The organism is Glycomyces halotolerans (assembly GCF_054779575.1).
The window spans coordinates 1-52,974 of record NZ_BAAGXZ010000025.1 but is presented as its reverse complement, the minus strand read 5'-3'; the positions used below and the strand labels follow the sequence as shown (position 1 = coordinate 52,974).

Genomic DNA, 52,974 nt, shown 5'->3' with positions numbered 1-52,974 from the left:
CCGCGCCCTCTTTCCTGGTGGCGCAGGTGATGATGGTGGCGTCCATGTCGATCACGGACCAGCCGGTCAACGTCTTGCCCGCGATCGCGACCCAGGGGAATCCCTGATCAGCCGCTTGCAGCAGTGCCCATACGCGGGAGCGGGCCCGCGAGCGGGCCCGGGCGAGACGCCGATGCGCCTTCGTGTCCAGCCCGGCGAGCAGGCGCCGCATGGTCGAGTCCGATCCGCCCGAGAGCCCCAGCGGCCGGTGATGCCCGGCGAGGCGCTCGGCGTCGGACAGATTCTGCGCGCCCAAAACGATCGCTATCGCCAACTGGACCAGCACGATGCTCCGGTCCAGCCAGCCGCGACCTGCCGATGTCGGCAGTGCCTTGGCGAGTTCGCCGGTCAGGCCGACGCGGTCGGCGAGGCGGCGCAGCAGCACCACGCTCGCGTGTCCGACCAGGCCCTTGCCGTCAGCGGCCACGTCCAGACCCCGATCCCATCCGATACGCTTCACCCGAAAGGTGCTCCTTCAACCCGCGTTCTTGTGTACTAAGCACACGCATTTTCGCAGGTGAACGAGCACCTTTCCTCATTGGGTTCCATCAAGGACGTTGGGGCGCAGAATAACTGAGGTTAGTCTGCGCAGCGGTTGTCAGTAGCTCGCTCCTGCCAGTATTCGAGACCGTCCCGAGCCGCCTGAACCAGTGGATGGCCGGAGCCGAGTATACGAACGGTGTCGTCCTCGAGGGCCTTGAGGTCGGTGGCCGCTGTGGCCGCGTCACCGGCCTGGCCTCGCCAGAAGGCGAGGTTGTAGCGGGTCATAAGGGTCTGGGGGTGGTCGGGGCCGAGCACCCCGGAGGAAGTCGGCGAGGACGGCTTCGTAGCCGGTGACGGCCGCGGTCGGGTCTCCGGTTTCCTCGCTCCAGTTGGCGAGGTTGGCGTGTGCGGTGAGGGTGTCGGGGTGATCGGGGGCCCAGGACAAGGCGGGGGAGTTTTGGTCATAACCAGTGATAACCAAGACTGGGTCATTTGATATGAGATGTAACAGCGTGAATGTCCGATTCAGTGGACCTTAGCACCGCTTACTACAACTCATCACCGCAGGTCACGCGTCAATTGGCACGCGTACGAGACGTCATTTCGGCCGCCGGGTCCCCGGAACGGCACCAGCCGGGCCCGCCGGTCTCGGCGTTGGCGGCTGCGTCCCGTAAGGGCCAGCCCCGCGCGATCCGCGACCGTCTGGACCCTGCCGACTACCAGCGGCTACTGACCGCGGCGCGGGCTGGTTCCTGCAAGAAGGCGCTGGCGGCGGAGTATGGGATCAGTCGCCGCAGCATCTACCGGCTCCTGGCCGCCTGAACGGCGACACGGCATAGTCACATTCGCAGAACATGAGGACTCCGGCGTTACGGTCGGCCAATGGCAGGACAAGACCGCAAGATCAGGGTGACCGGCGAGTGGCGCGAGACCATCGATGCTCACCGGATCGTCGGAGTCCCCATCAGGCTCGCCAAGGCCGAGCGGGAGCGGGCCGAAGGACGCGTGCTCGAACCTGAACCGAGCGATCCGGCCATCGGATCGGTCACGGAAATCGGTTCGGGCGACTGGAGTCGGTGATTTCGGGGAGCTGCAGTTTCTCGAGGAGCGTGCGAATGTTGCGGTGCGCGTTTTGGACGCGCCCGAGCCTGCGGTTGCTGTTGTTGATGTGCGAGGTGTGGCTTCGTTCGCCGACGACCTGGTCGCAGTATCCGGAGGCTGCGGTCAGGTAGATCATGTCGGTGAGGTCGTTCGATTCCCACTGCAGTGCGGTGTCACTGAGCTTCTCGTGGATTACCTCCCGGAACAAGCCGAGGCTGGGCATCTGGCAGACATCGGCCTCTGCGTGCTGCATGGTCCACTCGGACATTTTGGCTGGTGTGATGCCGATCCTCCAGGATTCCTCGGTGAGGTCCTTCGAGAAATCGGAAAAGAACTTCGCCCATGTCCGTTGCCGCAACAGCTCGCGCCCGCGGGGGTTGTCGCGCAGGAAATCGGCGAACGACTGGAGACTCTGTACCCAGCCGTCAACGGGATGCGCGGGCACCGATTCGGTATCGAGGAGGATATCGATGTGGGCGCTCGCGGCGGTTATGACTTCGTACAACCTGGGGAGGTCGTCGAGCTCTGGAGTGGTGTCGGAAGCTCGCGATACTCCTCTTGCCCGAAACAGCGCGTCCGGGTGGAGTGTCACGGCCGGTGGGGTGGCTGGGTTCGGACGGTGGTATCTGGCGCTGAGGGCGGTGCGCAGTTCGATGCGCCGCAGCGCGAGCGGGTCGGTGAGGCGCCAGCCGGCAGAAAGCTGGAGCATGGCGAGCGCTTGCCGATACCGCCTCTCTCCGACCAGACGTGCTTCACCAAGCTCTACTTCGACAGCCGCGAAGACCGCCGGCCGTTCATCGAACGGCAGGAGTACAGCGAAGCAATCAAGCCCCTGCTCGAACAGATCAACGAGATCCGAAACGAGCAAGGGCTCAACAATCGCACTAAAACGGGCGATAACCATGCCAATGGTGGTACTACGGGCGGCAGGGTGGGCGCTACTGGGTTCGAACCAGTGACATCTGCCTTGTAAGGCGGAACTGATGCCTCATCGTGTCCGGTTTGGAAGCAGTTGCGGCAGGTCAGCGGGCATTCGGACCTGTGAGGATTGGTGGTTGGCGGTCAAGGCAGGTTGCCGTTGTCGGCTCTGGAATCGGCTCTGCGGCGACGGTCTACTTCGGTGTGCCGGTACCTATGCCGCGAGGCCAAGCGCACGTGCGCGTTCGCAGCCCTGCCATGAGCGGTCGCCACCGGGCCATATGACCGCGATCTGGAGAGTCGCCAGGAACTCAACATAGGCGGGTCCAGGATATTCGGAGAGAGCCGCGACGAGGGCCGTATCGGGCGAGTCGTAGAAATGCCGGTACTCGAGGAGCTGGCCTACGCACTCGCGGAGGCCCAGGTGAGGTTTGCCGGCGGGAAAGACCTTGAGTTCGATGAGACAGTCCGGGCCTTGTGATCGGTGTAGAACGAGGTCGCGCGGGTGCACGTTGGTGTTCGGTTCGAAACCGCGGGTTTCCGCCCACCTGCCCAACCGATCTACCAAGGTTTCATGGGATCGCGTTCGAACCTGCACCGCCGCGCTGATCTGGGCCCGGTATTCAGCGTCGTTCTTCGGTTTGAACTCTCGTTGGCTCGCTTTCGAAGCACGCGACGGTCCGCGGGCCGGCGGCTCGATCACTCCCTGAAGAACCGCTCCCTTCTTCGCTTCGACCGCTTCCGTGTAGAGACTGAGGAAGCGCCGAACTTCTTCGGAAATGACCTCATCGGAGGGTAGATCGCTGAGTCTCCATGTCCGCGCGTAGATGTTGCCCGCCTCGTACTTCGAGACTCGGTCACCGGTACCGAGTGTCAATTCGGTTGTAAGGCCCTGGTTGTCAACTTCGAGCAGATCTCGCACCGCTTGAGCTTCGTTTCGCAGCAGTTGTTTCACAGTCATTTTCCGCCCACGCGCTAGCTCTGGTGCTGCTGTGACGCCCTGGTTCAAGCTCAAGGAGACGTGTGTCCGCTCCACGTTGAACAGGAAGACTACATAGATGCCCCTGGTGGCGCTTGTTGTGACGTCCGGATCGAGGATCGAGACCCAGAGACCCAGCGGCAAGCCACCGACACCGGTACTGGGCTTGACGATGTAGTGACTAGGGGCTACCTCGTAGAGGGCCTCCACGATACCCCGGAGAGTTTGGAAGATCGGCTGCTGCGTGCTGCCTTTGTAGTCGTAGTCCGCCGTCCCGACCTGCGTCAACAGAGTACGAATCATGAGAGTCCTTCGTCTTAGGGGAAGGACAGCACCGTAGCGCATACCGCCGACATTGGCCAGATAGCTTGCTGCCCAACGGCGGTGCCACCTTGCCGCAGCCGACGCTTGCGGCGGCAAGTAGCCCTACCCGACGGTTGCGGGATGCCGCTGACCGCCACGGTCTCGCTCACAGAGGTGTCGGACGCCGTTCATTCGGTCTCGACCGGAGAGAGCCGGAGTCTTGCTTGACCAGATCGCACGCGGGCTGGAACCGAGCGAGGCTGCTGCCCACCGCTTCGTCGCTGCCCGGCGCTCCGCGCCCACCTGGCTCAGTGCCGGCCGGAATCTTTCAAGCTCATCTGTGCCTACTCGCTGGCGGCCCCGCCGCACGGGGACCGGCGCCAGCCGCACGCCCCGGGCGCGCGGGCGCCGCCAGGCGCGCGAAGCGCGCCCTTGATGATGTATAGAAAGTTTGAACTCAGCTAGGAAGCTGCCGTTCTCTTAACAAGAGGGTGGGTATTTCCCAAAGGTCCGTATAGAGGATATGCGCGCAAGATGTCATCGCCCAGAAGGGTGAACTTTCGAAAGGGGACGTTTTGGGTACGTTGACTTGGTACCATGCCTTATGGCAAACAGGGAATCATTGGCGATGCGTACGACTTTGTACCGCATGCAAGGCTCACGAGACCTCAGGTCCTTCGTTCGCCCGAAATATCATGATTCGGAGACATTCGACATACATGACTGTCTGGTCGGGGACCGTGAAGGCGTTCTTGTCTCTGGTGAGATGCGCAGTGAAAAGGCTAAATGGGCGGAGCGAGTGTCAACTATCTCAGGTGTAGCGATAAACATCGAAAATGTGACTCCTGCGGCTGTTCTACTAATACGTGATGGGCAGAATGAGGCATGGGCGCTGAGTTTCGGAATGGGATTCCAGCTGCTCGATCAAGCGTTTATAGATTCAGGGTTCGGGATTCGCATCGCAACAAGAACTGCGACTCCTGAAGCGATTAGATCGCTGACGAAGAACGAGCTAGATTATCGGGGACGGACGGATCGGTCCTCAATCCCTGCGGGAGAATCCCTGAAGGCCTTCGGGGTGGAACACTTCGGTGAAATCGTAACGAGGATTGCCGGAGCCGCCGTGATTGAGGATCTTGCCAATGGTAGCGGGTCCGTAACAATCAGGGCTGCCGACGCACTGAGTATTCCCTTGGGCAAGGGGACGCAAGATCTATTGAATGACCTGGATTTGATTTCGAATGCGCTTGAGTCTGAGCCAAAGCCGGAGCTCGAGACGTTGGAGCAGTTCTCGCGAGTTAAGCACTCCGAGCTATTGGATTTGCTAAATGAACACCTAACATCGGCCATTGTTGAAGGTGTCGCGGCATCGCGCCTTGCTCTTGGGTGGCCACACGAGAGAATCGATGAAAACGGCACCCCTGAGGCTTTCAGGATAGTTGGTCCTGGAATTAAAGACTCAGAAATTATTGTAGATCTCCCTTCGCTTGAGGATCTACTCGAGGCGGTATTGCAGAGGAATTCTCAGGATCCGCTCGCCGCGGCTCGCGTGATAAAGGTTGTGCTTTTTCGAGACGCTGATGGCACTGAGCCAATCAGCCAGGCAATCCCTATCCTGAACTGGCTTACTTTCGAGGCTGAAATCCATAACACTAGATACTGCTTTTTTAGTTCAAAATGGTATGCAATGAATTCGGATTATGGAGAGCGACTGCAACGAGCCGTGGAAAAAATCTTTCGGCGTACTCCGATAGTCGAACTTCCTTCCTGGGATCGTTCTGTCTACCCCACGGAAAAGAAATACAACGATGCAGTAGCTAAAGAAATGGGAGGATGGTCGCTCGATCAAAAGCTAATTCGAACTAGTTACAATAAGCATGGATTCGAAGCATGCGATATTTTGACTCCAAATGGGGATTACCTACATGTAAAACACGTTCCAGGTTCTGGAGCGGCCAGTCATCTGGTTGCCCAAGCGCTTGTTTCGATTGATGCTTTGATGTACGACGAAGATGCGCTTTCTAAACTCCGAGAAGTGGCGGCGTGCAGTGGTGCGCCTACTGAATTGATGACGAGTCGTCCACATTCGGTCGTCTTGGTAATGGCGAGAGATCGGAAGATCACGGCGACGGACCTGTTTACTTTCACAAAAGTAACTCTTGTCCGACTTGACAAAGTTCTTGCTGCAAGAGAGATTGAACTTACTGTAGTCTCTATTGGATATAGGGAGAAAGGTGTATAATCCTGTTGCGGAAATCAGGAGGATTAGGTGCAGTCTTCGTTGGTCTCTTATCGACCTGAAACCGAGTTGAGATCTGGAGTTCTTAGCTTGGCCGCCACAAGGACAACTGACGTTCCAATCAATACTTGTGCTTGAATCGCCTCATCAAGGATGGTCACGCCGAGCATGACAGCGACGACCGGAAGCAGATATACAATAATCGATGCAGCTGTAGGTCCGTCGTCGGTGATGATGCGGTAGTTGAGGATGTAGGCGATGCCGGTGCCGAGGGTGCCGAGGATGAGGATCGCGAGGATTGGGGTTGCTTTCCAGCTCGGTTCGGTCCATCCGAAGAGCGGCATCATCGCGAGGGTGAGGGCTGTGGCGCTGATGAGTTGGCCTGTGGCCATGCGGAGTACGCCGAGGTCCTTCTTGACGAGGAACTTGCCGATGTACACGTAGCTGACGCCGTAGGAGGCTGCGGCGCCGAGGCAAGCGAGGCCTCCCCAGCTTGCGATTTCTGAGGTGTGGTCCCAGGGGGAGAAGATCAGTAGAACGCCTGCGAAGCCGATGATGAGGCTCCAGGCGTTTCGTCGTGCTGAGGTTCCGTGGCGATAGGCAAGCACCGTGATCAGGACTGTCCAGAGCGGGGTGCTTGCGTTGATGACACCGGCCGTCGCTGAGGAGACGGTCTGCTCGCCGATGCCGAAGAGCAAGTAGGGGAGGGCATTGCTGAAGAATGCGGCGATGGTGAGGTGTCCCCAGGTCTTGCGGTCTCGAGGCAAACTGAGGCCGCTCAGGCGGAGGATCACGAGCAGGACCGCGGCCCCGAGACTCATCCGAAACAGGGTGATTTGGATGGGGGTGAAGCCCTCGAGGCCGATCTTGATCCAGAGGAAGCCGGAGCCCCAGAGAAGTGCGAGGGCAGCGACGCGGGCAGTTCCTGCGAGGCGTGGGCTCATTCAGTCCTCAATGTGGATGCGGTAATCCAGGCTGTTGAGGTCGGCGCGCATGGTGAACGTCGTGACCTCGAACGGCTGCTCGTGCTGGTCGATGCCGGTGTGGATAACCTCGATAACGGGGACGCCGGCCGGGATCGCAAGGCGCTTGGTTTCCTCGGGGGTCGGCATCCGGGAGCCGATCTCCTCGCGGATCCACGTGATGCGGTGACCGCGGTCCTCGAAGCGGCCGTACAAGCTGCCCCTACCCATGTTGGCGGAAGTGGCGAGCACCGTCCCATCGGCGATCGCCCACGGAATGTAAGTGATGCCGACCTGCACGGGCTCGTCGTCGGCGAAGTACCAGTTTTCGCGGCGGACCACGGTGTCTTCGTCGGTGGAGAGGTCAAGTCGCTCGGCGATCTCCTGGGGAGGAGATACGCGCTCAATCGACGTGCAGTCGACTCGTGCAGTCTTGCCTTGCTTCTCGACTTCGGCGCGGAAGGGGGAGAGGCCAGTTTCGTTTCGAAGTCGGTTGGAGTACCGTTCGGCCCCGAGCCGGAGCAGCCGGCGCTTCTCGCGGACCTTCGGCCGCGCGCGGTTGCGGCTCTCAATGAGCCCTTCCGCTTCCAAGATCTTGATGGCTTCGGCTGCGGTGTTGCGTGCGACGCCGTAGATCTCGGCCAACTCCCGTTGAGACTTCAGCTGGCTCCCCGCCGGCATCTTGCCGCTCAGGATGTCAGCTCGCATCTCGTTGGCCATTTTCCGGCGAGGAGGCAGGTCTTCTCCCATCTCGTCCTTGTGCGTTTCTGCTGCTTGCGGCGCTTCTTCGTTCATGTATCTCACCTCGCCAACTAGCGTATCTCAACTGGCTTGAGCCAGATGCTTGCGCCGCCGAGAACATGTGTGATATAACTGGCTTAAGCCAAACTGGCCTATGCCAGATTTGCTTGGTTGGGTCCCAGAAGGACCTGGCCTCCCGTCCGGAGATGGCCTCGGGGCGGAGCGGAAAGAGGTGTTTCGATGCAGAACTTGCCGGTTGACCTGGGTGGTTACAAGCTGATGGTCACGGAGGCTCCGGAGATGAAGACTCGCGTGGACAAGGAGACCGGTCAGGTCGTCCCCGCGACGGGTTATGACTCCGATGAGCCGCAGTTCGTGGTGGTGCTGTTCGCGAAGGCCAAGGAGGCGAACGCGAACGGCCGGCGTTCGAAGGGCGAGGAGATCAAGGTGACGCTGCCGCGCGACCCTGGCGACGGCTTCGAGGAAGGCGCCCTCGTTGAGCTGTCCGGCGCGACGGTCTCCCCCTACGAGATCAAGGAGGGCGGCGCGATCACGATGTCCGGCCTCTCGTTCAAGGCTCGCTCGATCGTCCCTGTCGGGGGCTAGCAGTTGGCGCTGCTGGGTGGCCCTGCTCCCGGGGTTTGACGGGACGGCCGGTTTGAGTCCGGCTAGGGCGCGGTGCTGGTGATACGGCACGGGCGGATCGGAAGGTCTGCGCGTCGCGGTCGCTGGCGAGTTGTTCCTGAATTGCACAGGGTGTTTGAGCTTGCCTTTTTCCGGGCTGACCTGCCGTCCGCATTAGACGCTTCGTGTCGCGGTCGATGGGTTCATTCCTCCACGAGCACAACGAAAGGAGCTGGTCTTCCGTGGGGGTTTGTGCGCATCGAGGGTCGATGTGCGGGTCACCGGAAAGGAAAGTGCATGGATTATTCGAAGCAACTGACCCTGTCGGAGTATTTGGCGCTGCCGTTGAGTACCGAGGAGGTCGCCGAGCGGATCGGTGCCGAGTTGGCCTTGCGGCTGCCCGACGAGATCACTGTGGAGGCGGTCTCGTACGAGCGTGGCGGCTATGTCGCCGACTGCGACGGCATCGAGTCGGTGCTGGACATGATCGACATCGCGGCCGCTCTGGGTACCGGCCTGACGCTCATGGCCCGTGGTGACCGGCAGTTCGCGGCCTTGCATTGCCGCTTGTCCGGTGAGCGGGTCGTGATCCGGGCGCAGTTCGGCCTCCCCGAATACTCGGAGGTCGGTCATGGGTGATGTGCGGATGCGGGATTGCCCTCGGGCGTCGGAGTGCGCGGGCTGTGGTCGGCGTCGTCGCCTGGAGGTCCGCGAGGTCGAGACGGACTCGGGCGCGGCGTGCGTCACCGTCTGCGAGGACTGCGGCGAACGCGGGGAGCTGCCGCCCATCAGTCCGCTGGTCGCGCCGTTGTGTGTGGCCTCGCATCGCCAGCATCTCGGGCTCGGGGTGGCGGCGTGATGGCGGGCTGGTTGCGGGATCTGAACCCGTTCGAGCTGGAGGCCCGATCACGGGTGCGCAAGCGCCTCAAAGGTGTCGGCCTGGATGAACCGAAGTTCTATTTCGGGCAGGTCGAACTCAAGGCCACGGTCGACACGTTCCGGGAACTGCGGTCCCTCGCCGAGGAGTTCGGCGGGGACATCGAAGAGGACTTGGATTATGACACGCGGTATCGGGGCGTGAAGGTCTTCACCGTGATCGAGGTCGAGGGCATCAAGGTCCACGTGTCCGCCTACCTCGGCGAAGAGGAGGCCGAAGCGGCCGGGTTCTGCTGATGCGCTTCCCGGCCGCCACGGTCCACCAGGTGGCCGCTAGCGGTGACGCCGATGCGGTGGACGGGTTGTTCCGGCGGGTGCTTGCCGGGCGGGTCCCTGGCGGCATCAACCAGCCGCGGTGGATCGCTGGGCGCGAGCTGACCGGGGTGTTCTCCGGTTATGGCGCGGTCCGTGACTTCGCCGACTGGTGCGACGCCTTCGGCGCCGATGCCGAGTTCGAGTTCGGGCCGCCTCCGGAGGTGGTCTTGTTCTGCCGCACCGATTTGGGCGGCTACGCCGTCACCGTCTCCTGCGTCGCCGATGAGAGGGACGCGGGGGTGTTCTTTCGCCTCAACCCCGGTTGGGGCCTGGACTGAGAAGGGAAGTGGTGCTCATGGGCTCGACGCTCTATGGCACCGAGCAGCGGGAAGTGAACCGGTGGGCGATGGCCGAAGCGCGCCTGGCCGGTCTGATCAAAAAGGAACGCAACAACAAGGACCGGGGCGAGTCGTTCGCGACCTTCCAGTTGAACGACTTCTTCGGCACCGAGTGCCGCGGGCTGCCGCTGCCGTGGGAGTGGCGCTGGACCTACGGGTGCCCTCGCGGGCAGTTCACCACGATGGTCCGCTCCTCGGTCACCGCGTGGGCTGAGGAGATCGGCGACGGGACCGTGGAGGCCGAACCGGCCGGTGGTGGGGAAGTGATGGTCCAGGCCGATTGTCTGAAGTTCGGGCAGCGGTTCACCGTCTGGGGCTACGTCCATCAGACCGAAGTGGACGAGATCGGAAAGCTCGTGTGGGGCCGCTCGATGTGAGCGGCAACGGAAACGATGGAAAGGAGGTGGAGGTGATGGGTGACTTCTGGTGGGTGTGGCTGCTCCTGGCCGCATCGCTGCTGTTGAACGTCTCGCTGCTGCGCCGCGAGGCCCGGCGGATCTTCCGCTACTGGAACTTCTAGGAGAGCAATGCCTGACGGCTTCGCTGCCTCACCGCTCGACGGGGGACCGGTGAGGATGCGTGGCTATCAGAACGAAGCCAACACGAATCAATGAAAGGAGTGAGCGTGGACAAGATCGACTGGTTCAAGGCCAATGAGCGGTCGCTGCGCAAGTACGAGAACTTCACGAGCGCGCTCGCCTCGCTCGGCGTCGCTCTGGAGGACACCGAGAAGGTCGTCAAGCAGTACCTCAACGCCGCCCCCTCCGGCGCGGCGGCCCGGAACATCCTGCACGTCGAACCCGAAGAGCTCAAGGCGGCCCTGGCGGACCTGTACGAGTCGCTGAACTCGCTGGTCGCCAAGGCGCGCAAGCACGAAGCCAAACTCAAGTCCTGGGAATGGCAGCTCTAGCCGCCAGGCCCGATCGAAAGGAGACAACCGCGATGGCACCAGTGCCGACCCGCGAGATCGAGGACGCGACCGAAGCGATCCACATCGCGATGAAGCAGGTCCGCGAGGCCATGAAGGGCATCCCGGACAAGGACTTCGGGTTCAAGCGAGCCCACGAGACGGCCGCGCGCGACGCGGCGCACCTGACGGTGATCCTCGAGGACATCAAGCACTACAAGTAGGACCGGTCCGGCCGGTTTGATCCTCCCCAACCCACGGGGGTGTTGGGGAGCGGTCATGCACGCCGAAGTGCTGCAACGCCACTAATCACCAAACGAATCGTCTGCAAAGACGGGAGGTATTCGTCATGCCCGAAAACCACACGAACTCGAAACGGAAAGTCGGCCTGGAATGGAAGGCCGCCGCCTGGGCCGCCCGCCATCCGCTGATCACCACCGGCGTTCCCGGTGTCGGCCTCGCTGCCGCTACGGCTCCGGAAATGGCCGCCGCTGTCGCCGGTGCCGGCATCGCGGGAACCCTCGCCTGGGCTCGGGCGAACCCGCCGAGCTTCGACCGGCTCGCCGCCCCGCATCTGCGCACCGTCCGGCGACGGTGGCTGTCGGCCTCCTACACCGGGATCGGTTGGCGGCGGAACATGCGCGAGTGCGGCCTGACCCGCCAGCACCCCGGCACGGGCGAACTCCTGGTCCCGCGCGTGGTCAAGGTCCGGGCGCACACCCCGCACGTAGAGACGGTCTGGGTGAAGCTCCTCAAGGGCCAGACACACAAGCAGTGGACCGACGCCCTCGAAACGCTCGCGGTGGCTTTCAACGCCGAGCGGGTCTCGATCGAGAAGGTCAAGCCCCAGATCGTCGCGTTGATCGTGCAGCGGACCGAGCCGTTCACCGACCCGATCCCGGCCCCGGACCTGCTCGAGGACGCTACCGAGATCGACTTGACCTCGATCTACCTGGGCTTGGACGAGTACGGCAACGAGTGGCGCGAATCGGTCCTGGACAACCACTTCCTGATCAGCGGCGCGTCGCGGTCGGGGAAGAACTCGATCACCTGGGCCATGCTCCGCTCGCTCGCCCCGGCCATCCGTGACCGGATCGTGCGGGTGTGGATGTGCGACCCGAAGCAGACCGAACTCGCGCTCGGGCGCCGCGCGGCCTACCGCTACGGCTCCGGCGTCGGCGAATCCGCCGAGGTCGTCCGGGAGTTCCTGGACGACCAGAAACGCGTCCAAGCGCTCCTCCAGGAGCGAGGGCTCCGGAAGTTCACGCCCTCGACCAAGACGCCGCTGAACCTGCTGATCGCCGATGAGCTGGGCGCGATGCTCGCCTACGGCTCGGGCGAGGCCGACGACCGGGCGAACATGCGCATGATCCGCACCGGCCTCGACCTGATCGGCTCCCAAGGGCTCGCTACCGGGCACGCGATGCACGGCTACGTCCAAGAGCCGACGAAAGATGTCGTCTCCTGCCGGGAGCTGTTCACACTCAAGATCTGCCTCCGGGCGACGAGCGCCGCTCACCCCGAGATGGTCCTGGGCGACGGGATGCGCGCCAGGGGCGCGACGGCCGATGAGATCCCCGCGGTGCCTGAGACGGCCGGGATCGGGTTCAAGGTCGCCCAATACACGCGCACCCCGGTCCGCGTCCGCGCCGCCTACTCCTCGGACGCCGACATCCGTGAACTGGTCGACTTCGTCAACACCGAACCCGACGCCGAGCAGCCGCACCTGCGCCTCGTCGCCTGACCGGCCTGACCCTGAAAGGAGGGACACACGATGGCCGACAAGACAAAAGACACCGAGGAAACCGGCGAGGCGAAGAAGGTCGCCAAGCTCCGCAAGAAGCTCGGCGAAGCGCGCCAGGTCCACGCGATCGCCGACGACCCATACCTGAAGGTGGTCGAGCTGGATCGGTTGCGAGTCTCGATCACCGGGAGCCTGTGGTTCTTCCTGGCGGTCGGGCTCGGTTACACCACCGTCGGCGTCCATGACTTCATTGCCGCGGGGTTGGCGATCACGGATCCGATGTGGTGGGGCGCGTGGGCTGTCGAACCGGCCTTGGCCGGGATGTTGATCACCGTGCTCCGGTGGGAAGCGGCCATGCTGATCCGCGGTATCCGGATCGAATCGCGGTGGGTGTCTTTCACCAAGTGGATGCTGCTGGGCTCGACGCTGATCATGAACGTCCTCTCGTCGCTGGGCAAGTCCACCGTCGAGATCGTGCTACACGTCGCCTTCCCGGCCCTGGTGTTCTGCCTCGCCGAGGTCATGCCGGTCGTCCAAGACCGGTTCGGGCAGGCCCGAGCGAAACTCCTTGCCGAGATCGCCAAAGCAGTCGCGGCGCAGGCTGCCGAGCAGGAATCCGCGGCTTCGGTCCCGGCGACGGTCGCCGATCTCCAGGCCGAACTCGAAGCACACGGCTCGGCTCCGGCGCCGATCTCGCCGACGCTCCCGCCCGTCGCGGCTATGCCGGCCGAAGTGACGCCTCCGGCGCACCTGCCGCGCCCCAAGCTCCCCGCGCCGATGCTCGCGGCCGTGGAAGCCAAGGCCGCCGACCTGGCCGACGCAGGGCAGAAGATCACCGCCGCCGACGTGCAGGCCGTGATCAAACTCCCCGCGCCGATGGCCGAACAGACCGCCCGCTACTTCGCCGCCGCACACGCCACGGCCTAACCACACCATCTCGCCGGGCAGGAGCAGACCACACCGCTTCTGCCCGGCTTCCTACCTGAGCACTTCTCCCCGAAAGGGAATCAAACCATGCTGTATGGATTCATGACCGGACTGAACGCCTTCGCCTTCATGGGCAAGGTCGAAGACGCCACCGCCGGTCGCATCGACTGGAACACCGTTACCGGTGGCCTGGAGGACCCCTGGCCGCCCGATGTCTGGATCGAGGGCAACAACGGCCGCGACGCCATGCGCGTCACCTACAAAGGCCGCCTCACCGAATTCGCCTACACCGAATACACCACCGACAACCACGAGCTGCGCTCCGACGACCTCGCCGCCGCCGTGATCGCGCACCTCGAACGATGCATCGGCGAGGACCCCAACCCCGACACCGAAGCCAACCGGACCCGTCCGACCTGACTCAACCGCATACGTCCTGAACTGTCCCGACGCCCGGACCGGCCTTCATCGCTGGTCCGGGCGTTGCCGTCCTCGCAACTCCAAGAAAGGAAGGTGTCTCATGCCAAGCGACACGATCGACGACGCGATTAGCGCGTTCGCCTCCAAGCCAGGCTTCGCGACCTGGCGCACCAAGGTCAAATCCGTCCACGGCTGCGCCGCGCCGATCAAACTGCGCGGCGCCTCCTCGATCACCCGCAAAGGCACCGGCGAGATCCTCAAGGCCACCTCCGGCTCGGTCTGGGTGCCGTGCGGGACCCGCCGGGAGAAGCTGTGCCCCTCCTGTGCGGCCTGGTACGCCGACGACGCCTTCCACCTCATCCGCGCCGGACTCGACGGCGACAAATCCAAAGGCATCGACGCGGCCGTAGCCGACCGGCCCCGCTGGTTCGTCACCCTCACACCGCCCAGCTTCGGCCCCGTCCACTCCCGCATCCTCGGACCGAACGGGAAGCTCCGGCGCCCGTGCGCGTGCGGCGAATGGCACTCCGAACACGACACCCGCCTCGGGCAGGCAATCGACCTCGACACCTACGACTTCGAGGCGGCCGTGCTCTGGCAAGCCCACGCCGGCCAACTCTGGCACCGCTTCACCATTGCGCTGCGCCGCGAACTGGCACGCATCGGCGGTCTCAAAGTCGCCGAACTCGCCAAAGCGGTGCGGCTGTCATATTCCAAGGTCGCCGAATACCAGCGGCGCGGCATGGTCCACTTCCACGCCGCGATCCGCCTCGACGGCCCCGAAGGCCCCGCCGACTCACCCCCGGTATGGGCGACGAAAGAGGTCCTGGCCGATGCGGTCCGTTCCGCGGCGGCTTCGGTCACCGTCATCTCACACCGCCCGGACGGCTCGGTGCTCGAGCTGGAGTTCGGGGCGCAGCTGGACCTGCGCGACATCACCACCGAAGCGGTCGGCAACGAGTCGTCTGAGATCCAGTCGTCCCGGCTCGCCTCCTACGTCGCCAAGTACGCCACCAAATCGACCGGCGCTCACGACGGCTCGGACCGGCGCATCCGCTCCGCCGAGGAGATCGACGCGCTCCCGGTCTCGGCGCACCACAAGGCCATGATGCGCACCGCCTGGCACCTCGGCGGCCTCGACGCCTACGCCGGACTCGGGCTACGCCGCTGGGCGCACATGCTCGGCTTCCGCGGCCACTTCCTCACCAAATCCCGGCTCTGGTCAACCACGCTCACCGAGCTGCGAGCGATCCGCGCCCGCTACCGCCTCGCCGAAGCCCTCGCCGAACTCGAGGTCTCAGAAGACGACGTGATCGTCGTCAACGACTGGGAAGCGGTCGCCTTCGGCCACGGCTCCGACGCCGAACGCGAACTCGCCGCCGCGATCGCCGAAACCATGCTCCAACAGAAGCTCACCAAAAAGGACTCTAGGAAGGAATGAACCGATGGGAGTGAAGTACCCGCTGGTCGTCGCCGATGACCAGCTTCGTGAACGCATCGAGGCCCACTGGGACCGGCTGTTCGACATCGAGGTCTACCCCTCGGTCGAAGCCGCCCTGGAAGCCACCGACTGCGGCGCCACCTACCGCGACAACGGCCACGACCGCGCCGTCCTCGACTGCGAGGTCACCGGCTGCCCCTTCGGGTGCATCTTCACCGCGAAATGGCTCGACCTCGACACCTTCGGCGGCATCGCCACCAACCGCCCCGGCTGCCCAGCCGTCACCAAGGAGACCGAGCGATGAGCGAACGGCTCTGGAGCATCGAAGAGACCGCCGAATTCCTCAGCGTCCCTGTCGAGACGCTTCGCTACTGGAGGAAGAACAAGACTGGTCCGCGCGCTGCGAAGCTTGGGCGGCATCTTCGCTACCACCCGGATCATGTTCGGCGGTGGTTCGAGGACTGCGGAGGGGCGGTGACCTGACGTGAGTGAGAAGCCCAGTCAGAAGAAGCCGCGCAAACAGGCTCGGCGCGGAGACGGCTCGATCTACTGGGACGAAGCGAATCAGTACTACGTCGGTTCGATCTCGCTGGGCCTGAAACCGGACGGCTCGCGAAACCGTCCGAGTGTCCGCGGTAAGACCATGAAAGAGGTCCGCGCCAAGCTCAAGGAGCTAAAGGACGATTACGACAACGGCATTGAGCTGGGGGACAAGTACACCGTTGAGGATGCCTGCCGCGACTTCCTCGCGCGGGGCCTGCCGGTTCAGGGTGGCGAGACGGTGGACCGGCTTCGCAGCGACATCGAGAATCACATCATCCCAGGCCTGGGCAAGGCGAAGCTGAAGCGGCTGACCGCCGACGACATTGACGACTTCCTCGCCGGGTTCACCAAGACCCACGCGACCAGCACGATCCGTCGCCTGCTCGGCACCATCCGACGGATCATCCGGCTCGCACAGCGGCGAAACAAGGTAGCTCGGAACGTCGCCGAGCTGGTCGACGCGCCAAAGGGCACCAAGGGCCGGCCGAGCAAGGCGCTCAGCCTGGATGAGGGAAAGGCTATCGTTCGGCAGTGCCGCAAGAGCCGCGAGACCTGGATTCACGCCTACGTTGCGTTGTCGATGTTCACCGGCGTCCGAACTGAGGAGGCACGGCCGCTGAAGTGGGAACATACCCACCTCAACCCCGTCAAGGGCGAACGGTGCTCGTGCGGGCGGGTGCATCGTGAGACGCTTCCGGCTCATGTCGAGGTGTGGCGCTCGGTCCGCGTCAGCGGCGACACCAAGACTGAGAAGAGCCGCCGGACGGTGGCCTTGCCGGCCTACGTCGTCCGGATCTTGTCCGAGTACCGCGCCAAGCTGATCGAGGACCGGAAGCGGAACCATCACAAGTGGGAGGATCTCGTCTACGTCTTCGGGACTCGGCGCGACACGGTGAAGGAGGCGCGCAACGTCCGGCGGTTCTTCAAGGCGGTCGTGGAGGAAGCGGGCGTCGCGGGCGAGTGGGCTCCGCGGGAACTCCGGCACACCTTCGTCTCCTGGATGTCCGACCAGGGCGCTCGCGATGAGCTGATCGCCGATCTGGTCGGTCACCGAAATACGACGACCACGCGGACGGTCTATCGGAAGCAGCTCCGGCCGGTCATCACCAAAGGCGCCGAACTGCTCGATGAGGTCTTCGGCAAGGACTTCTTTGATGAGGCCTGAGACGGCCTTTGGCTCTGGATTCGGCTCTTTTCAGCCCCCGATGCTGCCCGCGTCGGGGGCTGATTGCGTGGTGGGCGCTACTGGGTTCGAACCAGTGACATCTGCCTTGTAAGGGCAGCGCTCTACCGCTGAGCTAAGCACCCTTGGGCGCGCTCGTAGGCGCGCCGAGCGACACAAAGGGTACCTGAACTCCGCCTTGGGCGCGAGTCCAGGGTCTTTGCGGGGGCAGGGGTCGTAGCCTGGCGGGATGGTGGGTGAATGGGCCGGTTATCTCGGTCGCTTCCACGAGGAGCGGGCCGGGATCACCGAGCGGGTGCTCGCACGGTCGTTCGACGGCGGGCAGCATCCTTACGAGTGGCTGGCGGGCGCCGTCTCCGGCGGGCCGGTGGTGGACGCCGCCTGCGGCAGCGCGCCGCTGTACCCGCTGCTCGGCGATCTGGGGTACCTCGGTGTGGACAACTCGGCGGGGGAGTTGAGGCTCGCCCGCAAGCGCGGGACTCCGGTCGTGCTCGCGTCGGTCACCGACCTCCCGGCGGGCGAGGGCTCGGTGGGGACCGTGGTGTGCTCGATGGCGATGCAGGTTGTCGACGGGCTGGATTGGATGCTGGCCGAGGTCGCCCGCGTCCTGCGGCCGGGCGGGCGGCTGGTCGCGACGGTGCCCGCGGCCGGGCCGCTGCGGGTCAGGGACCGGTGCTTCGCGGCGGGACTGTTCGCGGCGATCGGACGGTCGGTGACCTATCCGAACGACGCGGCCCTGCGAGCGCCATCCGATCTGGTCGGCGCGGCCGGGTTGACGCTCGTCGGCGACGAGCGAAGGCGGTTCGTGTTCCGGCTCCGGAACGCCGAGGACGCCGAGCTGCTGGTGCGGTCGCTGTACCTGCCCGGCCTGTCACGCCGCCGGCTCGGCGCGGCACTGCGTTGGGCGCGGGCGTGGGCCCGCATCGGACGCGAAGTGCCGATCCCGGTTCGGAGGCTCATCGCCACGCGGTGAGCGCGGAATGCGCTCGCGTGCCCGAGCGTTGGAGTCAGCGTGACTGAGAAGATGCGCATCGACATTTGGTCCGACGTCGCCTGCCCGTGGTGCTACGTCGGCAAGGCCCGCTTCGACAAGGCGCTCGCCGAGTTCGCCCACGCCGACCGCGTCGAGGTCCGCCACCGCTCCTACGAGCTCGACCCGACCGTGTCGGAGACCTCGAAGGTGATCGACATGCTCGCCGCCAAGTTCGGCATCACCCCCGAGAAGGCCCAGGAGAACGAGCACCACCTCGGCGCTCTGGCCGAGGCCGAGGGGCTCGAGTACCAGGCCGAAGGCAGGGACACCGGCAACACCTTCGACCTGCACCGACTGCTGCATCTCGCCGCCGATCGCGGCCTCGAGGCCGAGGCCTGGCGGGCGTTCTACACCGCCAACTTCGGCGAGCGGGCCTCGCTGTTCGATCGCGACCGGATGACCGAAGTCGCCGTCGCCGCCGGGCTCGACCGCGACGAGGTCGTCGCCGTCCTCGACGACCCCGATGCCTACGCCGACGCCGTCCGCGCCGACGAGGCCGAGGCCGCCGGGCTCGGGATCCGCGGCGTCCCTTTCTTCGTCGTCGACGGCAAGTACGGCGTCTCCGGCGCCCAGGCGACCGAACTGCACGCCGAGGTCCTCGAGAAGGCTTGGGGCGAAAGGCGACCGCAGCTGCTCAACGTCGCAGGCGACGCCGACGCCGAGGCCTGCGGACCGGACGGCTGCGCCGTGTAGTCGAGCGTGCGGCCGAATTCTTCACGGGAGGCCCGCTCCGGACTTATCCTGGGTCGAATGCCGCCAACGACAGAGGAGGCCGCCATGCCGATGGATCGCGAGACGCAACTCCGTCTGATCAACCTGCGCGACGAAACCGGTGTGCTCTCGCTCTACGTCAACGCCGACCCCCGGCAGCAGGGCTCGCAGCCGCCGTGGAGGAACCGCCTCGAGCAGGGGATCCGCACCCTGACCGACGCGGTCGACGGCGAGGTCGAAAGCCTGCTCAAGAACCGGCTCCACGAGATGGAGCTCGAGATCGAGCACCTGGTCCGCCCCGGCTCGCCGGGCGTCGGCCGGGGCCTGTTCATCCCGCTCAGCGACGGCGAGAGCTTCTCCGTCGAGATGCAGACGCCCCTGACCGATCGGGTCGTCCTCGCCCCCCGCTCCCACATCGCTCCCATGTTCGCCGCCTGGGCCGAAGGCTCGCCCTCCGGCATCGCCGTCGTCGACGGGCACGGCATGCGCATCCTCGATACCCGCTTCGGTGTCTGTGAGGAGATCTCCGGCCTCTCCTTCGAGCTCCACACGGCCGAGTGGCGCGAGTTCGCGGGTCCCGCACCGCAGAAGAGCGCCTGGGGCAAGCGCGAGGGCCAGTCGTCGTCCTCGCAGACCGACTTGTTCGACCACCGCATCGGCGAGCACCTCGCCAAGTTCCTGTCCGCCGCGCACACCACTCTGGAGAACCACGTGACGACCTTCGGCTGGGAGTTCCTGGTCGTCACCGGCGAACCCGAACTGGTCGAATCGACCTCGAAGTCGCTCAGAAACTCGCTGAAGACCGAGGTCGTGCCGTCGCAGCTCGTCCTCAGCCAGGCCACGCCGGCGCAGATCGAGCGCTCCCTGGCGCCCGAGCTCGCTGCGGCGCGGCATCGTCGCGATCAGCGGCTCGCCGAGGACTTCGCCGAAGCGCCGCCGAAGGCGTCGTTCGGCTCGACGTCGACGCTCGAGGCGCTGCAGGTCGGCCGGGTCGACCGGCTGGTCCTGGAGCGCGATTCGGTGTGGAGCGGGCAGCGCATCCCGTCCGGGGCGGTCTTGGCCGACGGCGTGGAGCAGAGCGATCCGGACGTGGCCACGGCGGTCGCCGAGGCCCGCCTCGGTGAGCAGATGATCGAGATGGCGCTGGCCACGGACGCCACGGTGTCGATTCTCGGCGACGATGTCCGCCTGCCGGAGAAGGCCGAAGGCGTCGGCGGGTTCCTGCGCTGGTGACGACCCATCATTGAAATTAGGTTATGCTAACCTAAGTCTGGCAGTACCGACAAGGGCCGCGGGTCTCTCACCTCCCGCGGCCCTTGCTGCTGTTCCGGGTCGCCGTGTCCCGAATCATTCCTTCTCGTCCTCCCGGGTCTATCGCCGCGCGCGCGACGGTGCTACCGTTAATTCATCAGATGATGAATTACGGGGATCGACCACTACCCCAAGGGAGACAGCCATGTCTGACCGGCAAGCGGAAGTCATCGTCGTCGGCGCGGGGCCCACCGGCCTCCTGCTCGCCGGGGACCTCGCCGAATCCGGCGTCGACGTCGTCGCGCTGGAGAAGCGCGACGCCGAACTGTCCAACCTCTCCCGCGCCTTCGGCGTCCACGCGCGCACCCTCGAGATGCTCGACGCCCGCGGCCTCGCCGACGAACTCCTCGACTACGGCGGCGCCCAGCTCGCCGGCATCCGGCTGTTCAACCGAGTCCGCCTCCACCTCGCCGACCTCGAGACGCGGTACCCGTTCCTGCTCATGACCCCGCAGTACGACGTGGAGGAGGTGCTCCGCCGCCGGGCGATCGAGGTCGGAGCGAGGATCCTCTACGACCACAAGGTCACCGGAGTGGACCAGGATGACGGCACCGTCACCGTCCACACCGACCGAGGCGACTTCGCCGCCGCCTACCTCGTCGGCGCCGACGGCGTCGGCAGCACCGTCCGCGAGGCCATCGGCATGCCCTACCCCGGCGAGGCGGTCCTGCGGTCGCTCATGCTCGCCGACGTCGAACTCGCCGATCCGCCGGCCGAGAGTCCCGCCGTCCAGGGCGTCAACGGCGCGTTCTGCTTCGTGGCGGACTTCGGCGACGGGTACTGGCGGATCTTCGCCTGGAACAGCGCCGATCAGAAGGACGACCACGAGCCGATCGACCTGGAGGAGATCAGCGAGGCCGCGAAGCTGGTGTTCGGCACCGACTTCGGCATGCACGACCCCCGGTGGATCTCGCGGTTCCACTCCGACGAGCGGCAGGTCCCGTCCTATCGGGACGGACGTGTCTTCCTCGCCGGCGACGCCGCCCACTGCCACTCCCCGGCCGGCGGGCAGGGCATGAACACCGGCATCCAGGACGCGGCCAACCTCTCCTGGAAACTCGCCGCCGTGCTCCGCGGCGCCGATCCGGCGCTGCTGGACACCTATGACGCCGAGCGGCACCCGGTCGGCAAGGCGGTGCTGCGCTCCAGCGGCGCCATGATCCGGATCGCGGCCTCCCGCTCGCGCCTCAAGGCCGCCGTCGGGAGCATGGCGGCCGGAGCGGTCCTCCACGTCAAGCCGCTCGCCCGCAAGGCGATGGGGCAGATCAGCGGCATCGGCATCCACTACCGACACGAGCACGACGAGCACGACGAGGTCGGACGCCGCGCCGCCGACGTCGCCCTGACCGACGGCTCCCGGCTCTACGAGCGGCTCCGCGGCGGCCGGTTCGTCGTCCTCGACAGCGCCGAGCCGTTCCAGCGAGGCCCGATCGCCGACGCCGCATCGGCCGAACCCGACGGCCTCACCCGCGTGGTCCGGCCCGACGGCTACATCGGCTGGGCGGGCGAGGACGATCCCGACCTCATCGCCTCCTATCTCCACCGACACGCCGGTCACTCCTGAACAGGGCCGGCGATGACGGCAATCCGAACAGGCATCGCTTAGTCGCATTGCGCGACAACGGGTGTTCGCGCGACGTTCACGGCAAGAGGGTTGTACCGGCATCCCTTTTGCCGTGAAATCGCTGTGTACCCTGTTCCTCCTGAGATCAGGAGATTCGATGTCAAAAGTCCTCAGTCGACGCAATGTCCTCGGAGCGGGACTCGCCTTGGGCGCCACCGCGGTCGCCGACGCGGCACTCGCCGAGACCGCCGCGGCCCAGGAGCCGGGCGAGGCGCCGCTCATCGGCCCGCCGTCGGGCGACCGACTGCACCTGCTCACCTTCAACCTCCGCTACGAAGGCGGCAACCCTTCGCCGCGCACCTGGGACGAGCGCCGACCGCTCGTTCGCACCGTCCTCAAGCGAGAGAAGCCGACGGTGCTGTTCTCGCAGGAGGGCCTCTACGGCCAGCTGCAGGACGTCCTCGAAGACCTCCGCGGCTACGACTGGGTCCACCTCGGACGCCTCGGCGGCAGCCGGAGCGAGGCCACCGCCGTCTTCTGGGACACCGGACGGCTCCGGGTCCTCGAATACGACCACCTGTGGCTCTCGGACACCCCGCGCCTCATCGGCTCCAAGGACTGGGGCAACAACGTCGTTCGGATGCTCACCTGGGTCCGCTTCCTCGACCGCAGGACCGGCAAGGACTTCTACGCCGTCAACAACCACTTCGACCACCAGTCCGACGAGGCCCGCCACAAGGGCTCCCAGATGAACGTCGACCTCATCGCCGAGTGGTCCTCCCCAGTGGTCGTCGCCGGCGACTTCAACAACGCCCCCGACACCCCGACGCGGCGGATCCTCGTCGACGGCGGCCTGGTCGACACCTACTACGAGGCCAAGGAGCAGGTCACGCCCGAGTACGGGACCTGGAACGGCTGGAACCCCGAGCCGAGCACCGAGGCCAACCGCATCGACTGGATCATGACCACGCCCGACATCGTGTGCCATCAGGCCGGAGTCAACACCTACTCCAAGAACGGCCTGAACCCGTCCGACCACTGGCCGGCCCAGGCACTGGTGTCGCTCCCGTGAGCCCGACCGGGGCGGCCGGAGCTCGGTCGCCCCGCTTTCGCCGGACGTGAGTCGCCAGGCCCGATATCGTCGCCCTCATGGTCGCCACGGAAGGTCGGCACGGGTCCGACGGCCTATCGCCGCTCATCGGCCGGGCGCGCGCGCCGCATCTCCACGTCATGAGCTACAACCTCCGCACGGCCAACGGCACGGCGCCGCACTCGTGGGCCCGGCGACGGCCGCTCGTCGCCGCCATGCTCGAACGCGAGCGCCCGACCGTGCTGTGCACCCAGGAGGGCCGCTACCGCCAGCTGCTCGAGCTCAGGGCCGACCTCGACGGCTACGACTGGGTCCACCTCGGACGCGAAGGCGGGTCCCGAGGCGAGGCCACCGCGATCTTCTGGGACGCTTCGCGCTTGGCGCCGCTCGAATACGACCACCTGTGGCTCTCCCGGCGCCCGTACCTGATCGGCTCGCGCAGCTGGCGCAGCCGCGCGGTCCGCATGCTCACCTGGGTCCGCTTCGCGGACCTGGAGACCGGCCGGGACTTCCATGTGGTCGACAACCACCTGGACCACCGCTCGGAGCGGGCCCGGCGCAAAGGCGCGGGGATCAATCTGAAGGTGGTCGGCCGGTTCGAAGCGCCGGCGATCGTGGCCGGCGACTTCAACTGCGACACCGGCTCGAGGGCCTACCGGATGCTCACGCGGGCCGGCCTGGTCGACACCTGGAAGGCGGCCGCCGAGCGGGCGACGCCCGAGTGGGGCACCTTCAACCACTGGCGCCCCGAGCCGGTGGCGGACGGGCCGCGCATCGACTGGATCCTGGCGCGGCCCGGCTTCGAGGTCCACCGGGCCGCCGTCAACGCCTACACCGAGGACGGCGTGACGCCTTCGGACCACTGGCCGGTCCAGGCCCTGGTCAGCCTCACGTAGCCAGCAGCTCTCGGATCTCGCGCACGGCCGCGCGCCCGGCCCGGTTCGCGCCGATGGTGCTGGCCGAAGGGCCGTATCCGACGAGGTGGACGCGCGGATCGGCGGCCACGCGGGTGCCGTCCATCGCGATGCCGCCGCGCGGTCCGCGCAGCTTCAGCGGCGCCAGGTGGTCGAGCGCGGCGCGGAAGCCGGTGGCCCACAGGATCGTGTCGACCTCGACGAACCTCCCGTCGTCCCAGGCCAGGCCGCCGGGCTCGATGCGATCGAAGATCGGCAGCCGGTCGAGAACACCGTCCTCGCGGGCGGCGCGGATCTCGTCGGTGAGCGGCAGGCCCGTGGCGCTGATGACGCTGGCGGGCCGCAGACCCCGCCGCACCCGCTCCTCCACCTTCGCCACGACCTCGCGGCCGTACTCGGGGTCGAAGTCGCCCTCGCGCCATTGGGGCGCCCGCCGGGTGACCCAGTGGGTCTCGGCGGCGGACGGGTGGATCTCCATGAGGTGCTGAACGCCGGAGATGCCGCCGCCGACGACCGCCACCCGCCGGTCCTCGAACTCCCACGGGCCGCGGTACTGCGCGGTGTGGAGCTGCCTGCCGGCGAACGACTCCTGGCCCGGGTAGCGGGGCCAGAACGGCCGGTCCCACGTCCCGGTGGCGTTGATCAGCGCCCGGGCGAGCCAGGTGCCGCGGTCGGTGTCGACCTCCAGGCGCTTGTCCGGCAGCGAGCGGACCGATTGGACCGACACCGGCCGCTGGACGCGCAGGTCGAAGGCCCGCTCGTAGTCGGCGAAGTAGTCCGGGATGACCTCGGCCACCGGCGTGGAGGGATCCGGCTCGGGCACCGGCATCCCCGGGAGCCGGTAGACGCGGTTGACGGTCGCGAACGTCAGCGTCGGCCACCGGTGCTGCCAGGCGCCGCCCGGGCCGGGGGAGTGGTCGAGCACGACGAACCCGGTCTCCGGTTCGAAGTGGCGGCGCAGGAAGCGGGCGGCCGAGAGCCCGGCCTGACCGGCCCCGACGACGACCACCTCGACTTCGTGCACCATGTCCGGTTCAACCGCCGCGGCGGCGGCGCGATTCCGCGAGGTGAGCCCGTTCACCGAGACGGCGAGCGGGGCGGGTCCGAGACCGGACCCGCCCCGCTCGCTCGTCGTCGGCTACTCCGCCAGGAGGCCCCGCAGCACGTACTGCAGGATGCCGCCGTTGCGGTAGTAGGCGGCCTCGCCCGGGGTGTCCAGGCGGACCTGGGCCTCGAAGGTCTTCTCGGTGCCGTCGGCGGCGACGGCCTTGACCGTCACCGTCTCGGGGATGCCGTCGTTGATCGCGGTCATGCCGGTGATCGAGACGGTCTCCTCTCCCGACAGGCCCAGGCTCTGGTGCGACTCGCCTTCGGGGAACTGCAGCGGCAGCACGCCCATGCCGATCAGGTTCGAACGGTGGATGCGCTCGTAGGACTCGGCGATGACGGCCTTGACGCCGAGCAGTCGCGTGCCCTTGGCGGCCCAGTCGCGGCTGGAGCCGGTGCCGTACTCCTTGCCGGCCAGCACCACCAGGGGCGTTCCGGCCGCGGCGTAGTTCTGGGCGGCGTCGTAGATGGTCGACACCGGTCCGTCGTCCTGCGTGAAGTCGCGGGTCCAGCCGCCCTCGGTGCCGGGGGCGAGCTGGTTGCGCAAGCGGATGTTGGCGAAGGTGCCGCGCACCATCACCTCGTGGTTGCCGCGGCGCGAGCCGTAGGAGTTGAAGTCCTTGGGCTCGACGCCCTTGGACTTCAGGTACTCGCCGGCGGGCGAGTCGGCCTTGATCGCCCCGGCCGGCGAGATGTGGTCGGTCGTGACCGAGTCGGCGAGCTTGGCGAGCACGCGGGCGCCCTCGACGTCCTCGACCGGGGGCGGGGTCGCCGGCATCCCGTCGAAGTAGGGCGCCTTGCGGACGTAGGTCGAGGCGTCGTCCCACTCGAAGGTCTTCCCGGTCGGGATCGGCAGGCTCCGCCAGGTCTCGTCACCGTCGAAGACCGAGGCGTACTCGTTCAGGAACATGTCGCGGCCGATGTTGCCGTCGACGACCTCGCGGATGTCGTCGGTCGTCGGCCAGATGTCGCGCAGGTACACGTCCTGGCCGTCGGAGCCCTTGCCGATCGGGTCGTTGGCGAGGTTCACGTCCATCGAACCCGCCAGCGCGTACGCGACCACCAGCGGCGGGCTGGCGAGGTAGTTCATCTTGACGTCGGGGTTGATGCGGCCCTCGAAGTTCCGGTTGCCCGACAGGACGGAGGTGACGGCCAGGTCGCCGGTGTGCACGGCGCGGGAGATGTCCTCCGGCAGCGGGCCGGAGTTGCCGATGCAGGTGGTGCAGCCGTAGCCGACGAGGTTGAACCCGAGCTTGTCCAGGTAGGACGAGAGTCCGGCGCGCTGCAGGTAGCCGGTGACGACCTGCGAGCCCGGCGCCAGGGAGGTCTTGACCCAGGGCTTGACCTGGAGCCCGGCCTCGACGGCGTTCTTGGCCAGCATCCCGGCGCCGACCATGACGTACGGGTTGGAGGTGTTGGTGCAGGAGGTGATCGCGGCGATGACGACGTCGCCGTGGTCGATCTCGAACACGCCCTCCTCGGTCTTGACCGTCTGCGGGTTGTGCGGGCGGTCGCCGTTGGGCGTGACCGCGGGCGAGTCGGAGGCGGGGAAGGACTCGACGCTGCCCTCGTCCGTGGTGACGTAGTTGGCCACGTCGCGCCGCCACTGGTGGTCGGCCGCGTCGAGCGCGATGCGGTCCTGCGGGCGCTTGGGGCCGGCGATGGAGGGCACCACGGTCGAGAGGTCGAGTTCGAGGTACTCGGAGTAGGCGGCCTCGCGGTTCGGGTCGTGCCACAGGCCCTGGGCCTTGGCGTAGGCCTCGACCAGTTCGATCTGCTCGTCGCTGCGGCCGGTGAGGCGCAGGTACTCGACGGTGCGCTCGTCGATCGGGAAGATCGCGCAGGTGGAGCCGAACTCGGGGCTCATGTTGCCGAGCGTGGCGCGGTCGGCGACCGGCACGCTGGCGACGCCGTCGCCGTAGAACTCGACGAACTTGCCGACCACGCCGTGCTCGCGGAGGATTTCGGTGATGGTGAGGACCAGGTCGGTGGCGGTGGCGCCCGCGGGGAGGTCGCCGGTGAGCTTGAATCCGAGGACGCGCGGGATGAGCATCGAGATCGGCTGGCCGAGCATGGCCGCCTCGGCCTCGATGCCGCCGACGCCCCAGCCGAGCACGCCGATGCCGTTCTCCATGGTGGTGTGGGAGTCGGTGCCGACACAGGTGTCGGGGTAGGCCTTGCCGTCGCGGACCATGACCACGCGCGCCAGATGCTCGATGTTGACCTGGTGGACGATGCCGGTGCCGGGCGGGACGACCTTGAACTCGTCGAAGGCGGTCTGGCCCCAGCGCAGGAACTGGTAGCGCTCGCGGTTGCGCTCGTATTCGCGTTCGACGTTGCGCTTGAAGGAGTCGGGGTGGCCGAAGAAGTCGACGATGACCGAGTGGTCGATGACCATCTCGGCGGGCGCGAGCGGGTTGATCTGGCTCGGGTCGCCGCCGAGGTCGCGGACGGCCTCGCGCATGGTGGCGAGGTCGACCACGCACGGCACTCCGGTGAAGTCCTGCATGATCACGCGGGCGGGCGTGAACTGGATCTCGGTGCTGGGCTTGGCGGCCGGGTCCCAGGAGCCGAGCGCGCGGATGTGGTCGGCGGTGATGTTCGCGCCGTCCTCGTTGCGCAGCAGGTTCTCCAGCAGGACCTTGAGGCTGTAGGGCAGGCGGTCGTGCCCCTCGACCGTGTCGATGCGGAAGATGTCGTATTCGTCATCGCCGACCCGCAGGGCCTTGCGGGCGCCGAAGGAGTCCGTACTCACCATGAGAGCTCCTGATTCTGGTCTGAGTTGTCGGTCTCAGTCTGCCGCAATGTCGCGTGCCGACGCTGAAGGTCGGCCGGGTGGGGAGCGGCGGCACATCGTCCGGCCGGCTCGCGGTTCGTCGGCACCGCGGCGACTGAGAAGTAAACAGTACGTCCGTCTTGTTTAATGGAGACCAGAGTACCACTTCGCTGCGCGGTGTCGGGAAGTGTCCGATGTCGTATTGGACGAAGGCTCTCGCAGCGGTTTTAGTGGCCGGCGGCGGCGGGCGGTTGGTGTGCGGTGTTGTCGCCGCCGCCGGCCCGGTGCGGTGGATATAAGCCTAAAATCGGACTATACGCGGTGGGTGTCGGCGCCTCGCAGCGGGGCGGGGTCAGCGCTCGTCGGCGCGTCGCGGACCGGCCTCACGCTGGGCCGCGAGCCAGGTCTCCACGTCGTCCGCGGCGCGCGGCAGCCCCGCTGAAAGATTCTCGCATCCTTCGGCGGTGACGCGGACGTCGTCCTCGATGCGGACGCCGATCCCCCGCAGCTCCTCCGGCACGAGCTCGTCGTTGGGCTGGAAGTACAGGCCCGGCTCCACCGTCAGCACGTGGTTCTCCTCGACCCTGCCGCGGTAGTAGTGCTCCGGACGCGAAGCCGCGCAGTCGTGCACGTCGATCCCGAGCATGTGCCCGAAACCGTGCAGCGTCCAGCGCCGGTACACCAGCGAGTCCTTGGCGAGCGCCTCGTCCACCGACACCGGCAGCACGCCGAGGTCGCCGAGCCCCTCGGCCAGCACCCGCATGCACGTCTGGTGGATCTCCTGGAACTCCGTGCCCGGCTTGATGACGTCCATGCCCGCCTGCTGCGAGGCGTGGACGATCTCGTAGACCTCCCGCTGGAGCGGCGTGAACCTGCCACTGACCGGAATCGTCCGGGTCACGTCCGCGGTGTAGAGGTTGTCGTTCTCCACGCCCATGTCCATCAGGATCAGCTCGCCGGGCGTCGTGCGCCCGTCGTTGGTGATCCAGTGCAGCGTGGTCGCGTGCGAACCGGCGCCGACGATGGAGTCGTACCCGATGCCGTTGCCCTCGACTCGGGCCCGCGTGCCGAAGACCCCTTCGATGAGCCGCTCGGGGATCGAACCGACCGCCGGTAGCATCCGCGCCACGTCCTCGAAACCGCGCACCGTCGCGTCGACGGCCTCCCGCAGCTGCGCGATCTCCCAGGCGTCCTTGGTCAGCCGCAGCTCCGAGAGCACCGCCGCCAGCTCCTGGTCGCGCGTCAGCGCCGGACGGCCCTCGGCGTCCACGCCGGCCTCCTCGGCCTCGAACCGGGCGTCGACCGCCGGGTCGAATCCGCGCAGCACCCGGACCTTCGAGCGCCCCAGCCCGTCGAGGGCCCCGCCGAGCGTCTCGACGTCCCGGCACTCGATGCCCAGCAGCGTCGAAGTCTCCTCCAGCGACCGCTGGCGACCGATCCACAGCTCGCCGTACTTGGCCGACCGGAAGAACTCGTCGGAGTCGGTGCCCTTGCGCGGCCGGCGGTAGAGCACCGCGTCGTGGCCCGAACCGCTCGGGTGCAGCACCAGCACCCCTTCGGGATCGAGGTCGCCGGTCAGCCACGCGAAGTCCGAGCCGGCCCTGAACCGGTAGAAGGTGTCGTTGGCGCGCACCTTCTCCGCCCCGGTGGGCACCACGACGGTCTCGCCGGGGAAGGCATCGGAGAGCGCCTCGCGGCGGCGCGCGTGGTACGGCGCCTGCTCCAGCTCCGCGACCCGCAGCTGCGAAGGACCCCAGCCCGAACGCATGAACTGCAGGAACTTCTCGGGGAACTTGGGATCGTGCGGCCGCTCGCCCGACTTCTTCTCAGCCATCGCAGCTCCTTCTCTCCGGCTCGGGTTGCAAGCTTCCCCCTGACGGTACCGCGCGGGCCCGACCGCGGACGCGGTCATGTCGCGCACCGGCCGACGCGAGCCCGGGCTACCCTGAGGACCGTGACCGATCGCGCCAATTCGTCGCTCAATCCGTCCCCCGGGCCGGGGGCGGACTCCTCGCGTTCGAGCGTCTCCCTCCCCGCCGACCAGGTCGAACAGATCCGACGTCTGGTCGCGATCGGGCGGGCGGCGTCGGTGTCCGACTACGTCGTGGCCGCCGTGGCCGAGCGCCTCGAACGCGACCGATCCCTCAACGAGCTCCAAGACCTGTTCGAACGCAAGGGCCAGGCCCCCAGCGCCGAGCACCTGGCCTGGGCCCGCGAGGTCCTCGGCGTCAACAACGACGAGGGCGAGGGCAGAACGTGATCGGTGGCCGAATCCTGGACGTGTCGGCCATCGTCGGTTTCGCCACCTCCATGCCCTACCCGCAGGCCGTGGTGTTCACCGCTCTCGAGCAGAACGTGGTGCTCGCCATCCCGTCGGGGGCGCTGGCGGAGGCGTGGGCGCAGGCCAGGCGCCGCGACCGCGACGCCCTCCTGGTGCTGCTCGGCCTGCCGGTGACCGTGGTCATGGAACTCGACAAGAAGTCGGCCCGCGACGTCGGCCTGATGCTCTCCCGGTCCCGACAGCACGGCAACATCGCCGCCGGCCACGTGGCCTGGTGTGGCCTGAACCGCCCCGGCTGGCCCATAGTGACCGGCGAACCGAAGACGCTGCTGGCATTCGACTCCGGTCTGGAGATAGACCAGCTGCCGTAAGGGAACCCTGGAGGAGAGACGCATGGAAGCCACACGGGAGAAGTCGATGACCGAGGTCGGGCCACTCGAATACAAGCCGCGCAAGTCCCGCATCGGGGCGTGGGTCGGTGCGATCCTCTTCGCCGGATCGGCGTTCGCGCTCTCCTTCACACTCGGCGCCACCACTCCCGAGGGCGGCACGATCACCTGGGTCGACCAGGCCGCCATGGTCGGGCTCGGCCTCATCGGCGGCGGGGTCATCCTGCTGTTCCTGCGGCTGCGGGTGCGCGCCGACGAGCACGGCGTCGAGGTGCGCAACGTCGTCTCCACCCACCGCCTGCCCTGGGACGTGGTGGTCGACCTGTCCCTGCCCGCCCGGATGCAGTGGGCGATCATGGAGCTGGCCGACGACGACGAGCTGCCGATCATGGCGATCCAGCTCTCCGACAAGGAGCGCGCCGCCGAGGCCATCCGGCACCTGAGGGCCCTGCTGGAACAGTCGCGGAGCTCATAGGGACTCCCGGGGACCCGGCGCCGGGATGGGGTTATACTTAGTCGCTGTGCGCGCCGACGAGTCGCGCACCGAAAGCGGAGCCCAGCTCCCACCCTCAGCCCTCAGGGCGAACGGGTCGCACACGCCACTCACCACGAGTGCGTCGTGTCATGGAATGGGCCTTGGCTGACGCAGCCAGGGCTTTTTTATTGGGAACTGGGGCCTGCTGTGTGGCCGCGCCGACGCGCGGACACGCGACCGTAGAAGAAACTAGGGGCGCCGATGCACCCGCACCGGCGAGAATTGCAATCAAGGAGGCCCCATCAGCGATTTGCGCGTTAACGACCAGATCCGGGCACGCGAAGTGCGCCTGGTCGGCCCGCAGGGCGAACAGGTCGGCATCGTCTCGATCGACAAGGCCCTGCAGTTGGCCGCCGACGTCGACATGGACCTGGTCGAGGTTGCGCCAACAGCACGCCCGCCGGTCTGCAAGCTCATGGACTACGGCAAGTACAAGTACGAGTCCGCGCAGAAGGCCCGCGCCTCGCGCCGCAACCAGCAGCAGACCGTCATCAAGGAAATGAAGCTTCGGCCGAAGATCGACACGCACGACTACGAGACCAAAAAGGGTCACATCGTGCGGTTCCTCAAGGCCGGCGACAAGGTCAAGATCACCATCATGTTCCGCGGCCGCGAGCAGTCCCGCCCCGAACTGGGCCGGCGCCTGCTCGACAAGCTCGCCGAAGAGATCGCCGGCCTCGGCTCGGTCGAATCGGCTCCGAAGCAGGACGGCCGCAACATGGTCATGGTGGTGGCGCCCCACCGCCCGAAGGGCGACGCCAAGGGCGGCGGGCGCAAGGGCGGACGCGACCGCGCCCCCGACAGCGCGGCCGCCGAGTAGCGACCGCCCGAACGCCGAGACTCGAGCGGGCGCCGCGAGCGCCCGCTGAGCCGCGGCCATCGAACACAAGGAGAAGCACGATGCCGAAGAACAAGACCCACAGCGGCACCAAGAAGCGGTTCAAGGTCACCGGTTCTGGCAAGCTGATGCGCCGCCAGGCTGGCAAGAACCACCTGCTGGAGCACAAGACCTCCAAGCTCAAGCGCAGCAAGGACGGCCGCACCGAGGTGGCCAAGGCCGACCAGAAGCAGGTCAAGAAGCTCCTCGGCCGCTAGCCCTCCGTTGACTCAATCCGCTTTATCGCAAGGAGAATGAACTGTGGCACGCGTTAAGCGTTCGGTGAACGCCAAGAAGAAGCGTCGCACCGTACTCGAGGAGGCCAAGGGCTACCGAGGCCAGCGCTCCCGCCTGTACCGCAAGGCCAAAGAGCAGCTGCTGCACTCGTACACCTACTCCTACCGGGACCGCAAGGCCCGCAAGCGGGAGTTCCGCAAGCTGTGGATCACCCGCATCAACGCGGCCGCCCGCGCCAACGGCATCAGCTACAACCGCTTCATGCAGGGCCTCAAGCTCGCCGAAGTGGAAGTCGACCGCAAGATCCTCGCCGAACTGGCCGTGAACGACCCGGCCGCCTTCACCGGACTGGTCGAGGTCGCGAAGGCCGCCCTCCCCGAGGACGTCAACGCCCCCGCCGAGCAGTAGATGGCATCCGACTCACCCGGGACGGACGCGCTCACCGCGCGATCGTCCCGGGTCGTCGCCGCCAGGAAGCTCCAGCGCCGCCGCGGCCGCGACAAGGCCGAGCGGTTCCTCGCCGAAGGACCCCAGGCCGTGCGCGAAGCGATCGGGGCCCGAGCCGTGGAAGACCTGTTCTACGACCTCGACGCCGACGTCCGCCACAGCGACCTCGTCGACGCCGCCCTCGCCGCCGGCGCCCACATCCACCCCGTCACCGACGAGGCCCTCGCCTCGCTGGCCGAGACCGTCACCCCGCAGGGTCTGGTCGCCGTCTGCCGCTTCCTCGACCAGCGGCTCCCTCCCGAAGCCGATCTGGTCGCGGTCCTCCACGGCATCACCGACCCCGGCAACGCCGGCACGGTCCTGCGCGCGGCCGACGCCGCCGGCGCCGACTGCGTGGTGTTCGGCACCGACTCGGTGGACCCCTACAACGGCAAGTGCGTGCGCTCGTCGGCCGGAAGCCTGTTCCACCTGCCGGTCATCCGCGGCGCCGACACCGCCGAGCTGCTGGACGTGTTCGACCACGCCCAGATCCTCGCCGCCGACGCCGGAGGCGAGGACCTCTTCGCGCTCGGCGCGAACGGCGAACTCGACGCGCCGACGGTATGGCTGTTCGGCTCCGAGGCCCACGGCCTCGACGACGGCACCGCGCTCCTGGCCCACCGGCGCGTCGGGGTGCCCGTCTGGGGCAGGGCCGAGAGCCTCAACCTCGCCGTCGCCGCGGGCGTGTGCCTTTACGCGAGTGCGTCGGCGCAGCGCCAGGCGTTATGATTGCCGCATGTCTTACGGCTACCGCTCATTTATCCAGCCCGCCGGGTGCGGGCTGTGGCGCTAGCCGACCACACACTCCCTGGCGGGCTGCGGCCGAGCCGCGCGGCTTCCCTACACTCCTTAAGGTCCCGCCAGGAGAAGAGTGCATGAGCAAACAAGACGACAACCAGGCCGGCCTGCTCCAGCCGGAGGCCCTGTCCAGGGCCGTCAAAGAAGCGAGCACGGCGATCGAGGCCGCCTCGAGCCTCGAGGATCTCGCCGCCGCCAAGTCCGCCTGCCTCGGCGACAAGGCCCCCGTGTCGCTGGCCCGCCGCGCGATCGGGTCGCTGCCGGGCCCCGAGCGCGGTGAGGCCGGCCGCAACGTCAACGCCGCCCGCGCCGAGATCACCGAGGTCTTCGAGGCCCGCAAGGCCGTCCTCGAGGCCGCCGAGGCGCAGCGGATCCTCCGCGAGGAGCGGGTCGACGTCACCGAGCGCACCTCCCGGCGCCGCACCGGCGCCCGCCACCCGATCAACGTCCAGATGGACCGCATCGCCGACCTGTTCGTCGCTATGGGATACGAGATCGGCGAGGGCCCCGAGGTGGAGCTCGAGTGGTTCAACTTCGACGCGCTCAACATCCACCCCGACCACCCCGCCCGGACCATGATGGACACCTTCCACCTGGCCGGCGGCGACGGCGAACACGGCTCCGGCATGGTGCTGCGCACGCACACCTCCACGGTGCAGATCCACACGATGCTCACCAAGGAGCCGCCGATCTACACCGTCGCGCCCGGACGCGTCTACCGCACCGACGAGCTCGACGCCACCCACTCGCCGGTGTTCCACCAGACCGAGGGCCTCGTGGTCGACAAGGGCATCACCATGGCCGACCTCAAGGGCACCCTCGACCACTTCGCCAAATCGGTGTTCGGACCCGAGGCCAAGACGCGCCTTCGCCCGTCCTACTTCCCGTTCACCGAGCCCAGCGCCGAAGTCGACGTCTGGTTCACCGCCCACAAGGACGGCGCCCGCTGGATCGAGTGGGGCGGCTGCGGCATGGTCAACCCGCGCGTCCTGCGCGCCTGCGGCATCGACCCCGAGGTCTACTCCGGGTTCGCCTTCGGCATGGGCGTCGAGCGCGCGCTCATGCTGCGCCACGGCATCACCGACCTGCGCGACATCATCGACGGGGACGTCCGCTTCCCCGCCGGCCTGCGAGTGGAGGAGTAACCGATGCGGATCCCAGTCTCCTGGCTGTCGGAGTACGTCGCCCTGCCCGAGGGCCTCACGACCGAAGCGCTCGACGCGGCGCTGGTCGACGCCGGACTCGAAGTCGAAGAGGTCCACGACATGCGCGAGCAGGTCACCGGGCCGCTCGTCGTCGGACGCGTCGCCACCATCGAGGAGCTCACCGAGTTCAAGAAGCCGATCCGGCACTGCCACGTGGAGGTCGGCGAGGACGAGCCGCGCTCGATCGTCTGCGGCGCCCGCAACTTCGCCGAAGGCGACCTCGTCGTCGTCGCGCTGCCCGGCGCGGTGCTGCCCGGCGGCTTCGCCATCGGCTCCCGCAAGACCTACGGGCGGTTGTCGGACGGCATGATCTGCTCGGCCCGCGAACTCGGCGTCTCCGACGACCACGAGGGCATCATGGTCCTTCCCGAAGGCACCGTCGGGGAGGACGCCCGCCCGGTCGTCGGCCTCGACGACGTGGTCTTCGAACTGGCCATCACCCCCGACATGGGCTACTGCTTCTCGATCCGCGGCGTCGCCCGCGAGGTCGCCCACCAGCTCGGCGTCGAGTTCACCGACCCGGCCTCGAAAGCGGTGGAGCACAAGCCGACCGACGAGCCGCCGCACCCGATCGGCGTCGAGACCGACGGCTGCACCCGCTTCACGCTGCGCGCCGTCCACGGCGTCGACGCCAACGCGCCGTCCCCGGAATGGATGGCGCGCAGGCTCTCCCACGCCGGGATGCGCCCCATCGGCCTTGCCGTGGACGTCACCAACTACCTCATGCTCGAACTGGGCCACCCGCTTCACGCCTTCGACCTCGACCGCCTCCAAGGCGGCCTGGTCGTGCGGCGCGCCCGCGCGGGGGAGAAGCTCACCACCCTCGACGACGTCGAACGCGAGCTCGACCCCGAGGACATGGTCATCTACGACGACTCCGGGCCGCTCTCGCTGGCCGGCGTCATGGGAGGCGAGTCCTCCGAGGTCGGACCCGAGACCCGCAACGTGCTCATCGAGGCCGCCCACTGGGACCCGGTGTCGATCGCCCGCACCTCCAGGCGGCACAAGCTCACCAGCGAGGCCTCGAAGCGGTTCGAGCGCGGCGTCGACCCCGCGCTGAGCGCCCTGGCCACGCAGCGCGCGGTCGACCTGCTCGTCGAGCACGGCGGCGGGACGCTCTCGGACCGGATCGCCGACGTCGACCACCGCGGGCCGGTCCAGCCGATCCGACTGCCGGTCGACCTGCCCGCGAAGACCATCGGCGTCGACTACGAGCGCTCCACGGTCGTGGCGATGCTGGAGGCCGCCGGCTGCGCGGTCACCGGCGACGAGGCCACCCTGACCGTCACGCCCGCGACGTGGCGCCCCGACCTGACCGACCCGGCCGACCTGGTCGAGGAGGTCGCGCGGCTCCACGGCTACCGGCACATCCCCTCGAGCATCCCGCGGGCCATCGCCGGCACCGGCCTGACGGCGCAGCAGCGCCGCCGGCGCCGCGTGGCCCGGGCGCTGGCGGACAACGGCTATGTCGAGACCTACACGTTCCCGTTCGTCTCGCGTCAGCGCGCCGACGAACTCGGGTTCGACGAGAAGGACCCTCGGCGCGACGCGATCGCGGTGCTGAATCCGCTCGACGAGTCGGCTCCGCTCCTGCGCACCTCGGTCCTGGCGAGCCTGGTGGGCGCGGTCAAGACGAACCTGTCCCGTGGAGCGAGGGACCTGGCCGTGTTCGAGGAGGGCCTGGTCTTCCGCCCCGCCGAGGGCTGGGCCGGGCTCGAGGCCGTCGAGCTGCCGGTGGCGCACCGGCCGGACGACGCCGCGATCGCGGCCGCCGTGCGGCGCCTGCCCGAGCAGCCCCGTCATCTCGCGGCGATCCTGTGCGGCACGGCCGAACCGGCGGGCGTCGACGGCGCCGGCCGCGCGGTCGACTGGACCGACGCGATCGAGGCCGCCGAGATCGCGGCCGAGGCCGCGGGCGTGGATCTCGACGTCTCCCAAGGAGAGACGGCGCCCTGGCACCCGGGCCGGTGCGCCGAGCTGAGGGTGGACGGCGAGGTCGTCGGCCATGCCGGCGAGCTGCATCCGGAGGTGTGCGCGGCGCTCGACCTGCCGGGTCGCACGGCCGCGATGGAGCTGGACCTGAGCGCGATCCCACTGCCGGACCTGGCTCCGGCGCCGGTCATCTCGCACTACCCGGCGACGCTCATCGACGTGGCGCTGGTGGTGGACGAGTCCGTCTCGGCCGGCGAGGTCGAGGCGGCGCTGCGCGAAGGCGCGGGAGAGCTGCTCGACTCGCTGCGGCTGTTCGACGTCTACCGCGACCCCAAGCTCGGCGAGGGCAAGAAGTCGCTGGCGTTCAAGATGGAGCTGCGGGCGGGCGACCGGACGCTGACCAACGAGGAGGGCGTCGCCGTTCGCGACGCCGCGGTCGCCGTGGCCGGTGAGCGGTTCGGCGCGGCGATCCGCGAATAGTCGCGACGAGCCGGCGGGCGTCCCGCCGGCTCGTCCTATTAAGACTCCGCTGGGCGAATTGCGGGTACCCGGGCCCGCCGAGTGGTCCGCACATTTTAAGGTACGTGTGTGGAAAACGGGAGTAATGCTCACGTTGAGGCGGGCCATCCGAATCGGAGCGGTGCCCGGCGCGGCAGCCACCGCGCCGGAGCGGGCCGCCACCGCGCCGGCAACGGACTGCCGCTCCCGTCGCTTCCCGGGCACCCGACCAAGCTCCACCTCGTCGTCGCCGGGGCGGTGGGCCTCGTGCTCGCCGCCGGCCTCGTCATCGGCCTCCAGCATCTGGGATCCGACGAAACCGCCGGCGGCGAGCCGGAAGCGCTCGTGGCCTACCTGTACTCCGGCGGCGACGCCGTCCCCGCCGACTTCGCCGACCGGCACACCAGCCTCATCGGGCAGGTCCACCGCGAACTCGAGGCCCGCTACGGCATCGGCGCCGACCAGGTCTACCACCCCGACGACAACCCAGGCGGACACCGCATCGTCCTCACCCTCGACCGGCGCCTCCAAGAGGCCGCCGAGACCGCCGGGGACACCGGGGTCGTCGTCGCCGTCGAACCGGGCACCGGAGCGGTCCTGTGCTACTTCGGAGCCGAGGGCGAGGACGGCACCGACGCGGTCGGCACGGGCTCGCCCCACCCGCCCGACTCGGTGTTCGACATGATCACCGCCGCCACCGCCCTCGAGAACGGCGCGTCGATCAACTCGTGGTGGAGCGGCGAGGACGCCGATGTGACCCTCACCGAAGCGGTCCGCGAATCCGACGCCGCCGCGATCCGCAGCGTCGCCGAGACCTTCGGAGCCCAGGCGGTCCTCGACATCGCCGCCGGGCTCGGCGTCACCGCCATGGCCGACGCCGACGGCACCGTCCACCAATTGGAGCAGGGCTCGGACTACGGAGGCGCGTTCGAAGCCTCCGGGTTCGGCGGCTACGGGGTCAGCGTCGTCGACATGGCCTCGGCGTACGCCACCATCGCCGCCGACGGCCTCCACGCCCAGACCCACTTCGTCGACCGCGTCGTCGACTCTGCCGGCGAAACCGTCCAGCCCGCCCAAGGCATCCGCACCAACCAGGCCCTCAAGCCCGAGACCGCCCGGGACCTGCAGTTCATCGGACTCGGCCACAGCGGCGCGCTCCAAGGCCGGGAGTTCTTCGGCCTCCCCGCCGCCTGGCCGGACGAACCGCCGCAGTCGTGGTTCGTCGGCGCGATCCCGCAGCTGAGCGTGGCCGCCTGGATCGGCGACGCCGAGCACGCCGACGACGCCGAGACCGCCGGCATCCCGGTCTGGCGCCAGGTCGTCGACACCGCGATCGACGCCAGGGACTACCGGCCGGAACCCTGGCAGGGTGCGGCCGGCGAGGGCGAGGACATCATCGACGGCATCCGCAACGACGACGGCAGCGTCGACGACGACAGCGAGTACTGCCGGGCCAACCCCACCAGCGAAGCCTGCGCCGACGAGGAACCCAGCGAGGAGCCGTCCGACGAGCCCACGGACGAGCCCTCCGACGAACCTACGGACGAACCGAGCGACCCTCCGGACGACCCGACCGAGCCGACCGAGGAACCCACCTCTGAGGAACCGAGTGAGGACCCGACCGACGACTGCGGCTGGATCTGGTGCTGAGGACCGCGCCCGCGCGGGTCCGCCCGCCGATGTCTACGCTGGTGCCATCCACCGAACACAGGAGCAATGAATGTCTACACCGGAACCCTATGGCTCCCAGCCGCCCCCGCCGCCGAACCCGGGCATGCAGCCCCCGCCCGCACCGCCCGGCATGCCCTACGCCCAACCGGGTATGCCGCCGCAGTCCCACATGGCCGGCCCCGAGATCAACTCCAAGGCCGTCGCCGCCCTCGTCTGCGGCCTGATCTTCCTCGCCACGCCCTTGGGGCTCATGGGCCTCTTCTTCGGCAAGACCGCCCAGCGCCAGATCGACGCCGGGCACGGCATCGGGCGTCCGATCGCGAAGGCCGGCCGAATCCTCGGCTGGGTCTCCCTCGGCTTCACCATCTTCTGGGCGCTCTACCTCGTCATCGTCATCATCGCGGTCATCGCCGCGGTCTCATCCTCATAAGACTGCTAGGGTCCGACCATGTTGCCCAGGGCGTTCCGGCGACGTCGCCTCACCGTCGTCGCCGTCGCCCTGCTCGCGGCCACGCTCCTCGTGGCCGTCCTGGTGCGGACCGATCCGCTGTCACCGCCGTTCCAAGGACTCGACGACGCCTGGCTTCGTCTCATGGCCGGACCGCGCGACGGTCTGCTGTGGGGCCTGGCCGAGGCGTTCAACCACGGCGGGAGCACCAGGGGCCTGCTGCTGGTGTTCCTGCCGGCGGTCGTCCTCCTGGCGGCGCGGCGCTGGTGGTCGGCGCTGTTCGCCGTCACCGCCGTCTCGCTGACCTACGTCGTGGTCGACCTGCTCAAGCTCGTCGGCGACCGCCCGCGGCCCGAGGAGGTCTTGGTCGACGTGGTCACGGACGCCTTCCCGTCGGGCCACGCGGCTCGGATGGCCTCGATCGTGCTGGTCGCGACCGTCATCGCGATCCCGGTCGGAGCTCGGTGGTGGTGGCCGGTCGCCGTCGCCCTGGTCCTGGGGATGATGTGGTCGCGCACCTGGCAGTACGCCCACTGGCTCACCGACACCGTCGGGGGCGCCGCCACCGGCCTGGGGGTGTCGCTGCTGTGCTGGCGGGCGTTCGACCCGCTGCTCGAGCGCGAACGGCGACGGCGCGCGCAATGGGCCGAAGCCTCCGAAGCGGAGTGAATCCGGCACGGAACCGCGATGCGTTCGCAGGTCGCACCGTATTACGGTGGAGCGAACCCCCGCCCGGCGATCGAAGAGGCCCGTATGTCCACATCAGACTCACAGTCCGGACCGCCCCCGCCGAACGCGCCGCCGCCGTATCCGCCCCCGTACGGCTACCCGTACCAGCCGCCCCGGCCGGTGAACGGCATGGCGATCGCCGCCATGGTCCTGGGCATCGTCGGCGTCTGCAACCCGATCAGCGTCCTCGGACTCATCTTCGGGACGATCGCCCGCCGTCAGATCCGCGAACGCGGCGAGCAGGGTGACGGCTTCGCCGTCACCGGCATCGTGCTCGGTTGGATCGGCGTCGCCTCGATCATCTTCTGGATCCTGTACTTCCTGGCGATCTTCTCGTTCTGGATCCCGTTCGTCTCGGAGATGTCCGACCCGGAGAACTGGCCGACGCCCGAGCCGAGCGACTTCCCCAGCTGACCGCTAGCCATCTCGGCTCGACCGGCTCGACGGGAACAGCAGGTAGCTGAGGGGCACCAAGGCGGCGATCCCGACGATCGCGCCCCATCCGAGCATCTGCTCCACGAGCGGCTCGGTCGCCTCGGCGTCGCCGACGATGAGGACGAAGAGACCCGTCACCGCCCAAGCGATCGCGTACATCGCCACGATGCCGAACCAGATCTTGAGTTCGTACCGGAACCGCCGCAGCCACGCCCGCGGCGGCTTCGGCGGCGGCGGACCCTGGCCGAACAGGTGCGCCGCCTTCGCGTCGGCCCACTTGACTGTCCGGTGCCCGAAGACGACCGTGTATCCGAGGTAGACCGCCGCCAGCGCGTGACGCAGCCCCGGTTCGCCGCCCGATCGCACGTCGACGATCGAGACCGCTAGCAGCGTCAGGTCGAGCACCGGGGTGCTCAGCAGCAGGATCGCGCCGACGCGCTTCCATTTCAGCGCGTATCGGGCGGTCAGTCCGGCTGCGATGAAGAGCCAGAACGCCACTTCGCAGGCGATGATCACGTAAACGAGCACGCCTGCAAGGGTCGGCCCTTTTCTCCCGCGGTGCATCGGCGCACGGGAGGAGAACGGGATGCGACGAACGGATCGGCGCTCCTGCGACCAAAGTCGGAGCCGCGTCTCGGCTGCGCGGCCGACGCCGACGGACTTCGTTCGTGATGGGATGGGCGGCGTGGACCGCCCGCTGCGTCGCGCCCGTCGTGCCGACCTCATCGCCGCCGCAGCGCTGTTCGCCGCCGGTTCCGTCCTCACGGCGCTCGGCAGTTACGAGCGCTTCGTGGTCGACCTGCCGATCGCGGTGCGCTTCGTGCCGTTGGCGCTGGTGTGCTTCGGCGTCGCGGTGCGTCGCGCCCATCCGGGGTGGTGCCTGACCGCGGGCCTGGCCGGGTTCGGGATCGAACTCGGAATAGGGATCTCCCTGGCGGCGATCTGCATCCTCACCGACAACCTGTATTCCTTCGCCCGCTACGGTCCCCGGCGCGCGCTCCAGATCATGCTGCCGGCGACCGCGGCCTGCATTCTCGCGTACGGCGTGTGGGCGGCGCTCGGAGGCAACTCGGTCGCTGCGGTGGTGAGCACCATGGCCATCGCCGCGGTGATCCTGGTGTCGCCGCCGATCACCGCGATCATCGTGCGCCAGGCCCACGACCGAGCCGAACTGGAGGCCGAGCGGGCCGAGCAGACCGCCCGCCTGGCCGACGCGCGCCGCCGCGAGGCGGTCCTGCGGGAACGCACCCTCATGGCCCGTGAACTGCACGACACCGTCGCGAACTACCTGAGCGCCATCGCGTTGCAGTCGACCGGACTCCAGGCCCGCGAGCACCTCGACGCGGCCACCGTTCAGCGGTCGGTCGCCGCGATCCGCCAGAGCAGCGTGGACGGCCTGGCCGAACTGCGTCGCATCATCGGCCTGCTGCGCGGCGGCGAGGCCGACGAGGAACTCGCCGCGTTCCGTCTCGACCAGCTCCCCGAGCTGGTCGACCGGATGCGCCGGGTCGGCTTGAAGGTCGAACTCGACATCGAGGGGCCGCCCCGCGAAGTGCCCGACGCGGTGGCGACCGCCGCCTACCGGGTCGTCCAGGAGTCGCTGACGAACGCCTTGAAGTACGGCGCCGACGCCGCGGTCGCGATCGCCTATGAGCCCGAGCGCCTCACCGTGGCGGTCGACAACGCGATCGACGCTTCGGCCGCCGCCGTTCCGAGCGGCGGCGCGGGACTGGTCGGCATGACCGAGCGCGTCCGGTTGCTCGGCGGTACCGTCCGAACCGGGCCGGACGGCGAGCGATGGCACGTCCGTGCCGAGATCCCGACAGGAGGAGCCCCATGACGACCGTCCTGCTGGCCGACGACCACGCCGCGGTGCGCGCGGGGTTGCGGATGCTGCTCGACAGCGCCGACGACATCGAGGTGGTCGGCGAGGCCGCCGACGGCGTCGAAGCGGTCGAACGGGCGGCGGCCCTGCGGCCCGACGTGGTCGTCATGGACGTCCGCATGCCCCGCAAGGACGGCATCGCCGCGGCCTGGGAGCTGCGCGGCGTCACCGACGTGCTGGTCCTGACCAGTTACGACGACGACGCCAACGTCTTCGACGCCCTGCGGGCCGGCGCCTCCGGTTTCCTGCTCAAGGACGCCGACGCCCAGACGCTCGTCGACGCCGTCCGCGTCGTCGCCCGCGGCGACGGGCTCATCTCGCCGGCCGTGACCCGGAACCTCATCGCCGAGTTCGGCCGCATGCGCCCGACCTATGCCCCGATTCCGGTCGAGGACGGGGGCGCGGCGAGCCTGACGGCGCGGGAGAGCGAGGTCCTCTCGCTGATCGGTGAAGGTCTCTCGAACGCCGAGATCGCGGCCGACCTCGGCATGGCCGAGGCCACGGTCAAATCACACGTGACGCGCCTGCTGGCCAAGCTCGGCCTCCACAGCCGCGTCCAAGCCGCCATCTTCGCGCGTGAGCAGGGACGATAGACGTCCCACAAATTGGTATATCGCGTTGTCCACCGACTTGAATGCTGATACATTGCTTTGCATAGTCATTCAACCCGGAGGTTTACCGTGACGTACCAGGTCGCCGTGGCAGGCGCCAGCGGCTACGCGGGCGGCGAGGTGCTGCGGATTCTCGCAGGCCACCCGCAGCTCGACGTGGTGGCCGCCAGCGCCCACAGCCAGGCCGGTGAACGCATCACCGCCGTCCACCCGCACCTCGCCGCCTACGCCGACCGACGCTTCTGCGAGACCACCCCGGAAGCGCTCGCCGGAGCCGACCTGGTCATCATGACCCTCCCGCACGGCCAGTCCGCGGCGCTGGCAGCCGAGCTGCCCGAAGACACCAAGATCGTCGACCTCGGCGCCGACCACCGGCTCCAGGACGCCGCCGCCTGGGAGGCCTACTACCACAGCCCGCACGCGGGGACCTGGACCTACGGCCTGCCCGAGCTCCCCGGGCAGCGCGAGGCCATCACCGCCGCGAACCGGGTCGCCGCCACCGGCTGCTACGCCGTCTCCGCCATTCTGGCCCTGCGGCCCCTGATCGAGTCGGGAATCGCCGAACCGGCCGACGTGGTCGTCGTCGCCGCCTCGGGCACCTCCGGGGCCGGCAACGCGCTCAAGAAGCGCCTGCTCGCCAGCGAGGTCGTCGGCTCGATGAGCCCGTACAAGGTCGGCGCCCACCAGCACGTCCCCGAGATCAAGCAGGCCACCGGCGCGGCGAGCCTGTCGATGACCCCGCTGCTGGCGCCCATGCCGCGCGGCATCCTCGCCACCGTCACCGCCAGGCCCGCGGCGAGCGTCACCGCCGCCGACGTCAGGGAAGTCCTCGCCAATGCCTACGACGGCGAGCACTTCGTCCACGTCCTCGCCGAGGACGCCTGGCCGGCCACCGCCTCGACGTACGGCACCAACGCCGTCCACCTCCAAGGCGCGATCGACGCCGACTCCGGCCGCATCATCGTGTGCTCGGCGGTCGACAACCTCGGCAAAGGCGCGGCCGGACAGGTCGTCCAGGTCGCCAACCTCATGCTCGGCCTGCCCGAAGAGGCGGGACTGACCGTGAACGGAGTCGCGCCATGACAGCCCCGCACCCGTCGCCCCACCCAGCCGCTCGCTCGCTCGAGAAACTCGAACGACTCGCCGTGTCCGACAGCTCGCCCCAAACCGGAGTAAACGCATGACCGTCACCTCCCCGAAGGGCTTTCGGGCCTCCGGCGTCACCGCCGGCCTCAAGGAGTCGGGCAAGTCCGACCTGGCACTGGTCGTCAACGACGGGCCCTCCCAGGTCGCGGCGGGCCGCTTCACCGGCAACCGCGTCCAGGCCGCGCCGATCAAGTGGAGCCGGCAGGTGCTCACCTACGGCGCGCTCAAAGCCGTCGTCCTCAACTCCGGCGGCGCCAACGCCTGCACCGGCCCCGAAGGCTTCCAGGACACCCACGCCACCGCCGAGAAAGTCGCCGACGCGCTCGGCTGCGGTGCGATCGAGGTCGCCGTCTGCTCCACCGGCCTGATCGGCGAGCGCCTCCCGATGGACAAGCTCCTGCCGGGGGTCGACCAGGCCGCGTCGGCCCTGTCCGAGACCGGCGGCGAAGCCGCCGCCGAGGCGATCATGACCACCGACACCGTCGCCAAGAACGCCTCCCGCACCGCCGAGGCCGGCTGGACGATCGGCGGCATCGCCAAGGGCGCGGGCATGCTCGCCCCCGGCCTGGCCACCATGCTCGTCGTCCTCACCACCGACGCCCTCATCGACGCCGACACCGCCGACGCCGCGCTCGGCACCGCCTGCCGGTACTCCTTCGACCGGCTCGACTCCGACGGCTCGATGTCGACCAACGACACCGTGCTCCTGCTCGCCTCCGGCGCCTCGGCCGTCGAAGCCGACCCCGACGAGTTCACCGCCGCCCTGACGAGCCTGTGCACCGAGCTGGCCCACCAGCTGCTCTCCGACGCCGAAGGATCGACCAAAGACATCGCCATCACCGTCACCGGGGCGCACACTGAAGACGACGCGGTCGAGGTCGCCCGATGCGTCGCCCGCGACAACCTGGTCAAGACCGCCATGTTCGGCTGCGACCCGAACTGGGGCCGCATCCTCGCCGCCGTCGGATGCGCCAAGGCGCCGTTCGACGCCGACGCGGTCGACGTCGCCATAGGCGGGGTGTGGATCTGCAGGTCCGGCGCCGCCGGCGAACCGCGCGACAAGGTCGACCTGTCCGGCCGCGCCGTCGACATCACCGTCGACCTGCACAACGGCGACGCCCAGGCCACCGTCTGGACGAACGACCTGTCCCACGACTACGTCCACGAGAACTCGGCCTACTCCACATGAACAGCATCGACAACCTGGCACCGCACCTGAAGGACGCGCTCGGCAAGGCCGAGACGCTCGTCGAGGCCCTGCCCTGGCTGCAGCGCTTCGCCGGGCACACCGTCGTCATCAAGTACGGCGGCAACGCCATGATCAACCCCGAGCTCCAGTCCGCCTTCGCCGCCGACATGGTGTTCCTCCACTGCGTCGGCATCAAACCCGTCGTCGTCCACGGCGGCGGGCCGCAGATCTCGGCGATGCTCAAGAAGCTCGACATCGCCTCCGAGTTCAAAGGCGGCCTGCGCGTCACCACCCCCGAGGCCGCCGACGTGGTCCGCATGGTCCTGGTCGGCCAGGTCGGCCGGGAACTGGTCGGCCTCATCAACAACCACGGCCCGCACGCCGTCGGCATGAGCGGTGAGGACGCCCAGCTCTTCACCGCCAAGCGCCGCTGGGCCGACGTCGACGGCGAACGGGTCGACGTCGGCCGGGTCGGCGACGTCGCCAGCGTCAACACCGACGCCGTCGACGACCTCATCGCCGCCGGGCGCATCCCCGTGGTCTCCACCGTCGCGCTCGACCACGAAGGCGTCCTCTACAACCTCAACGCCGACACCGCCGCCGCCGCGCTGGCCGAAGCGCTCGGCGCCCAGAAGCTGGTCATCCTGACCGACGTCGAAGGGCTCTACGCGGACTGGCCGGACAAGGACTCGCTGCTGCGGCAGGTCACCACCTCCCAACTCGCCGAACTGCTGCCGAAACTCCAGTCCGGCATGGTCCCCAAAATGGAGGCATGCCTGCGGGCGGTCAAGGGCGGCGTACCCCAGGCGCACGTCATCGACGGGCGCGTTCCCCATTCGACGCTGCTGGAGATCTTCACCTCCGAAGGCGTCGGCACGATGGTCGCGGAGGGCAAATGAGCTACTCGGACGAACTCAAGGGCCGCTTCAAGGCCGCCGTCATGGGCAACTACGGGCTCCCTCCCGTCGCCATCCGCGAAGGCGAGGGCCGCCACGTCACCGACGTCGACGGCGACACCTACCTCGACATGATCGGCGGCATCGCCGTCTCCAGCCTCGGCCACAACCACCCCGCGCTGGTGGAGGCCGTCAGCGTCCAGGCCGCGCGCCTGGCCCACACCTCCAACCTCTACCTCCACGAGAAGGAGGTCGAGCTCGCCGAGAAGCTCCTCGAACTCTCGCGCGTCGACGGCAAGGTCTTCTTCTGCAACTCCGGCACCGAAGCCAACGAGGCCGCCCTCAAGCTGACGCTCCTGGCCGGCGCCGACAGCGGCCGCAGCAAGATCGTCGCCGCCGAGAACGGCTTCCACGGCAGGACGCTCGGCTCCCTCTCGATCACCGGCAAGGCCGCGATCCGCCAACCGTTCGAGCCGCTCGGCCGCGACGTCGCGTTCGTGCCCCACGGCGACGTCGAAGCCCTCGAAGCCGCCGTCGACGACCGGACCGCCGCGGTATTCCTCGAGGCGACCCAAGGCGAAGCCGGCGTCGTCCCCGCCTCGCCGGACTACCTCGCCGCCGCCCGCCGGCTCACCGCCGATGCCGGCGCCGCGCTCGTCATCGACGAGATCCAGTCCGGCTTCGGCCGCACCGGCGCCTGGTTCGCCCACCACGCCGCCGGCATCGTCCCCGACGTCATCACCGTCGCCAAGGGCATGGGCGGCGGCGTCCCGATCGGGGCCGCCATCGGCGCCGGCCGCTTCGCCGAGGCCCTCACCCCAGGCACGCACGGCTCCACCTTCGGCGGCAACCCGATCGCGTGCGCCGCCGCGCTCGCCGTCATCGACACCATCGAACGGGAGCACCTGTTCGACAACGTCCTGGGCCTCGGCGAACGCCTCGATGCGCGGTTCGAATCCGACAAGCGCATCGCCGAGGTCCGAGGCGTCGCGCTGTGGCGGGGCATCGCGCTGACCGAGCCGATCGCCGCCGACGTCTGCGCGGCCCTCGCCGCGAACGGCGTGCTCGCCAACCCGGTGCGGCCCGACACGATCCGGATCGCACCGCCGCTCACCATCACCGCCACCGAGCTCGACGAGTTCTGCGACAAGCTCATCGCCGCACTCGACGACGTATCGCCAGCCCCCGGAGGACGACCGTGACCCGGCAGACCGCGGAGCAGACCGCAAAGCACTTCTTGAAAGACGACGACCTCACCGTCGACGAGCAATCCCGGATCCTCGACCTGGCCGCCGCGATGAAGAGCGACCGGCACGGCCACGGCCCACTGGCCGGACCCAAATCGGTCGCGGTGATCTTCGAGAAGCCCTCGACCCGCACCCGCCTGTCGTTCCAGGTCGGCATCGCCGAACTCGGCGGCAACCCCGTCGTCATCGACTCCCAGTCCACGCAGCTCGGACGGGGCGAGACCGTCGCCGACACCGCCGCGGTCCTGTCCCGCTACGTCGACGCCATCGTCATCCGCACCTTCGGCGACGACCGCATCGCCGAACTCGCCGAGCACGCCACCGTCCCGGTCGTCAACGCCCTCACCGACGGCTGGCACCCCTGCCAGCTCCTTGCCGACCTCCAGACCGTCGCCGAGCACCGGCCGCTCCGGGGCGCCACGATCGCCTACGTCGGCGACGCGGCGTTCAACATGGGCAACTCCACCGTCATCGCCTGCTCCATGGCCGGCATGCACGTCCGCATCGGCGCGCCCGCCGGCTACCAGCCCGCCGAGGCGGTCCTCGAACGCGCCGCCGAGATCAACGCCGCCACCGGCGGCTCGGTCACCGTCACCGACGACCCGGCGACGGCCGTCGCCGACGCCGACGTCGTCTCCACCGACTCCTGGGTCTCGATGGGCATGGACGACAACGACCGGCGCCTCGCCGATCTGAGCGAGTACCAGGTCAACGAGCGGCTCCTCGGCCACGCCGCCGACGATGCGATCGTCCTGCACTGCCTGCCGGCCCACCGCGGCCACGAGATCACCGACGAGGTCATGGACGGCCCGCACTCGCGCGTCTTCGACCAGGCCGAGAACCGCCTCCACGCCCAGAAGGCCCTCCTGGCCCACCTGATCGGAGGCGCATCGAAATGAACCAGCCCACCAGCAAAGCCGCCCGGCAGGCCCGCATCGTCGAGCTCATCTCGAGCCGCTCGATCCACTCCCAGACCGAACTGCAGAACCTCCTCGCCGACGGCGGCATCGACGCCACCCAGGCGACGCTCTCACGCGACCTCGAGGAACTCGGCGCGGTCAAAGTGCGCGGCACCGACGGCGGCCCGGCGGTCTACTCGATCTTCCCCGAAGGCGACCGCCCCCTGCGCGACGCCGAAGCGCCCCCCGACCGGCTACAGCGGCTCCTGCGCGAGCTCCTCGTCTCCGCCGACCACTCCGCCAACCTCGCGGTCCTGCGCGTCCCGCCCGGTGCGGCCCAGTACATGGCCAGCGCCATCGACCGCTCCGGCCTGGCCGACGTCATCGGCACCATCGCCGGCGACGACACCATCGCCGTCATCGCCAGGAACGGCGTGACCGGACTGCAGGTGGCCGAACAGATGCTCCATTGGGCCGGCAAAGTGCCCACCCCGTACACCACCAGTGAGATGAAGGAGAACCAGTGATGACCGAGAAAGTAGTGCTCGCCTACTCAGGGGGCCTGGACACGTCCGTCGCCATTCCGTACCTGGCAGAGCAGCTCGACGCCGAAGTGATCGCCGTGGCCATCGACGTCGGCCAGGGCGGCGAGGACCTCGAGGCCATCCGGGAACGGGCCCTCGGCTGCGGCGCCGTGGCCGCCGAGGTCGTCGACGCGCGTGAAGAGTTCGCCGCCGAGTACTGCTTCCCGGCGGTGGCCGCCAACGCGCTCTACATGGACCGCTACCCGCTCGTGTCCGCCCTGTCGCGGCCGTTGATCGTCAAGCACCTGGTCGAGGCCGCCGCGAAGCACGGCGCCACCATCGTCTCGCACGGCTGCACTGGAAAAGGCAACGACCAGGTCCGCTTCGAGGCCGGGCTGGCCGCTCTGGCCCCGCACCTGAAGATCGTCGCGCCCGCCCGCGACTTCGCCTGGACCCGCGACAAGGCCATCGCCTTCGCCGAGGAGAAGCGCCTCCCGATCGACGTGACCGCGAAGTCGCCGTACTCGATCGACCAGAACCTGTGGGGCCGCGCGGTCGAGACCGGCTTCCTCGAGGACATCTGGAACGGACCCATCGAGGACATCTACTCCTACTCCCAGGACCCGGCCGGTCAGCGCGAGGCCGACGAAGTCGTCATCACCTTCGAAGGCGGCCGCCCGGTGGCCCTCGACGGCGTCCGCAAGTCCGCCTTCGACCTCGTCCACGACCTCAACGACCGCGCCGGCGCCCAGGGCATCGGCCGCATCGACATGGTCGAGGACCGGCTCGTCGGCATCAAGAGCCGCGAGGTCTACGAGTCCCCGGCCGGCATCACGCTCATCGCCGCCCACATGGAACTCGAGAACGTCACCCTCGAACGCGAGCAGGCCCGCTTCAAGCGGAACGTCGACCAGCGCTGGGGAGAACTGGTCTACGACGGCCTGTGGTTCTCGCCGCTGAAGAACAGCCTCGAGGCGTTCATCGACGAGACCCAGAGCCACGTCAGCGGCGAGGTCCGCCTGACTCTCCACGCCGGCAAAGCCACCGTCACCGGACGGCGCTCCGAAGCCAGCCTCTACGACTTCGACCTGGCGACCTACGACGAAGGCGACGCCTTCGACCAGTCCAACGCGCGCGGCTTCGTCGAGCTGTGGAGCCTCCCGGCGAAACTCGCCGCCGCCCGGAACGAGCGGGTCAAGGGCGCCTGATGACGAAACTCTGGGGGGGACGCTTCTCCGGCGGCCCCGCCGCCGCCCTCGAAGCCCTGAACGCCTCCATCGGCTTCGATTGGCGGCTGGCGCCCTACGACCTGCGGGCCTCCAAGGCCCACGCCCGCGTGCTGCACCGCGCCGGGCTCCTGGACTCGAGCGAACTCGAGCGGATGTTCGCCGCGCTCGACGACCTCGCCGCCGACGTCGAATCCGGGGCCTTCACCGGCACCGTCGCCGACGAGGACGTACACACCGCGCTCGAACGCGGACTGGTCGAACGACTCGGCGACCTCGGCGGCAAACTCCGCGCCGGACGCAGCCGCAACGACCAGATCGCCACCGACCTGCGCCTGTACTGCCGCGACCGGGCGCGCGCTCTCGCCGCGGACCTCGCCGACCTGGTGGGCGCGCTGGCCGACCAGGCCGCGACGGTCGCCGACGCGCCCGCCCCCGGCATGACGCACCTCCAGCACGCCCAGCCGGTCACCTTGGGCCACCAGCTGCTGGCGCACGCCCAGGGCTTCCTGCGCGACCTCGACCGGCTGTCCGACTGGGACGGTCGCGCCGCGGTCTCGCCGCTCGGCTCCGGGGCACTGTCCGGCTCGTCGCTGCCGCTCGACCCGGCGGCCGTCGCCGCCGAACTCGGCTTCGACGCCCCGGCCGCGAACTCCATCGACGGCGTCGCCGACCGCGACTTCGCCGCCGAACTCGCCTTCGTGTGCTCCATGATCGGCGTGCACCTCTCCCGCCTGGGGGAGGAGGTCATCCTGTGGGCCAGCCAGGAGTTCGGCTGGGTCACGCTCGACGACGCGTTCTCGACCGGGTCGTCGATCATGCCGCAGAAGAAGAACCCCGACGTCGCCGAACTCGCCCGCGGCAAGTCCGGGCGCCTGGTCGGCAACCTCACCGGCCTGCTGGTGACGCTGAAGGGACTTCCGTTCGCCTACAACAAGGACCTGCAGGAGGACAAGGAGCCGGTCTTCGACTCCCTGGACAACCTGGAGCTGCTGCTGCCGGCCGTCATCGGGATGGTCGAGACGCTGACCTTCAACGTCGATGTGCCGCGCGAGGCGGCCCCCAAGGGTTTCAGTCTGGCGACCGAGATCGCCGACTGGCTGGTCCGCAACGGCGTGCCGTTCCGCAGCGCCCATGAGGTCGCCGGCGCCTGTGTGGCCCACTGCGAGGAGCGGGGCATCGAGCTGCACGAGATCGACGACGCCGACCTCGCCTCCATTTCGGAGCACCTCGATCCGGCCGTCAAGGCGGTGCTCGATGTGGACGGCGCGCTGGCCGCGCGCACGACACCGGGTTCGACGGGGCCGAAGGCCGTGGCCGATCAGCTGGCGGCCGTGCGCGAGGCCGTGGACCGGTGGCGGGCCTGGGCCGGTTGACGGCCCACTGGACGGGCCGCGGGGCATGGGTGAGCGCCCCGCGGCCGTTATCCGGTCACGCCGCTGAGCACCGTTGGCCGTTGGCCCACGCCTCGACGTCCGGGAGCGGCCGGCTGGGACCGGAGACGACGAATCCGACGGTCACGGTGTGGGAGCCCGAGCCCGACCACCAGTCGGGTGGGGTGATCTCTGTCGTCGAGCCGTTCTGGGCGTAGTCGCCGTTCCAGCCCGAGAGGATCCGCTGGCCTCCGGAGAAGTGGAGGAGGACGCGCCAGTCCTCGATCGGCTCATCGGCGGCGATGGTGACCTGCCCCTGGTATCCGGAACTCCATTCGTTGACGATCGCCAGGTCGTGGGTGCAGTAGTCGTCTTCGGGCCGTTCGTTGCCGCCCCGCTCGATGGTGATCGGTTCGCCGCAGCGGTCGACCGGGGTGGTGCCGTTCTCGTCGGGCACCACGCAGATCGCCGCGGTCACGTATTCGATCTCGGCGTCGACGGGCGAGTCGAGCGAGAACTCGTAGGGAGCGCCGGTGCCGGGGTACGGTCCGCCGTCGTCGGGGCCCTTGATCGGCACGATGTGCTCGTCGACCGGCCAGTCGCTGACGTGGGCGGTGAACTCGATCTGGCGTGGGCGGGGGACGACGGTGAGGCAGACTTGGCCGGGCGGCGGCGGCACGATCGCGGCGGTGCCTTCGATCTGCACCGACGGGACCTCGGGGTCGTGGGCGGCGGGCCAGAAGGCCTGGCCTTCGGTGTGGAACACGGTGCACCGGTCTTCGCCGGTGACGGAGAGCTCGAACGGGGTCGGGGCGTACGCGGGGTGCTCGGCGGCGGCCGGCGAGGCGAGTCCGGCGGCGAGGAACAGGGCGCCGGCGAGGGTCAGGATGTTACGCAGGAGGGTGGGCAATCGGTTCATCGCGACTCCAAGGCGGATTCTGAGAGCGCTCCCAACCATCGCGCTACGAAGCGGTACAAATAGAAGTATCCGAATATAGCGGTTCAATGTCAAGGCGGTCACGCTCGGCAATCGAGCGCAGGTTTGTTGTTCTACAAATGTTGTACACTGGTCGTGTGAGTATCGGTTTCAGACCCACGGACGAGGATGAGCGGATCATCCGCAGCTTTCAACGAGAAGGTGAGAACACTACCGACGTGATCCGCCGAGGACTGCGCAGTCTCGAACGGCTTGCGTGGGAAGACCAGGCGCGGGCCGACATGGCACGTCTCGCCTTGGAGAACCTGGCTGAGGAGCCAGACGCTTGGGAGTATGACGAGTCGGGCGACATCCGAATCACCGGTACGGATATCACCGTCCCGAGCCGTGAGGGCAGTGGGCGGTGATCCGCGGTGCCGTCTACCCCATCGATCTGGGGGAGGCAAAGCGCGGCCATGAGCAGCGAGGAAAGCGGCTCGGACTAGTGCTCAGCAACCACTTCGACCAATGGAGCACCGTCATGGTCGTTCCAACCTCGACGAGCGCCAAGCCAGCGGTCTTCCGACCCGAAATGGTCGTTGCGGGACGGGAGACGTTGCTGCTCGTGGACCAGATGCGAAGCATCGATACGCATTACGTCACCGGCGGCCTTGTCGACTTCCTCGGCCAAGAGGACATGGAGCAAGTCGAATACGCCGCGGCCAGATACCTCGGGTTGGCGCACTGACGCGCGGCCCCCGACGCTCAGCGTCGGGGGCCGCGCGTCAGTTGTCGGCGCGGCCGTCAGCGGGCCGCGGCCGGTTCTCTCCGCGCTTCCCGGTGCTCCGGCTCGAGCTCCACGGTCACGTGCGGCAGGACCCGGTCGAGCCAC

At 68.1% G+C, this 52,974-nt stretch carries 56 protein-coding genes, 1 tRNA gene and 1 pseudogene; 47 read left to right on the top strand and 11 right to left on the bottom strand.

Annotated elements, in window-relative coordinates; translation table 11 throughout:
- Nucleotides 1–499 (bottom strand): annotated as a pseudogene (locus ACYVL2_RS17595) (IS1380 family transposase); the annotation flags it as partial.
- Between the two features lie 905 nt (nt 500–1,404).
- Here ACYVL2_RS17595 and ACYVL2_RS17590 point away from each other — a divergent pair.
- Complete coding sequence (locus ACYVL2_RS17590; RefSeq protein ID WP_460545716.1) at nt 1,405–1,602, top strand: hypothetical protein; 198 nt, start codon at nt 1,405–1,407, stop codon at nt 1,600–1,602.
- Here the strand turns inward: ACYVL2_RS17590 and ACYVL2_RS17585 are convergent.
- Nucleotides 1,568–2,527, bottom strand: a complete 960-nt coding sequence (locus tag ACYVL2_RS17585; RefSeq protein WP_460545714.1) for a hypothetical protein — start codon at nt 2,525–2,527, stop codon at nt 1,568–1,570. The genes ACYVL2_RS17590 and ACYVL2_RS17585 overlap by 35 nt on opposite strands.
- A 228-nt stretch (nt 2,528–2,755) precedes the next feature.
- Nucleotides 2,756–3,823 carry an MrcB family domain-containing protein gene (locus tag ACYVL2_RS17580; RefSeq protein WP_460545712.1) on the bottom strand — a complete coding sequence of 356 codons (1,068 nt, stop codon included), beginning with the start codon at nt 3,821–3,823 and terminating at the stop codon, nt 2,756–2,758.
- A 649-nt stretch (nt 3,824–4,472) separates the two neighbouring features.
- On the opposite strand from ACYVL2_RS17580, the gene ACYVL2_RS17575 reads away from it, so the two are divergent.
- Complete coding sequence (locus tag ACYVL2_RS17575; protein ID WP_460545710.1) at nt 4,473–6,065, top strand: DUF6119 family protein; 1,593 nt, start codon at nt 4,473–4,475, stop codon at nt 6,063–6,065.
- Between the two features lie 47 nt (nt 6,066–6,112).
- On the opposite strand, the gene ACYVL2_RS17570 is transcribed toward ACYVL2_RS17575, so the two are convergent.
- Nucleotides 6,113–7,006, bottom strand: a complete 894-nt coding sequence (locus ACYVL2_RS17570) for a DMT family transporter (RefSeq protein ID WP_460545709.1) — start codon at nt 7,004–7,006, stop codon at nt 6,113–6,115.
- Entirely contained in the window at nt 7,007–7,744 is a 738-nt protein-coding gene (locus ACYVL2_RS17565) for a GntR family transcriptional regulator (protein ID WP_460545722.1), read from the bottom strand.
- A gap of 261 nt (nt 7,745–8,005) precedes the next feature.
- Between ACYVL2_RS17565 and ACYVL2_RS17560 the strand changes: the two genes are divergently transcribed.
- The 14 genes from ACYVL2_RS17560 to ACYVL2_RS17495 all read left to right on the top strand — a co-directional run bounded on the left by ACYVL2_RS17560 (nt 8,006) and on the right by ACYVL2_RS17495 (nt 17,125).
- Nucleotides 8,006–8,371, top strand: a complete 366-nt coding sequence (locus tag ACYVL2_RS17560; protein WP_460545707.1) for a hypothetical protein — start codon at nt 8,006–8,008, stop codon at nt 8,369–8,371.
- Between the two features lie 315 nt (nt 8,372–8,686).
- Complete coding sequence (locus ACYVL2_RS17555; protein WP_460545705.1) at nt 8,687–9,028, top strand: hypothetical protein; 342 nt, start codon at nt 8,687–8,689, stop codon at nt 9,026–9,028.
- Between the two features lie 219 nt (nt 9,029–9,247).
- Nucleotides 9,248–9,562, top strand: a complete 315-nt coding sequence (locus ACYVL2_RS17550) for a hypothetical protein (RefSeq protein ID WP_460545703.1) — start codon at nt 9,248–9,250, stop codon at nt 9,560–9,562.
- Nucleotides 9,562–9,918 carry a hypothetical protein gene (locus tag ACYVL2_RS17545; protein WP_460545701.1) on the top strand — a complete coding sequence of 119 codons (357 nt, stop codon included), beginning with the start codon at nt 9,562–9,564 and terminating at the stop codon, nt 9,916–9,918. The genes ACYVL2_RS17550 and ACYVL2_RS17545 overlap by 1 nt, the downstream gene beginning before the upstream one ends.
- Nucleotides 9,919–9,935: 17 nt before the next feature.
- Complete coding sequence (locus ACYVL2_RS17540) at nt 9,936–10,355, top strand: hypothetical protein (protein WP_460545700.1); 420 nt, start codon at nt 9,936–9,938, stop codon at nt 10,353–10,355.
- A 248-nt stretch (nt 10,356–10,603) separates the two neighbouring features.
- The gene (locus ACYVL2_RS17535; protein ID WP_460545698.1) at nt 10,604–10,888 is read left to right on the top strand and encodes a hypothetical protein; all 285 of its coding nucleotides are present in this window, start codon (nt 10,604–10,606) and stop codon (nt 10,886–10,888) included.
- Between the two features lie 32 nt (nt 10,889–10,920).
- Nucleotides 10,921–11,109, top strand: coding sequence for a hypothetical protein (locus ACYVL2_RS17530; protein ID WP_460545695.1), 189 nt, complete (start codon nt 10,921–10,923; stop codon nt 11,107–11,109).
- A gap of 125 nt (nt 11,110–11,234) precedes the next feature.
- A complete protein-coding gene (locus tag ACYVL2_RS17525; RefSeq protein WP_460545693.1) occupies nt 11,235–12,629 on the top strand; it encodes an FtsK/SpoIIIE domain-containing protein in 1,395 nt (464 codons plus the stop codon).
- A gap of 30 nt (nt 12,630–12,659) precedes the next feature.
- Entirely contained in the window at nt 12,660–13,556 is an 897-nt protein-coding gene (locus tag ACYVL2_RS17520) for a hypothetical protein (RefSeq protein WP_460545691.1), read from the top strand.
- Nucleotides 13,557–13,643: 87 nt separating this feature from the next.
- Nucleotides 13,644–13,976, top strand: coding sequence for a hypothetical protein (locus ACYVL2_RS17515; protein ID WP_460545690.1), 333 nt, complete (start codon nt 13,644–13,646; stop codon nt 13,974–13,976).
- A 100-nt stretch (nt 13,977–14,076) separates the two neighbouring features.
- A complete protein-coding gene (locus ACYVL2_RS17510) occupies nt 14,077–15,417 on the top strand; it encodes a replication initiator (RefSeq protein ID WP_460545688.1) in 1,341 nt (446 codons plus the stop codon).
- A gap of 4 nt (nt 15,418–15,421) precedes the next feature.
- Nucleotides 15,422–15,721: a hypothetical protein gene (locus ACYVL2_RS17505; protein WP_460545686.1), complete on the top strand. Its 300-nt coding sequence runs from the start codon at nt 15,422–15,424 to the stop codon at nt 15,719–15,721.
- Nucleotides 15,718–15,900, top strand: coding sequence for a helix-turn-helix domain-containing protein (locus ACYVL2_RS17500; protein WP_460545684.1), 183 nt, complete (start codon nt 15,718–15,720; stop codon nt 15,898–15,900). The genes ACYVL2_RS17505 and ACYVL2_RS17500 overlap by 4 nt, the downstream gene beginning before the upstream one ends.
- Before the next feature lies 1 nt (nt 15,901).
- The gene (locus ACYVL2_RS17495; protein ID WP_460545682.1) at nt 15,902–17,125 is read left to right on the top strand and encodes a site-specific integrase; all 1,224 of its coding nucleotides are present in this window, start codon (nt 15,902–15,904) and stop codon (nt 17,123–17,125) included.
- Between the two features lie 68 nt (nt 17,126–17,193).
- Here ACYVL2_RS17495 and ACYVL2_RS17490 read toward each other — a convergent pair.
- A tRNA-Val gene (locus ACYVL2_RS17490) sits at nt 17,194–17,268 on the bottom strand.
- 104 nt (nt 17,269–17,372) lie between these two features.
- Between ACYVL2_RS17490 and ACYVL2_RS17485 the strand changes: the two genes are divergently transcribed.
- From ACYVL2_RS17485 to ACYVL2_RS17460, 6 genes are all read left to right on the top strand, one after another.
- Entirely contained in the window at nt 17,373–18,116 is a 744-nt protein-coding gene (locus ACYVL2_RS17485; protein WP_460545680.1) for a class I SAM-dependent methyltransferase, read from the top strand.
- A gap of 51 nt (nt 18,117–18,167) precedes the next feature.
- Nucleotides 18,168–18,869 (top strand): DsbA family oxidoreductase, encoded by a 702-nt coding sequence (locus ACYVL2_RS17480; RefSeq protein ID WP_460545720.1) that lies wholly within the window; start codon nt 18,168–18,170, stop codon nt 18,867–18,869.
- A gap of 57 nt (nt 18,870–18,926) precedes the next feature.
- Nucleotides 18,927–20,120 carry a VLRF1 family aeRF1-type release factor gene (locus ACYVL2_RS17475; RefSeq protein ID WP_460545678.1) on the top strand — a complete coding sequence of 398 codons (1,194 nt, stop codon included), beginning with the start codon at nt 18,927–18,929 and terminating at the stop codon, nt 20,118–20,120.
- Between the two features lie 223 nt (nt 20,121–20,343).
- Entirely contained in the window at nt 20,344–21,762 is a 1,419-nt protein-coding gene (locus ACYVL2_RS17470; RefSeq protein ID WP_460545676.1) for an FAD-dependent monooxygenase family protein, read from the top strand.
- Nucleotides 21,763–21,919: 157 nt separating this feature from the next.
- Nucleotides 21,920–22,834 (top strand): endonuclease/exonuclease/phosphatase family protein, encoded by a 915-nt coding sequence (locus tag ACYVL2_RS17465; protein ID WP_460545674.1) that lies wholly within the window; start codon nt 21,920–21,922, stop codon nt 22,832–22,834.
- A 77-nt stretch (nt 22,835–22,911) separates the two neighbouring features.
- A complete protein-coding gene (locus ACYVL2_RS17460) occupies nt 22,912–23,748 on the top strand; it encodes an endonuclease/exonuclease/phosphatase family protein (RefSeq protein WP_460545672.1) in 837 nt (278 codons plus the stop codon).
- On the opposite strand, the gene ACYVL2_RS17455 is transcribed toward ACYVL2_RS17460, so the two are convergent.
- The 3 genes from ACYVL2_RS17455 to ACYVL2_RS17445 all read right to left on the bottom strand — a co-directional run bounded on the left by ACYVL2_RS17455 (nt 23,741) and on the right by ACYVL2_RS17445 (nt 29,483).
- Nucleotides 23,741–24,793 carry an NAD(P)-binding domain-containing protein gene (locus tag ACYVL2_RS17455; RefSeq protein ID WP_460545670.1) on the bottom strand — a complete coding sequence of 351 codons (1,053 nt, stop codon included), beginning with the start codon at nt 24,791–24,793 and terminating at the stop codon, nt 23,741–23,743. The two genes, ACYVL2_RS17460 and ACYVL2_RS17455, sit on opposite strands and share 8 nt — an antisense overlap.
- A 111-nt stretch (nt 24,794–24,904) precedes the next feature.
- A complete protein-coding gene (acnA, locus tag ACYVL2_RS17450) occupies nt 24,905–27,628 on the bottom strand; it encodes an aconitate hydratase AcnA (protein ID WP_460545718.1) in 2,724 nt (907 codons plus the stop codon).
- Nucleotides 27,629–28,001: 373 nt separating this feature from the next.
- Nucleotides 28,002–29,483, bottom strand: a complete 1,482-nt coding sequence (locus ACYVL2_RS17445) for an aminopeptidase P family protein (RefSeq protein WP_460545668.1) — start codon at nt 29,481–29,483, stop codon at nt 28,002–28,004.
- A 120-nt stretch (nt 29,484–29,603) separates the two neighbouring features.
- Here ACYVL2_RS17445 and ACYVL2_RS17440 point away from each other — a divergent pair, with 120 nt between their 5' ends.
- From ACYVL2_RS17440 to ACYVL2_RS17380, 13 genes are all read left to right on the top strand, one after another.
- Complete coding sequence (locus ACYVL2_RS17440; protein ID WP_460545666.1) at nt 29,604–29,909, top strand: ribbon-helix-helix domain-containing protein; 306 nt, start codon at nt 29,604–29,606, stop codon at nt 29,907–29,909.
- Nucleotides 29,906–30,301, top strand: a complete 396-nt coding sequence (locus tag ACYVL2_RS17435; RefSeq protein WP_460545664.1) for a hypothetical protein — start codon at nt 29,906–29,908, stop codon at nt 30,299–30,301. Before ACYVL2_RS17440 ends, ACYVL2_RS17435 begins: the two co-directional genes overlap by 4 nt.
- A gap of 22 nt (nt 30,302–30,323) precedes the next feature.
- Nucleotides 30,324–30,794 (top strand): PH domain-containing protein, encoded by a 471-nt coding sequence (locus ACYVL2_RS17430; RefSeq protein ID WP_460545662.1) that lies wholly within the window; start codon nt 30,324–30,326, stop codon nt 30,792–30,794.
- Between the two features lie 310 nt (nt 30,795–31,104).
- Nucleotides 31,105–31,674 carry a translation initiation factor IF-3 gene (gene infC / locus ACYVL2_RS17425; protein WP_460545660.1) on the top strand — a complete coding sequence of 190 codons (570 nt, stop codon included), beginning with the start codon at nt 31,105–31,107 and terminating at the stop codon, nt 31,672–31,674.
- Nucleotides 31,675–31,754: 80 nt separating this feature from the next.
- Nucleotides 31,755–31,949, top strand: coding sequence for a large ribosomal subunit protein bL35 (gene rpmI / locus ACYVL2_RS17420; RefSeq protein ID WP_460545658.1), 195 nt, complete (start codon nt 31,755–31,757; stop codon nt 31,947–31,949).
- A 43-nt stretch (nt 31,950–31,992) separates the two neighbouring features.
- A complete protein-coding gene (gene rplT, locus ACYVL2_RS17415; protein ID WP_460545656.1) occupies nt 31,993–32,376 on the top strand; it encodes a 50S ribosomal protein L20 in 384 nt (127 codons plus the stop codon).
- The gene (locus ACYVL2_RS17410) at nt 32,377–33,183 is read left to right on the top strand and encodes a TrmH family RNA methyltransferase (protein ID WP_460545654.1); all 807 of its coding nucleotides are present in this window, start codon (nt 32,377–32,379) and stop codon (nt 33,181–33,183) included.
- Nucleotides 33,184–33,329: 146 nt separating this feature from the next.
- Nucleotides 33,330–34,397, top strand: coding sequence for a phenylalanine--tRNA ligase subunit alpha (gene pheS / locus ACYVL2_RS17405; protein ID WP_460545652.1), 1,068 nt, complete (start codon nt 33,330–33,332; stop codon nt 34,395–34,397).
- Between the two features lie 3 nt (nt 34,398–34,400).
- The gene (pheT, locus tag ACYVL2_RS17400) at nt 34,401–36,869 is read left to right on the top strand and encodes a phenylalanine--tRNA ligase subunit beta (protein WP_460545651.1); all 2,469 of its coding nucleotides are present in this window, start codon (nt 34,401–34,403) and stop codon (nt 36,867–36,869) included.
- Between the two features lie 108 nt (nt 36,870–36,977).
- Nucleotides 36,978–38,537, top strand: coding sequence for a penicillin-binding transpeptidase domain-containing protein (locus ACYVL2_RS17395; protein WP_460545650.1), 1,560 nt, complete (start codon nt 36,978–36,980; stop codon nt 38,535–38,537).
- A gap of 70 nt (nt 38,538–38,607) precedes the next feature.
- Nucleotides 38,608–38,988 (top strand): DUF4190 domain-containing protein, encoded by a 381-nt coding sequence (locus tag ACYVL2_RS17390; RefSeq protein WP_460545647.1) that lies wholly within the window; start codon nt 38,608–38,610, stop codon nt 38,986–38,988.
- Between the two features lie 18 nt (nt 38,989–39,006).
- On the top strand, nt 39,007–39,675 hold the full coding sequence (locus ACYVL2_RS17385) for a phosphatase PAP2 family protein (RefSeq protein WP_460545645.1): 669 nt from the start codon (nt 39,007–39,009) through the stop codon (nt 39,673–39,675).
- An 84-nt stretch (nt 39,676–39,759) separates the two neighbouring features.
- Entirely contained in the window at nt 39,760–40,149 is a 390-nt protein-coding gene (locus tag ACYVL2_RS17380; protein ID WP_460545643.1) for a DUF4190 domain-containing protein, read from the top strand.
- 3 nt (nt 40,150–40,152) lie between these two features.
- Here ACYVL2_RS17380 and ACYVL2_RS17375 read toward each other — a convergent pair whose 3' ends face one another.
- Entirely contained in the window at nt 40,153–40,698 is a 546-nt protein-coding gene (locus ACYVL2_RS17375; protein ID WP_460545641.1) for a hypothetical protein, read from the bottom strand.
- 157 nt (nt 40,699–40,855) lie between these two features.
- Between ACYVL2_RS17375 and ACYVL2_RS17370 the strand changes: the two genes are divergently transcribed.
- The 10 genes from ACYVL2_RS17370 to argH all read left to right on the top strand — a co-directional run bounded on the left by ACYVL2_RS17370 (nt 40,856) and on the right by argH (nt 51,169).
- Nucleotides 40,856–42,010: a sensor histidine kinase gene (locus ACYVL2_RS17370; RefSeq protein ID WP_460545640.1), complete on the top strand. Its 1,155-nt coding sequence runs from the start codon at nt 40,856–40,858 to the stop codon at nt 42,008–42,010.
- Nucleotides 42,007–42,648, top strand: a complete 642-nt coding sequence (locus tag ACYVL2_RS17365; RefSeq protein ID WP_460545638.1) for a transcriptional regulator — start codon at nt 42,007–42,009, stop codon at nt 42,646–42,648. The genes ACYVL2_RS17370 and ACYVL2_RS17365 overlap by 4 nt, the downstream gene beginning before the upstream one ends.
- Before the next feature lie 87 nt (nt 42,649–42,735).
- Nucleotides 42,736–43,749: an N-acetyl-gamma-glutamyl-phosphate reductase gene (gene argC / locus ACYVL2_RS17360; protein ID WP_460545636.1), complete on the top strand. Its 1,014-nt coding sequence runs from the start codon at nt 42,736–42,738 to the stop codon at nt 43,747–43,749.
- 97 nt (nt 43,750–43,846) lie between these two features.
- Nucleotides 43,847–45,001, top strand: coding sequence for a bifunctional glutamate N-acetyltransferase/amino-acid acetyltransferase (gene argJ, locus ACYVL2_RS17355; protein WP_460545634.1), 1,155 nt, complete (start codon nt 43,847–43,849; stop codon nt 44,999–45,001).
- Nucleotides 44,998–45,900, top strand: a complete 903-nt coding sequence (gene argB / locus ACYVL2_RS17350; protein WP_460545632.1) for an acetylglutamate kinase — start codon at nt 44,998–45,000, stop codon at nt 45,898–45,900. The genes argJ and argB overlap by 4 nt, the downstream gene beginning before the upstream one ends.
- On the top strand, nt 45,897–47,099 hold the full coding sequence (locus ACYVL2_RS17345) for a PLP-dependent aminotransferase family protein (RefSeq protein WP_460545629.1): 1,203 nt from the start codon (nt 45,897–45,899) through the stop codon (nt 47,097–47,099). The genes argB and ACYVL2_RS17345 overlap by 4 nt, the downstream gene beginning before the upstream one ends.
- A complete protein-coding gene (gene argF / locus ACYVL2_RS17340; RefSeq protein WP_460545627.1) occupies nt 47,096–48,043 on the top strand; it encodes an ornithine carbamoyltransferase in 948 nt (315 codons plus the stop codon). Before ACYVL2_RS17345 ends, argF begins: the two co-directional genes overlap by 4 nt.
- On the top strand, nt 48,040–48,570 hold the full coding sequence (locus ACYVL2_RS17335; protein ID WP_460545625.1) for an arginine repressor: 531 nt from the start codon (nt 48,040–48,042) through the stop codon (nt 48,568–48,570). Before argF ends, ACYVL2_RS17335 begins: the two co-directional genes overlap by 4 nt.
- Nucleotides 48,570–49,775 carry an argininosuccinate synthase gene (locus tag ACYVL2_RS17330; protein ID WP_460545623.1) on the top strand — a complete coding sequence of 402 codons (1,206 nt, stop codon included), beginning with the start codon at nt 48,570–48,572 and terminating at the stop codon, nt 49,773–49,775. Before ACYVL2_RS17335 ends, ACYVL2_RS17330 begins: the two co-directional genes overlap by 1 nt.
- Nucleotides 49,775–51,169 carry an argininosuccinate lyase gene (gene argH / locus ACYVL2_RS17325; protein ID WP_460545621.1) on the top strand — a complete coding sequence of 465 codons (1,395 nt, stop codon included), beginning with the start codon at nt 49,775–49,777 and terminating at the stop codon, nt 51,167–51,169. Before ACYVL2_RS17330 ends, argH begins: the two co-directional genes overlap by 1 nt.
- A 55-nt stretch (nt 51,170–51,224) precedes the next feature.
- On the opposite strand, the gene ACYVL2_RS17320 is transcribed toward argH, so the two are convergent.
- Nucleotides 51,225–52,085, bottom strand: a complete 861-nt coding sequence (locus ACYVL2_RS17320) for a cellulose binding domain-containing protein (RefSeq protein WP_460545619.1) — start codon at nt 52,083–52,085, stop codon at nt 51,225–51,227.
- Between the two features lie 155 nt (nt 52,086–52,240).
- On the opposite strand from ACYVL2_RS17320, the gene ACYVL2_RS17315 reads away from it, so the two are divergent.
- Both ACYVL2_RS17315 and ACYVL2_RS17310 read left to right on the top strand, forming a co-directional pair.
- Nucleotides 52,241–52,510, top strand: a complete 270-nt coding sequence (locus ACYVL2_RS17315) for a hypothetical protein (RefSeq protein ID WP_460545617.1) — start codon at nt 52,241–52,243, stop codon at nt 52,508–52,510.
- Nucleotides 52,507–52,830, top strand: a complete 324-nt coding sequence (locus ACYVL2_RS17310; protein WP_460545615.1) for a type II toxin-antitoxin system PemK/MazF family toxin — start codon at nt 52,507–52,509, stop codon at nt 52,828–52,830. Before ACYVL2_RS17315 ends, ACYVL2_RS17310 begins: the two co-directional genes overlap by 4 nt.
- Nucleotides 52,831–52,974: the final 144 nt, after the last annotated feature.

Bases quoted from the DNA above. Each gene is read 5' to 3' on its own strand.
- ACYVL2_RS17590 (WP_460545716.1), top strand. From the start codon at position 1,405: ATGGCAGGACAAGACCGCAAGATCAGGGTGACCGGCGAGTGGCGCGAG.
- ACYVL2_RS17585 (WP_460545714.1), bottom strand. From the start codon at position 2,527: ATGGTTATCGCCCGTTTTAGTGCGATTGTTGAGCCCTTGCTCGTTTCG.
- ACYVL2_RS17580 (WP_460545712.1), bottom strand. From the start codon at position 3,823: ATGATTCGTACTCTGTTGACGCAGGTCGGGACGGCGGACTACGACTAC.
- ACYVL2_RS17575 (WP_460545710.1), top strand. From the start codon at position 4,473: ATGCAAGGCTCACGAGACCTCAGGTCCTTCGTTCGCCCGAAATATCAT.
- ACYVL2_RS17570 (WP_460545709.1), bottom strand. From the start codon at position 7,006: ATGAGCCCACGCCTCGCAGGAACTGCCCGCGTCGCTGCCCTCGCACTT.
- ACYVL2_RS17565 (WP_460545722.1), bottom strand. From the start codon at position 7,744: ATGGCCAACGAGATGCGAGCTGACATCCTGAGCGGCAAGATGCCGGCG.
- ACYVL2_RS17560 (WP_460545707.1), top strand. From the start codon at position 8,006: ATGCAGAACTTGCCGGTTGACCTGGGTGGTTACAAGCTGATGGTCACG.
- ACYVL2_RS17555 (WP_460545705.1), top strand. From the start codon at position 8,687: ATGGATTATTCGAAGCAACTGACCCTGTCGGAGTATTTGGCGCTGCCG.
- ACYVL2_RS17550 (WP_460545703.1), top strand. From the start codon at position 9,248: ATGGCGGGCTGGTTGCGGGATCTGAACCCGTTCGAGCTGGAGGCCCGA.
- ACYVL2_RS17545 (WP_460545701.1), top strand. From the start codon at position 9,562: ATGCGCTTCCCGGCCGCCACGGTCCACCAGGTGGCCGCTAGCGGTGAC.
- ACYVL2_RS17540 (WP_460545700.1), top strand. From the start codon at position 9,936: ATGGGCTCGACGCTCTATGGCACCGAGCAGCGGGAAGTGAACCGGTGG.
- ACYVL2_RS17530 (WP_460545695.1), top strand. From the start codon at position 10,921: ATGGCACCAGTGCCGACCCGCGAGATCGAGGACGCGACCGAAGCGATC.
- ACYVL2_RS17525 (WP_460545693.1), top strand. From the start codon at position 11,235: ATGCCCGAAAACCACACGAACTCGAAACGGAAAGTCGGCCTGGAATGG.
- ACYVL2_RS17520 (WP_460545691.1), top strand. From the start codon at position 12,660: ATGGCCGACAAGACAAAAGACACCGAGGAAACCGGCGAGGCGAAGAAG.
- ACYVL2_RS17515 (WP_460545690.1), top strand. From the start codon at position 13,644: ATGCTGTATGGATTCATGACCGGACTGAACGCCTTCGCCTTCATGGGC.
- ACYVL2_RS17510 (WP_460545688.1), top strand. From the start codon at position 14,077: ATGCCAAGCGACACGATCGACGACGCGATTAGCGCGTTCGCCTCCAAG.
- ACYVL2_RS17505 (WP_460545686.1), top strand. From the start codon at position 15,422: ATGGGAGTGAAGTACCCGCTGGTCGTCGCCGATGACCAGCTTCGTGAA.
- ACYVL2_RS17500 (WP_460545684.1), top strand. From the start codon at position 15,718: ATGAGCGAACGGCTCTGGAGCATCGAAGAGACCGCCGAATTCCTCAGC.
- ACYVL2_RS17485 (WP_460545680.1), top strand. From the start codon at position 17,373: ATGGTGGGTGAATGGGCCGGTTATCTCGGTCGCTTCCACGAGGAGCGG.
- ACYVL2_RS17480 (WP_460545720.1), top strand. From the start codon at position 18,168: ATGCGCATCGACATTTGGTCCGACGTCGCCTGCCCGTGGTGCTACGTC.
- ACYVL2_RS17475 (WP_460545678.1), top strand. From the start codon at position 18,927: ATGCCGCCAACGACAGAGGAGGCCGCCATGCCGATGGATCGCGAGACG.
- ACYVL2_RS17470 (WP_460545676.1), top strand. From the start codon at position 20,344: ATGTCTGACCGGCAAGCGGAAGTCATCGTCGTCGGCGCGGGGCCCACC.
- ACYVL2_RS17465 (WP_460545674.1), top strand. From the start codon at position 21,920: ATGTCAAAAGTCCTCAGTCGACGCAATGTCCTCGGAGCGGGACTCGCC.
- ACYVL2_RS17460 (WP_460545672.1), top strand. From the start codon at position 22,912: ATGGTCGCCACGGAAGGTCGGCACGGGTCCGACGGCCTATCGCCGCTC.
- ACYVL2_RS17455 (WP_460545670.1), bottom strand. From the start codon at position 24,793: ATGGTGCACGAAGTCGAGGTGGTCGTCGTCGGGGCCGGTCAGGCCGGG.
- ACYVL2_RS17445 (WP_460545668.1), bottom strand. From the start codon at position 29,483: ATGGCTGAGAAGAAGTCGGGCGAGCGGCCGCACGATCCCAAGTTCCCC.
- ACYVL2_RS17430 (WP_460545662.1), top strand. From the start codon at position 30,324: ATGGAAGCCACACGGGAGAAGTCGATGACCGAGGTCGGGCCACTCGAA.
- rpmI (WP_460545658.1), top strand. From the start codon at position 31,755: ATGCCGAAGAACAAGACCCACAGCGGCACCAAGAAGCGGTTCAAGGTC.
- ACYVL2_RS17410 (WP_460545654.1), top strand. From the start codon at position 32,377: ATGGCATCCGACTCACCCGGGACGGACGCGCTCACCGCGCGATCGTCC.
- pheS (WP_460545652.1), top strand. From the start codon at position 33,330: ATGAGCAAACAAGACGACAACCAGGCCGGCCTGCTCCAGCCGGAGGCC.
- pheT (WP_460545651.1), top strand. From the start codon at position 34,401: ATGCGGATCCCAGTCTCCTGGCTGTCGGAGTACGTCGCCCTGCCCGAG.
- ACYVL2_RS17390 (WP_460545647.1), top strand. From the start codon at position 38,608: ATGTCTACACCGGAACCCTATGGCTCCCAGCCGCCCCCGCCGCCGAAC.
- ACYVL2_RS17385 (WP_460545645.1), top strand. From the start codon at position 39,007: ATGTTGCCCAGGGCGTTCCGGCGACGTCGCCTCACCGTCGTCGCCGTC.
- ACYVL2_RS17380 (WP_460545643.1), top strand. From the start codon at position 39,760: ATGTCCACATCAGACTCACAGTCCGGACCGCCCCCGCCGAACGCGCCG.
- ACYVL2_RS17365 (WP_460545638.1), top strand. From the start codon at position 42,007: ATGACGACCGTCCTGCTGGCCGACGACCACGCCGCGGTGCGCGCGGGG.
- argJ (WP_460545634.1), top strand. From the start codon at position 43,847: ATGACCGTCACCTCCCCGAAGGGCTTTCGGGCCTCCGGCGTCACCGCC.
- argB (WP_460545632.1), top strand. From the start codon at position 44,998: ATGAACAGCATCGACAACCTGGCACCGCACCTGAAGGACGCGCTCGGC.
- ACYVL2_RS17345 (WP_460545629.1), top strand. From the start codon at position 45,897: ATGAGCTACTCGGACGAACTCAAGGGCCGCTTCAAGGCCGCCGTCATG.
- ACYVL2_RS17335 (WP_460545625.1), top strand. From the start codon at position 48,040: ATGAACCAGCCCACCAGCAAAGCCGCCCGGCAGGCCCGCATCGTCGAG.
- ACYVL2_RS17330 (WP_460545623.1), top strand. From the start codon at position 48,570: ATGACCGAGAAAGTAGTGCTCGCCTACTCAGGGGGCCTGGACACGTCC.
- argH (WP_460545621.1), top strand. From the start codon at position 49,775: ATGACGAAACTCTGGGGGGGACGCTTCTCCGGCGGCCCCGCCGCCGCC.
- ACYVL2_RS17320 (WP_460545619.1), bottom strand. From the start codon at position 52,085: ATGAACCGATTGCCCACCCTCCTGCGTAACATCCTGACCCTCGCCGGC.